Source organism: Ruegeria sp. BC5, from assembly GCF_056539205.1.
Genome location: NZ_JBQFUN010000003.1, coordinates 1 through 55048, shown reverse-complemented (window position 1 = coordinate 55048; position 55048 = coordinate 1). Strand labels below are relative to the sequence as shown.

The window sequence follows — 55048 nt, the reverse complement described above, 5'->3', positions numbered from 1 at the left end:
TTCATAGCACGATCTTCCGATCACACCTGGCCGAGAATACCCTGCGGGAGTTCCACGACGCGGTTCATGTCGGGTGTCGCAACAGGCACAAGGATACCGCGCCGATACCAGGCTGGTCTGTGGCGATTGCTTTGAACGTTCCGGACGTGACTTAGATGAGCATCGCTATCATCGACCTGACCCAAAGCAATGTGGTCAAGAATAATCCGTTCCCACTTGTCCAGATTCTTCCACGAGCGCGGCGCGTTCTTCATCATGATTTTTCGATCACGATGGGCCTGATGCACGGCGTTCGAACACATCCGCATGTGCAGCAGATACAGCCCTTCAGGCATGTTTACAGTGTAGGAAGATGACCCTCGAGGGTTTATGTGAACCCCATGGTTTTCCAGCCGCATGCCATTTCGTACCGCAAACGCCTTGGAATACCTCGCAAGAACCAGACCATAGCGCCGCTGGGTGGTGATAGGGTCTGGCGCCAGTTCCTTTTCGCTTTCGTGTTGGAAAACCTCAAGGCCGAGGGCAAAGGCGAACGGAACCTCCTGACGCTGCAGGATCTCGGGCACGGTTCCATATGCCCTGTCCGCGACAATGAACTCATCCGAATCCGTGCGAATGACCCATTCATAGGAACTGGACAGGAATTGAACGAAGCGATGCAGCATTTCGAACCGCCACGTGTCGAAATTCGCAACGGGCTCCCTTGGGACAGTGATGCAGTTGCACCCTTGGGCAATCTCACGGTGCCGTGGGTCGGCACCATGAGAGACGATAAAAAGGTTTTCGCGGCCCAGCATGTCGCCGTAATAATCGCACCAGCGCGCCAGCATTTCATAGTCGCGGTACACCATCGTCAGCGCAGCTATTTTCATGCGATGCCCTCTGTCCGGCCCTGACTTTTTACAGCAAGCCTGCGGCGCGCAGCAGTTCCTGCATATTTGCTTCGGGCCTTGGGCCGATATGGCTGATCACTTCACGGGCGCAGACATTGCCGATGCGGGCGCAGGTCTCATAATCGCGACCGGTGGCCATGCCATACAGGAATCCGGCGGCAAACTGGTCGCCCGCGCCGGTCGCGTCCACCGGCACCACCTTTTCCACCGGAACATCGGTGCGTTGGCCGTCATACAGAACCGTTACCCCGTCACCCGACCGGGTACACACGACCAGAGGGCAGATCGCGGCGGTCTTTGCCAGCGCCTCTTCCAGATCGTCGGTTTCGAACAGCGACTTGATCTCGGCCTCGTTGCCGATGACGAAATCCAGCTCGTTCTCGATCAGCAGCAGGAAATCGACGCGGTGACGTTCCACGCAGAACGGGTCCGAAATAGCGATGCCCGCCATTCCGCCGCCTTTGTGACAGTTTCGCGCAGCCTCAAGAAACGCCGCCTTGCCCTTTTCCTTGTCGAACAGATACCCCTCAAGGAACATAAGCTGGCTGTTGCCTGCCACGTCAGCAGAGACGTCCGCCGAGGACAACTCGGACGAAATCCCCAAATAGGTGTTCATCGACCGTTCCCCATCGGGCGAGACAAAGATCATTGAGCGCGAGGTCGGCAGTTCGCCACCCGGCACCGGTGGGTTCACGAAATCTACGCCATCCTCGTTCATCGCATCTGCATAGAACCGGCCCAGCGCGTCATCATGCACCCGCCCGATAAACGCGGCATCCAGCCCCAGTGCGCCGGCCCCGGCGATGGTATTTGCCACAGACCCGCCCGGCGTCTGAACCCGACCTTCCATCGAGGCATACAGCACCTCGCCGCGTTCCTGTTCGATCAGCTGCATGATGCCTTTTTCGATGCCCATCAGTTCCAGGAAACTGTCATCGGCCTGGGAAATCACGTCCACAACGGCGTTTCCGATGCCAACAAGCTGGTAGGTTTTCATAGGTTCTTGTCCTCAAATTCGCAGAGATCGCGGATGATACAGGTGCCGCACATGGGTTTGCGCGCCTTACAGTGATAGCGGCCATGCAGGATCAGCCAGTGATGTGCATGCAGCTGGAAATCGGTTGGAATGTTGTCTTCGATGGCACGCTCGACCGCGTCCACGTTTTTGCCCGGGCAGATGCCGCTGCGATTGCCGACACGAAAGATATGGGTGTCCACCGCCTGCGCCGGATAGCGCCACCACATGTTCAAAACCACATTCGCCGTCTTGCGCCCCACCCCCGGCAGTGATTGCAAGGCCGCACGGGAATTGGGAACCTCGCCGCCATAGTCTTCAACCAGAATACGGCTGAGCTTGATGACGTTCTTGGCCTTTTGCCGGAACAGGCCGATGGTCTTGATATGTTCGATCAGGCCGTCTTCGCCCAGATCCAGCATCTTTTGCGGGGTGTCGGCAACCTTGAACAACGCGCGCGTGGCTTTGTTGACGCCCGCGTCCGTCGCCTGCGCAGACAGCGCTACGGCCACGACCAAGGTGTAGACGTTCACATGCTCCAGCTCGCCCTTGGGTTCGGGGTCGGCGTCATGGAAACGCGTAAAGATCTCGCGGATCGTGTGATAGTCGAGTTGTTTTGCCATCCGGGCCTTAATGCCGCCCGCTGGCCCGTGACACAAGCCCAAAGCCAATGCGCAAGTTCCGGGTCGCTTGGACGTGGCCTGCGCGCTATGGTTTATCCCAGATAATGAGGTGAAAGACATGAACGTCCAGACTCCTGAAAGCGGCTATCACTACAACGTCATGCGACGCGCGATCGAGCTGATTGATCAGGGCGGAGAGCCCCTCAGCCTGGATGAGCTGGCCCGCCAGATGGACATGAGCCCGGCGCATTTCCAGCGCCTGTTCTCGCGCTGGACCGGCGTGTCACCGAAACGGTACCAGCAATACCTGACTTTGGGTCACGCTAAGGCGCTGTTGCGCGAACGGTTCACGACGCTGGAGACCGCCCACAATGTGGGTCTGTCCGGCTCTGGCCGCCTGCACGATTTGTTCCTGAAATGGGAATCCATGAGCCCCGGCGAATACGCCCGCAAAGGGTCAGGGCTGACGATCTATTGGGGTTGGTTCGAAAGCCCCTTTGGCCCCGCGCTGGTGATGGGTACCGACAAAGGCATTTGCGGCATGGCCTTCGGCGCCGAGACCGGTGAAGAAGACGCGATGGAGGATATGCTGTCGCGCTGGCCACAGGCGGACTTTGTCGAGGACCCGATGTGCCTGCGCCCGTGGGTGCTGAGCGCGTTTGGATCGGTCAGCGACCGCTTGGAGCCTACGCCCCTATACCTGATCGGCTCACCTCTGCAGATCAAGGTGTGGGAGGCGCTGATGCATATCCCTTCGGGCCAGGTCACCACCTATTCCGAGATCGCGCAGCGGGTAGGGTCCCCGCAAGCGGTGCGTGCGGTTGGCACGGCTGTAGGGCGCAACCCGGTCAGCTGGCTGATCCCCTGCCACCGGGCGCTGCGGAAATCTGGTGGGTTGGGGGGGTACCATTGGGGTCTGCCGGTCAAACGCGCCATGCTGGCCTATGAGGCTGCACAGGCGGAAGCCTGAAAACAGAGCGAGGCACCGTAAGGTGCCTCACAATTGGATTAATCAAACTTGATTACTCTGAGGCCCAGCCACCGACGGATTTGACTTCCAAAAAGTCCTCCAAGCCCCAAACGCCGCCTTCGCGTCCGTTGCCGGATTGCTTCATCCCACCAAACGGTGATCCGGCACTGCGTGACTGGCCATTCATTTCAACCATGCCCGACCGCAGCACCCGCGCCATACGATTGGCGCGCGCGGGGTCTTGTGTCTGGACATAGTTGGTCAGACCATAAGGCGTGTCATTGGCGATCTCGACGGCATCTTCTTCGGTGTCGAAGGGCATCATGGTCAGGACCGGGCCAAAGATTTCTTCACGCGCGATAGTCATCTGATTATTGGCGTCGGCAAAGACGGTGGGGCGGACGTAGTAGCCCTTGTTCAAACCCTCGGGCCGTCCGGTGCCGCCAGCAACCAGACGCGCGCCCTCATCAATGCCCTGTTGGATCAGGTCCTGAATCTTGGTCCATTGCACTTCGTTCACCACAGGGCCGATATGGCGACCTTCCTCAAGCGCGGGACCAACGGTGACTTTGTTGGCTACCTCTGCCGCAATCTCCACCGCCTGATCATAGATCGGGCGCTGGACCAGCATGCGGCTGGGCGCGTTGCAGCTTTGGCCGGTGTTGTTCATCATGTGCAGCACACCGCGTTTAACGGCCTTTTCATCGGCATCGGCAAAGATCACGTTCGCGCCTTTGCCGCCCAGTTCCAGATGCACTTTCTTCAGCGTTTCGGCCGCAGCCTTGGAAATCGCGGTTCCGGCACGGGTCGATCCGGTAAAGCTGACCATATCCACATCTGGGTGTGCCGAAAGTTGCGAGCCGACGCCCACCCCATCGCCGTTCACCAGATTGAACACGCCGGGCGGAAAGCCTGCGGCGTCCATCATCTCGGCAAAGATCATCGCGTTCAGCGGGCTTTGCTCGGACGGTTTCAGCACCATTGTGCAACCCGCAATTGCTGCCGCGCCGACCTTGAGCGTGATCTGGTTCATCGGCCAGTTCCACGGTGTGATCAGGGCCGCAACGCCGACTGCCTCGTGAATGATGCGGTCATTGGGGGCATGATCGCCCAGCGGGCGTTCGAATTGGAAATCCTTTGCAGCGCGGATGAAGTTCTTGAGGTGATAGATTCCCGCACCTGTCTGCGAACTGCGCGACATATCCAGTGGCGCGCCCATCTCAAGCGACATGGCCTGCGCCAGATCTTCCGAGCGGGTCTGGTAGACCTCAACGAGCTTCTCCATCAGTGCGATCCGTTCCGCAACAGGAGTGGCCATCCAGCTGGGCAGAGCCGCCTTGGCCGCAGCGACTGCGGCATCCGTATCGGCCTGCGCGCCCAACGAGATCACCGCGCAGGGTTCCTCGGACGAGGGGTTGATCACGTGAAAGTCATTGACCGCCGAGGGGGCGACCCACTGACCGTTGATATAGAAATCGCGTTTTTCGATCATGGCGCATCCTCCTGTGCCAACAGCCCGAAGCCGGGAATCGCGGCCACTCTGTCACCGGGGCAAGGGCACGGCAAGGAAAAATTTGATCAAATTATTTGACGCCCTTATGTGGTTTAACAATCGCGCAAAGTGTTTAGGTTTACGGCAACCGACTCGGGTTTTTCACAATAAAGGAGATTCGCCATGGGTTTGCGCATCAATGATACGGTTCCGAACTTCACTGCAGAGACGGATCAGGGCACCATTCAGTTCCATGATTGGATTGGTGACAGCTGGGCGATCCTGTTTTCGCACCCCAAAGATTTTACTCCTGTTTGCACCACTGAGTTTTCGGCTGTGGCGCAGCTGAATGACGAATGGGCGTCTCGCAATACCAAGGTTCTGGGCGTGTCGGTCGACGGGGTCGAGGATCACAAGAAGTGGAAAAAAGACATCGAGGCTTACGGCAACGCCAACCCCGGCTTTCCGATCATCGCCGATGACGGGCTGGCGGTGTCCAAGGCGTTCGACATGCTGCCAGCCGAGGCGTATCTGCCCGACGGTCGCACGCCTGCAGACAGCGCCACGGTGCGCTCGGTCTTTATAATCGGGCCGGACAAGCAGCTGAAACTTTCGATGACCTATCCGATGACCGTGGGCCGGAACTTTGCCGAGATTCTGCGCGCGCTGGACGGATTGCAGATGTCGGCCAAGGGCGTTGCGACGCCTGCCAACTGGGTGCCGGGTGAAGACGTGATCATCCCGCCTGCCGTGTCCAACGACGAAGCGAAAGAAAAGTTCGGCGAGTTCGAAACGATCTTTCCCTATCTGCGCAAGACCAAGGCACCGTCGTAAGGCGGCACCGGGTCCGGGGGGCTGTCTGCCCCCCTCGCGCCTAACGGCGTACTTCCCCCGAAGGTATCTTCAACCAGATGAAGTACGCGGGCGCTGCGGGTGCAGGTGCAGCTTTGCCCGATAAGCGGCGCGTTTGAATTCGCGGGTCAGTTTATCCGACAGTGGCGGTTTGGTTTGGATGGTCGACCCACCGATTTCGCGCGCCACCTCTTGATTGCCACTGCCCAGCAGGGCGTGGATGGGTTGGCCGGTCAGCCAGTGCATTTGCATGAAGGTATCTACCGGGCGGTCAATCTGTTCGGTGGCGGCAAGCAATCGTTTGGCCGCGTGTCGACCCACCATCTGACAGACGCATTGCAACCCGATCACCTTGGGCAGGATCAGCCGAAGCCCGTTCTGTTCGGCCAGAGTCTGAACCGGGACCTCGCGCTGCTTTACCGGAATGCGGATATAATGGTCGGGTGTGGCGATCGGGGCCAGAACCTTGAGCGTCTCGGCCATGCGGGCGGGGTCGATACGCAGGTCATCTTCGGTGATGATGGCCAGATCAATTTCTTCATCGACCAGCTTGCGCCAGATGCGGCGATGGCTTTCGAACACGCCGATTTCAGCCGGACGCAAAGCAAAGGGGTAATGCGGGCGGTGCAGATTGCCGGGATGAAGCTGAACACCGGCGATCTGGTCGGGATCACGGCCATTCACGGCCTCGAACAGTTCGGCATTTGGCAGATCGGCGCACAGCTTGTCGGCATTGGGTCGCCGGGTGGTGCTAGAGGACATATGGATGATAAAGGATCGCATGATCCCGTGCATAGAACACGGGACCATGCGGGGGAAGAGGAACCGGATAGAAACTCTGCCCCCGTGCGCACTCAGAACCCGTAGCGCAGGCCGACATTGACGCTGAACGTGTCGATATCGTCTTCGACAGAGCCGGTGGAGGCTCCGTTGGGTGCCACGCGGTTGGTTGAGACGTCGAAGGCGCGAGAATAGCGGGTATCGAGGGTTAATGCAGTGGTTTCGTTGACCTCATAAGCCACGCCGGCGATGACTTGGGCTGCAAAATTCGTCTCACTGTCGTCCAGCCGCACGCCCGGCCCGTAAGAGATGTCGATATCGGAATAGGTTACGCCAAGACCCAGACCCACATAGGGTGTGAAAGCGCTGTTTTGCTTGATGTCGAATAGCACATTGCCAAACAGCGAGGTCTGCGTGATATCGCCCGATGTATTCCCCTCATTTCCGGAGCCGTTGCCCGAGAAATTGACGCCGTCCACGTCGTTTTCGCGGTAGGACAATTCCAGTTCGACCCGGGTGCCGATGCGGTCATTAGACCATTGTGGAATTTCCTTGCCAACGGCGATACCCAGCCCATAGCCCGCGTCAAAATCGGTGTCCACGGATTGTGGCGATCCGTTGACCGTGCCGCCGAAGTCGCTGTCTTGCAATTGGCTGTAGCCTGCGAAGCCTTGAATATAAAGGCCATCAGTCAGGCTTTGGGCAGCCAGTGCCGACGCGCTGACCGTCAGGGCCGCCGAGGCGAGAATGAGACGAGAAACCATAACCATGTCCTTTGTTCCGAATTGGGTACAAGGCACATGTGGGCAATTGAGACGCGAAAAGAAGGCGCTGGAGCTTCACGTTGAGTCACAGGTTATTTGCACGGTGTGAGTGAATAAATCCGCCTTGAATTTCAGATTTGATCTTTTCTGGGCTTGGGCGCTTTGGCCTCGTTCATCAGGGGGGCGGTCAAAAGCTCTTCGACAAAGAAACTGAGCAGTTGAAGCCGTCCCGTGACATCTGCCTTACGATAAATCGCTGCGCTTTGTGCCTTGATCGTCCCTTCTTTGGTCTGCCTGAGTTCGGCGATTTCTGCGATGGACAGCCCTTTGATGGACAGCAGCGCGACATCACGTTCAGCGTCGCTGAGTTGCCATTCGCTGAACTGGTTGTCGATGATTTGGGCAAAGGCACCCTGCGCCACACCAAGCTGACGCTGCATTTCGCGCACGCGCCGATTTTGCGTGCGTATCAGGGTAATGGTTGCGGCCAGTCCCCCCATCAGCGCCAGCGACAGGACCAGTTCAAACCCGTGCAGATGGCGGAACCCGGCACTTTCGCCTCCGGTCCAATCCAGGACTGCGTCGGTCAAGAAAAAGGCGGCGCAGAGGGCCTGCACCACCAGAAGGAGCCAGAGTAAAGACGTCTGTGAGAGCTTCATGGCGCTCCTTTGATATCGCGCGGTCAGTCGTCGTCTTTTTCGATTTCGATGGCGGTCACCTCGCCATCCGTTTCGGTCAGGACCAGTTCAGTTTCCACGCCATCCTTGCTGAGTTCAACCTCGATCTCACCATCTTCGAATTCGATCTCTTCGATCTGGTACCCCTGCGCCTCTAGGGTCGACCGGATTTCGGCCTCGCTGGTTCCCAGTTTGTCGCCAAGCCCTACGTTGGCCAGAGCCAGGGCCGGGGCAGTTACGATCAGGCCGGTCAGTGTCAGCATCTTGAAGGTTTCCATATCGCATCTCCTTTTGTGCATTGCGTCGATGCGATCGAACTGGGGATGGCCCCCGGCTGCTGCGATTGGATTTTGGTTGAAACTGGCGGGTTTAAACCAAGGTTTACGCCGCAATTTCAACGAAACAGGGGCATTTAGGCCTTACGGTTCTGAACGCAACCAATTTGTGGTAGGGTGTTGTCGGGGGAATAATCTACAGGCATGCGACCAACGACGTCGGGATTTTCAGACTGTGTATAACAGGAGAAGACGATGGGTTTTACTGATTGGTACATTGAAGGCGATGCTTTTGGGAACTGCAACTGCGGGTATGCATGCCCTTGCCAGTTCGAAGAATTGCCAACCCATGGCCATTGCCGCGGGTTTGAAGTGTTGGAAGTTTCAAAGGGGCATTTTGGCGACACGGATCTAAGTGGTACGAAGGCTGCTCTTATCTATGCCTGGCCGGGTCCCATTTTCGAGGGCGGCGGTGAGATGCAGGTGATCATCGATCCAAGTGCCTCGGACGCCCAACGCGCCGCATTGGAAAAGGTCTTTCACGGCGAAGAGACCGAGGAAATGGCGACCCACTGGCATGTTTTCCGTACGATGTGCGACAACGTTCATGAGACTCTGTATGTGCCGATTGATTTTGAGATGGACATGGACGGGCGTACGGCCCAGGTCACCATCGGGGATGTGCTGAAATCTACCGGCGAACCGATTCAGGCACCGCATGGCGGTGGCCCGCATCGCGTACGGATCGATATCCCCGGCGGTATCGAATTCACCCTGGCCGAGATCGGCAGCGCGTCGACCAAGGCAGACGCGGCGATCAAACTGGACCTGAACGACAGCTACGGCCAATGGCATATCATGAAGCACGGGCCGTCAGGGGTGGCGCACTGATTGTTGAGCAGCGCCGCATTTGTCCAAAACCCGAATTGCGGCGCAGTTCCCACTACATATCGAGTGTTCGAGCGCCTTTGAATGTCTCGAACCCGTTGGTTGTCTCGGTCAGTTCTGCCTCGTAATGGGCAATCATTGACATTGCGATGGGCTCGATCTGCTCGTGCCAGACTGGCCCTTCGTAGAAGTCATTCTTTAACCGCTCTCTTGCTTCCAAAGAGGGGAAAGCGCGCATCCAGTGTACTTTGTTGGCATCCTCCAGATCGCGGAGTGGCCCAAAAACAAGCATGCCTGCATCGCGCAGAGCAGAGCGGTTATGCTTTTCAAAAAAAGCAATAAATTCCTCCCGGAGGCCGGGTTTCAGCGTGTAATGACGAATTTCCAGGATCATTGCATTGCCTCACAGAAGAACTCTTTAACTGTCGCCATGGTTCGAGGACGTTTCAAGGGCAGCCCAAACAAAAAAAGACCCCGGCTGAAACCGGGGTCTTTCCTGTTCGAAATAGAAAGGCAGATTACTCTGCGCTTTCCTCTTTCTTTTCTTTCTTCTCGGGAACGATCTCTTCACCGGTTTCCTGATCGACCACTTTCATCGACAGGCGCACCTTGCCGCGATCGTCAAAGCCCAGCAGCTTGACTTTCACTTCCTGACCTTCCTTCAGAACATCTGACGGATGGTTCAGGCGGCGGTTTTCGATTTGGGACACGTGGACCAGACCGTCGCGCTTGCCAAAGAAATTCACAAAGGCACCGAAGTCGACGATCTTGACCACTTTACCGGTATAGATCTGGCCCTCTTCGGGTTCTGCGACGATCGAGTGGATCATCTCATAGGCCTTCTTGATCGATTCACCGTCGGGCGAGGCGATCTTGATCACGCCGTCGTCGTTGATGTCGACCTTAGCACCCGACACTTCGACGATTTCGCGGATGACCTTACCGCCCGAGCCGATCACTTCACGGATCTTGTCGGTCGGGATGTTCATGGTCTCGATGCGCGGTGCGTGGACCGAGAATTCGTTGGTTTCGGACAGGGCTTTGCCCATCTCGCCCAGGATGTGCATCCGGCCGTCCTTGGCTTGCGCCAGGGCTTTTTCCATGATCTCGGGTGTGATGCCCGCAACCTTGATGTCCATCTGCAGCGAGGTGATGCCGTTTTCGGTACCCGCCACTTTGAAGTCCATGTCGCCCAGGTGGTCTTCGTCACCCAGAATGTCCGACAGGATGGCATAGTTGCCGTCATCTTCCAGGATCAGACCCATGGCCACACCGGCAACCGGTGCTTTCAGCGGAACGCCCGCATCCATCATCGACAGCGAGCCGCCGCAGACCGACGCCATCGAGCTGGAGCCGTTGGATTCGGTGATCTCCGACACGATGCGGATCGTGTAGGGGAAGTCGGTCGCCGCAGGCAGAACCGCCTGCAAAGCGCGCCATGCCAGCTTGCCGTGGCCAATCTCACGACGGCCGGGGCCACCAACGCGGCCAACTTCACCTACCGAATACGGAGGAAAGTTGTAGTGCAGCAGGAAGTTCGATTTGAAGTTGCCGTGCAGCGCGTCGATGAACTGTTCGTCGTCGCCGGTGCCCAGTGTGGTCACGGCCAGCGCCTGTGTTTCACCACGGGTGAACAGCGCGGAACCGTGCGTACGCGGCAGCATCGAGGTTTCTGCAACGATCGAGCGGATATCGGTGGTCGAGCGACCATCGATCCGCTTGCCGCCTTTGACGACGTCGCCGCGCAGAATACCTGCTTCCAGCTTTTTCATTGCCGAACCGAGGTTGCCGTCTTCCAACTGCTCTTCGGTCAACGCTTCCTTGATCGCTTCACGGGCAGCGGCAACAGCGGCGGTGCGCTCCTGCTTGTCGGTGATTGCGAAGGCGGCGCGCATCTGCTCTTCACCGGCGGCCTTAACGGCAGCTGACAGTTCGGAGTAATCCGGCGCCTGGAAATCGAACGGCTCTTTCGCGGCTTCTTCGGCCAGCGAGATGATCAGGTCGATGACCGGCTGAATCTGCTCATGCGCAAAGTTGACCGCGCCCAGCATTTCCGCCTCGGACAGCTCGTAGGCTTCCGATTCCACCATCATCACGGCGTCTTTGGTGCCAGCAACAACCAGATCCAGACGCTGTTCGGGGTTCAGGCGCAGGTCCTGCATATCGTCGACGGTCGGGTTCAGGACGTATTCGCCATCCTCAAACCCAACACGGGCACCGGCGATCGGGCCACGGAACGGCGCACCGGAAATGGTCAACGCAGCCGACGCAGCGATCATCGCGACGATGTCGGGGTCGTTGACGAGATCGTGGCTGAGGACGGTACACATCACCAGAACTTCGTTCTTGAAGCCGTCAACGAACAGCGGGCGGATCGGACGGTCGATCAGACGCGCGGTCAGCGTCTCTTTCTCGGTCGGGCGCGCCTCGCGCTTGAAGAAGCCACCCGGAACCTTACCGGCGGCATAGTATTTTTCCTGATAATGCACGGTCAGCGGGAAAAAGTCCTGACCGGGTTTTTGTGCCCGCGCAAAGGTCACGTTTGCCATGACGCTGGTTTCGCCCAGCGTGGCAATCACGCTGCCGTCCGCCTGACGGGCAACTTTGCCGGTTTCCAGTGTCAGCGTCTCTTCGCCCCACTGCATAGATTTCTTTGTTACATCAAACATATGCGTATCCTAGATGGGAGCGCTCCCGGCCCTCCGGGTCTCCCGTTTGCATGGCGGCCCCATTGCCGCCGACCCCATTTTAACTTTCGTCTGAGTGCCAGGGTCAGGGCACAACGTCTCAGATATCGCGCGCATACATGAGATTGCGCCCAAAGGAAAGCGAAACCGAACCGGGTTGGCGGTCTGCCGCCCTGCTGAATTCGTGATGATGCCGGCATGGACCTGGGGTGGTACAGGCCGCTAAGGTACGGGGGCATTTCGGGTTTCGGGCGGAGAATGCAGATGACGGCCTGGCTAAGGATTATACCGCTGGCATTGCTGGGTTTCATCGGCCCGGTTTCGGCCGCGCCAGGTGCTGCGTTAGATTGGGCCGCGCTGCCGGACCCGTCGGTCCAGACCTATGACGACCCTTTTCGCGCGCTTACCCCCGAGCAATTTGATGATCTGTTATTCGCGGTCCGCCTGCGCAGCAGATTGCAGCAAGACGTCGGCAGCGCGGAAGACCGCCAGAAATGGCAATCACTTCTGATGGAAACCGAAGATGCCCTTGCCGCCGACCAGATTGACGTCGACTGGCTGCTGTCCCAGCGCGAATACGTGTCCGAGCGCCGAAACAGGGCCAACACAAGCGGCAATCCCGGTCTTGACGGTCAGACGGTGACCCTGATGGGTTATGCCATTCCTGCGCCATCGGATGAAGATGGCCAATCGGTGGCTTATCTGGTGCCTATGCCCGGCATGTGCAGTCACCTGCCACCACCCGCGCCGAACCAGATGATCCGGTTGAAATTGCGCAACGGCTGGACACCGGCCTATACGCATGAGCCGGTGCGCCTGACTGGGCAACTGTTAATCGATCCTTCGGACCATGAGATGAACGTCGTTGACGGGCTAATGCCGATGCGTGCCACATTCCGAATGGATGTCGACCTTGTCGAGACGCTGGAAAATCAAGAGGGTCAATCCACCTGGACGCCATCCCTAAGGGACCGGTTGCGCGCGGCGGGCAGTCGTAAAACCCGTGGGGCGCCGTTACAGGATTAATTACCCGTTTTTCCGTTTTTGGCAGTAAAACCCCGAAAATTGCGCGGATTTTGCGAAATTTTGATGATCGTGTAAGCTCTTACCAGAAGACTCGCGGTCGACATGACGGGAAACGCGCCAAGGGAAAACCAGAAAACTTGCCGTCCACCGACCGAAGACCTTGGCGTTTGCACGCAGCAAACTGAGGGAAAGTCGAATGGCACAAACCAAGAAAATGCTGGATCCAGATCCACGGATCTATGATTTTGAGACCGAATATGAGCTGGGCCAGGATAATGTCAGGCCTTTCGGGCTGGATATCCACAACCCGGTCTTTCTGATCTCTAGTATCCTGATCTTTGCCTTTGTTCTGATCGCCTTAGCCAACCAAGAGGCCGCAGCGACGTTCTTTGGCTGGCTCCGGCCCTGGCTGACAAGCACGTTTGATTGGTTCCTGGTCCTGTCCGTGGATGCGATCACGCTGTTCTGCCTGGTGCTGATCATCCTGCCCGTGGGCAAGGTTCGGATTGGCGGCAAAGACGCCAAGCCCGATTATTCCTATGCAGGCTGGATCGCGATGATGTTCGCCGCCGGCATCGGCATCGGTCTGCTGTTCTTTGGAGTGATGGAGCCGGTCTATTACAACTTTGCCGAGGACGGTAATGCCGTGCCACTAGGCATTGATATCGCAGTGCCGGGCAACGAATATGCCGGTATCGTCGGCACCATCCACCACTGGGGCCTTGAAGGTTGGGCGGTGTACGCCGCGGTTGGCCTTAGCCTTGCAATCTTCAGTTACAATTTGGGCCTACCGTTGACCCTTCGGTCTGCGTTCTACCCGATCCTGGGTGAGCGAGTCTGGGGCTGGTGGGGCCATTTCATCGATACGTTGGCCGTCTTTGCCACCCTTTTCGGCCTGACCACATCATTGGGTCTGGGCGCGCAGCAGGTTGCGGCGGGGCTGTACGAAGTGTTCGGCATCGAATCCAGCCCGACCGTCGTTGTCCTGCTTATTATTGGCATCACCATGATTGCACTGGGCTCAGTCCTGATGGGTATGGATGCAGGCGTCAAACGGCTGAGTGAGATCAACATGATCATGGCCGTAGGGCTGTTCATTTTCGTCATTGTTGTCACCGGAATTGGCACAGCCATCTCACGGTATTTCAACGTGATGACGGATTATGTGCTGCACCTGCCAGCGCTGTCCAACCCATTCGGACGTGAGGATACCAGCTACTTCCATGGCTGGACCACCTTCTACTGGGCGTGGTGGATCGCATGGTCACCGTTTGTGGGCATGTTTATTGCCCGTATCTCGAAGGGCCGCACGGTACGTGAATTCGTCATCTGCGCCCTGCTTGCGCCGACAGCGGTTTGCGCCCTGTGGATGTCGACATTTGGCGGTGCAGCCATCGATATGCTGAATGCGGGCGGAGCGGAAGGTGTTCGCGCCACGGTGATCGACAGTTATGCCCCCGAAGGCGCGCTGTTCGGCTTCCTGAAAGAGCTGCCGCTGTATAGCATCGTGGCCCCAATTGCGCTGGTCCTGATCGTGGTGTTCTTTGTGACCTCGTCGGACTCGGGTTCGCTGGTGATCGACACGATCACGGCGGGCGGCAAGATGGACGCCCCCGTCATCCAGCGCGTGTTCTGGTGTACGCTCGAAGGTCTGGTCGCCATCGCATTGCTGCTGGGCGGTGGCCTTGCCGCCTTGCAAGGCGCAGCGGTGTCGACAGGTATCCCCTTCACGCTGGTGGTTCTGATCATGTGCTATTGCCTATGGCTGGCACTGAAATCAGAGAAGGCGAAGATGTGAGGTAATCCCTGACACAACGGAAGCGCTCGCCATCAGGCGGGCGTTTTTTTGTTGCGCCTTAGGTCGGTTCTCGGCCTAAAATCTGAAAGCTTTGTTTTGCTATCAAATAGAAGAATTCTAAGCGGGGAATTCGCCGAACAGAGGTTTTTGATTGCTCTGATGCCGCTGGACAAGCTTTCGCATTTGTTTGCCCTTTTGGGGAATATAGCGTGCCGACAGCGCCTGAACCTGCGGGTCGCCGCATCCGGGAAACAAATCCATTATCTCTTGCCGGGCCTCTTCCGAGACTGATTTTATGGCTTCTGGCCCTGTAAAAAGGCTTTCCGTTGGTGTGCCGTTGGACCAGATGATTTCATGCGTATCGAACAGAAGATGGAAATACACCACCCCGTCTGATGTGTTTTCCAGTGTCTCAACGCCGTCAAGCGGAAGAAGCTTGTTCGCCGGGATCAAGATATCCTTACAATCAAACATGCGCAGAGCGACCGTTGAGGAAACAAGAACACGATGCTGTGGTGAGACGACAAGATCCTGCTTGGGGTATCCTGCCCCCAAGGCACCGGCGCGGATCAGAATCGGTTTAAGTCTCGGCTGGGCCTCCAGTTCAGCGTTGCTGAGACAGCGTGACCCGATCCATCGGATAGGTTTATGGCCATGATCATAGGTCAGAACCTGATCTGACACTTGCAGGTCCTCGACCCGCCTTGGACCCTGAAGCGTTTCAATAAGGGTTCCGGACGCAAAGCATAGCACGTCCACAAACTCGCCGCTTGCGTTTGTTGGGCCCGTTTGTGACTGGTTGATGTCAATTTCGTTTTGCCCGCTATCATTCCAAGCCGCAGCAATTGCATCGGTGTTTACGGTCAATCCATTGAACAGCGCCAGCGGTTCCAGCGGCCCGTTGTTCACCTTCACACCAAACAGCGCGATGGTTCCGTCCGGATTTACCTCTAACCGGACGACGGGTTCCCCATTCGTGTTTCCCAGCTGCCAAACGGCAGGTGTGTCGATCTCATACCTGTCACCGTCAGCAAACTGAACCGTTTGGCCCGCGGTTCCAGGTATCTGAAATTGAAGCTCATTTGGGGCTCCGGCAGGCCCGCCGACAAACAGATCGACGTCATTGATCTGAAGACTGAAACTGTTGTCCAGACTATCGAAGTCAATAACGAATCCGCCACCAGGGGACGTATCTGTAAAGTCGGTGGAGCCACCACCACTGATGCTGAAGTCTGTCATTTAATTTCTTCGGTCCCAAATCTTACGCGGACACAAAATCCATGTGCGGGGGTTCAATCAAGGCCGCAATGAGGTCATTTCGCGGCATCGGGAAAGTGTGTTCCGACGCTAAAGTTGGCGAAGTGTAAAGAAAAACTGTATCCGTTTCAGCACGTTCGCGATTCATGCGCTTTACCATCACTGGCAAGAGTAAAACAAAAAAACGCCCGCCAAAAAGGCGGGCGTCTGAATTGTACCAGCTGTACAGTCCGATCTTAACGGCGGATGCCCAGCTTTTTGATCAGGTCCTGATAGCGTGCTTCTTCCTTGCCCTTCAGGTAGTCCAGCAGCTTACGGCGCTGGGCGACCATTTTCAGCAGACCGCGACGACCGTGGTTGTCTTTTTTGTGGGTCTTGAAGTGCTCGGTCAGGGTGGTGATGCGCGAGGTCAGGATAGCAACTTGGACTTCTGGCGAACCGGTGTCGCCGTCCTTGGTTGCGAATTCTTTCATAACGCGTGCTTTTTCAGCGGCAGTAATCGACATCGGGGTCTCCTTTAAAAGGTTAGAGTTGATGGCACAGGCCGGGATGTCGTCCAGCACAGGCCCATGGAGAAGACCGCACCGATTCCGATGCGGATGCGCGCGTATAAGCGTAATTTTGGCGAATGGCAAAAGGATTCTTCGGGCTCAGCCCAATGCGACCAGCTGTGCCAGATCGATCTCAGAGATCAGCTGAATGTCGTCGGCCGTCAACCCTTCGGCCCCCAGCAGCTGCGCCACATCCTGCCCGTCGATCAGCACATGTGTCAGATTCTCGTTTTCAGCGTCAGTTTCGATCTGAATGTCGGGGTCTTCCTGACCATCCCATGATACAAACAGCTTGTCTTGGCCGGGTTGGAAATCCATCACGGTCACCGCTTCATCCTCGGCTTCGGGGGTCAGGATAATCTCATCCGCACCGTCGCCGCCGGTGACGATGTCGCCGCTATCGGCCAGAATCGTATCCTCGCCATCGCCGCCGTTCAGGAAATCGACAGCGTCTACTTCTTCTTCGCCGTTCAATATGTCGTCGCCGTCGCCGCCAAAAAGAACATCCTCACCCGTGCCGCCGTCCAGTATGTCGTCGCCGTACCCGCCGTGCAGCGCGTCATCGCCATCACCACCGTCCAACGTGTCATCGTCCTGCCCGCCATAGAGCGTATCTTCACCCTCGCCCCCCTCCAGCTGATCTGCGCCGGAATGACCATAAAGCATGTCATCGTCATCACCCCCGGTCAGCAGGTCATCCCCATCCTCGCCATGCAGAATATCGTCGCCCGCGCCACCTGATACGAAATCCGCCCCTTCACCGGCGAACAGCACGTCATTGCCTGCACCGCCGTCGATGGTGTCATCCCCACTATATCCATTGACTTGGTCGTCCCCGTCCTGGCCGGTCAGCACATCCGCCTCTTCGGTTCCGGCAATGACCAGATCGCCTTCGAATTCGGACAGGATGGTTCCGGTCGATGGTTCCTGTTCTTCCGCGGTGTCTTGGGACGTGGTCGGGTCTTCGTCGGTTTCGTCGATCTCAAGGTACTTGCCGTCAGAGACCTCGTCAGGCTGATCGTCAATGCTGTCTTCATCTTCGGGCGTGTCTTCGGGGACAAACGCGTCGCTCATGGCAAAGGCTGCGCCACCGACAGCGGCCAGACTTAGGAATCCGATCAGAAACATGGGAACCCTCCGTGAACGTACTGCCCCGAGGGTAAATGTCTCATGCGGTCAAGCACTTGGTCAAAGCCAAGCTGATCTCGTGGTTAACCTTTTGTCACCACGGTTCGGGTTGTTGAGTATAGGCGATATAGAGCGGGTGTTTCGGGTGTCCGCCCTTGGTCAGCCCCAGGTGAAACAGTGGTTGGCCGGTGCCGCGCAGCAAGGTTTCCACCGCCGGGCCGCGATCCAGATGCGCACCATGGGTGCCCCAGGCGGCAATGACCTGATCGGCCCATTCGACGCCGTCCAGAATCGCCGCGTTATTCGCAGGCCCCACTGGATCGGTGGCGGCGCGCATCTTGCGCGGATCTGTGTCGCGCCACGCAAAGATGTTGGTGACCTGAAACGCCCCGAACCCCAACGCCCGCGCCCGCCGTTCACAGCGTTCGACGGTGGGGTCGTTCTGCACCTCGGTCGCGGTTGAGGGGTTCAGCATCACGAACAGCGCCTTGCATCCCTCCGGGTCCCAGATGCGGGTCAGGCTATAGCGATACTTCTCGCAATCGGAATAAATGGCGGTCGAGGGCGCATCGCCCTTGGTATGCGTTCGGGTGATCATGCCATTCGCCTAACACGCCGTTTAATCGACGAACACCCGGTTGGGATGCAATTCGCCGGATTTGTAGATACCTACAGCAACGGCCTTGCCGTCCAGCGAGGCCCAGGCCTCGTCGCCGTATTCCACGTCCGAGGCCAGCACCATGCCCGGGTTGCCGTTGCGCAGGCGAGTGGCCCCTTCAGGGGTACATTTCAGTTCGGGCAGATCCGACAGACCGGTTTCCAGCGGATGCAGATACTCGTCCAACGCGGTTGTCTTGGCCATTTCGTCGATCTGTTCGATGCTCAAACCGTCCTCGGCCTCAAACGGGCCGGACCAGATGCGGCGGAGGACCTTGACGTGACCGTGGCATCCCAGTGCCGCCCCCAGATCGCGGGCGATCGAGCGGACATAACCGCCTTTGCCACAGGTCATTTCCAGTACGACGTGATCTTCATCGGGGCGGTCGACGAGGATCAGTTCCTCAACCCATAGGGGGCGAGCGGTCAGTTCCACGTCCTCGCCATCGCGGGCCAGCTTGTAAGCGCGCTGGCCGTCAATTTTCACCGCCGAGAACTTGGGCGGAACCTGCATGATCTCACCCAAAAAAGGGGCCAATGCCTGTTTGATATCCTCATCCGAGGGGCGCGCATCGCTTTGTGCAATCACTTCGCCCTCGGCATCGTCGGTATTGGTGGCCTGACCCAGACGCACGGTGAATGTGTAGGCTTTTAGCGCGTCGGTGATGTAGGGAACGGTCTTGGTCGCCTCCCCCAATGCCACGGCCAGAACACCGGTCGCTTCGGGGTCCAGCGTGCCTGCATGGCCCGCTTTTTTTGCGTCCATCGCCCAGCGTACCTTGTTGACCACCGCGGTCGAGGTCATGCCCGCGGGTTTGTCCACCACCAGCCAGCCGGAAATGTCTCGACCCTTGCGTTTACGTCCCATCTTGCACCTTGCCCTTTGCTGAGGCGCGCGACCTAACGGATCACCCGGGTCCTGTCAATTTCCCGGTGTGTCTTCGACCACACCCACGATTGGCCCCAGCGAAAAGCCAACATCCGAGCGGTTGCTGGCCCGGTCGTACATGCGTGAGATATTGCCATCGAAGAACAGCGCATTCGGCGTTTCCAGCACGTTGCGGAAAAGGCTGCCGAATTCATGAAAAGTGACGTAGTCATCCGAGATTGCGAACACCGCCCGCGTGCCATCGGCGCTGGTGCCCACCCCGTTGCGCACATAGAGCGAGGTCGAGTCAGGCAGAAAGCGCGGATGCAGCTCTCCGTCGATCACCAGCATCGGGCCGGATTGGGTGGCAAACCGGCAGTCGGGGGCCTGTTCGACGAAATCCAGCGTCTCGAACACATCGGCGCGACCGTCGCGGATGCAGAACACGCCGTTGGGCAGCAGGCCGAAATTGCCGGGGCCGGGATTCGGGATCACGCGCATGACCTCTTCGCCCTCTTCGACATAGTGGCCGACGGGCGAGCGGTCGTCGTGATACATACCGGCGTTCATCCCAAAGGCCAGACGCTTTCCACTGGGTTCAAGCGCCTCGTTCACCGATGAGAAATGCCCCAGCAGGTCGTCATTTTCGTCGTTCAGAAACAGGCGCAGGTCTTCATTGGCGGCGTCCACCTCGCAAACGGTGTACCGCTTATTCTCGTGGGTCAGCTTTTCGCAGGTGACCGCGCCGGCCTGCGCGGCCCAGAAAACCGCGCCCAACGTGACCAGTGTGCGGATCACTCGTCCAGATCGCGGCGCACCGCGTCCTGATTGAACATGCGGCGGGTGTCGTCCAGACGATCGAAAGTATCATCCAGACGGAACCGCAGATCGGGCGAAAACTTAAGGTTGAGCTTTTTGCCGATCACGCGCCGCAACTCGCCCTTGTTGCGAGCGAGCAGTTCGATCACATCTTCCTGCCCTTTGCCTCCAAGGGGCAGCACATAGGCGGTGGCGATCTTCAGATCGGGCGAGGTGCGCACCTCACCTACAGTGATCGACATGCGGTTCAGGTCGGGGTCGTGGACATCTCCGCGCGCCAGAACCTCGGACAGGGTGCGTCGGATCAGTTCGCCGACGCGCAGCTGTCGTTGGGAGGGGCCGGGGCCATCGTGGAATTTGTTCTTTGCCATATCCCCGATCTAAGCGCAAAGCTGGGCTTTGCCAAGCGGGCGCGAACCGGGTAGGAGGCTTTGAGCCGACTTTAGAAAGGACCAGCGCAATGACCCATATTCCGGGGATCGTAATCACAGGGGCTTCGGGCCGTATGGGGCAGATGCTGATCAAGACCGTCACCGACAGCGATCAGGCGCGTTTGGTCGGTGTGGTCGAGCGTACAGGCCATGATTGGATCGGTCAGGACGTGGGCACGGCCATGGGCGGTCAAGCGCTGGGCGTCACCGTGACCGATGACCCGCTTGAGGCATTTGCGCAGGCGCAGGCGGTGATCGATTTCACAGCACCCGAAGCGACGCTGGAATTTGCCGCGCTGGCCGCGCAGGCGCGCTGCGTGCACGTGATTGGCACCACCGGCATGTCGGATGAGCAGATCGCAGCGCTGGAGCCAGCTTCGCGCCATGCCGTTATCGTGCGGGCTGGGAACATGAGCCTTGGGGTCAATTTGCTGGTGCAACTGACCAAGAAAGTTGCCGCCGCGCTGGATGAGGATTTCGACATCGAAGTGATTGAAGGGCACCATCACCACAAGGTCGATGCGCCCTCGGGCACTGCGCTGATGCTGGGTGAGGCCGCCTCCGAAGGGCGCGGTGTCAATCTGGCCGACGTGTCCGACCGGGGCCGCGACGGGATCACTGGGGCCCGTAAACGCGGAGACATCGGATTCCACGCCATTCGCGGTGGCGACATCGTCGGCGAGCATGACGTGCTGTTCGCCGCCCCCGGAGAACGCATCGTTCTGCGCCATCTGGCCACCGACCGCGCCATCTTTGCTCGCGGTGCCCTAAAGGCAGCGCTATGGGGGCAGGGCAAGGCCCCCGGCCAGTATGACATGGTGGATGTGCTGGGGCTGTAACCCCGATTAGCGGAATGCGGCCAGACCGGGCGGTTCTGCACCATCCTGTTCTGCCGTTGCAAAGAGCAGCCCCAATCGTTGATCCCATGTCGGGTACTGGCCGGTCCGGGCATAGGTCAGGCGCTCGGCCCCGATGGAAATGCCAAGGGGCGCGGCCTCACCTCCGATCACGATCTCGCCGATCTCGGTCCAGTTGGCGGACGGAGGATAGGCCGTGGGGGCGAGTTCATCCGTATCACCGACGCGGTAATAGACGCCCATCGTCACGATATAGGCATCGCCAAACGGATCAGGAAAGAAAAAGCCCGAGGCATCGCGGGCGGCCAGGGCCTCAACCTCATCGCGCAGCAGCACTTTTTCGGTAAAGGGTAGGGCCATCTCGTCCAGCACCGTGCGCATATCCTCGGACTGCGGCACGCTGACAAAGGCAATGCGGGTGGGGTCAAGATCGAAGGCTTCGGTCAAAATGCGCATCATCAGACGCGTCGTGGCTTGACCGTCTGTGTCTGCGGGATGGCAGCCAACCTCATGAAATAGTGGCAACACGTCCGCACGAGATTTCTCACTGACATCGGCAACCCGAGCCAACGGTTGAATGACAAAAGCGTTCGAGGGCAGCGCGGATTGGTCAAAATCGTGCCGCAGCCCCTCGTTATAGTCATCGCGCCCGGAAGCAATGGACAGTGGTGCTGCTTCGTTGAACCCAAGCCCCGAGAATGTTTTTCTCAGATGATCGAGCGTCGTGCTGAATTCCTGTTCGAACGCCGCATTTTGGTCTTCCGCTGCTGTTGCCACGCGCGGCAAAAAGGTTCCGACCGTTGCTGCGGTTCCCAGCTGGACAACTTTGCGCCTGTTCCATCCCATCGGATACCTCCCGTGCCTGTTGGACGTGGCATCAGAGTATCACAGATGTTTCGGCTAAGGGTTAAGGGTTTCTGAAGACGGGCTTCCTGAGGTGCAATTACAGATCCTTCACCTTATCTTCACGCAGCGGGCAGGCCAGATAAACGCCGAATTCTTTGCCGATATCGGCGCTGACACGAGCGTGGACCCGGCCCTGGCGGTCGAGGAACCGTTGATTGTCTTCGACGGGGAAAATCCCCTCGTGCCAGATACCGGGGTGGATATAGAGGCCTCGCGAGCCGTCACACCAGAAAGCGACCACCTTTTCGGGGGTCAAATTGTCCCCGGGCAGCGCAGCGGGAACGATGAAGGGCTTGTTGTCCAACGGCCAGAACATCTGTCCGCCGTCTGGGTGATAGTTCATATGCCACAGCAGCACCTGATCACGCGGCGCGGTTTGCTGGTCGGTCTGTGCCTGTTGCGGGTCGGCGGACCAGCCCAGAACATAGTGGCCTTTAACCGCCTCGTTCTCACCATACAGCACGTCGCCCTGCCAGTCGCATTTGAACGTGCCCTCAACCCAGCCACCTTCATCGCCGGTGCCTTCGTCGATGGGGCGCCAGCCCTGTTGGGGCCAGCGAGAGATTTCGATCTCGAAGCCGTCCGGGTCATCGACCAGACAGCCATAGCCCTTGACCGACGCGTCTGTGGCCCGGATCAGGGGCACCTCATGCCAGGGCAGGGACGGCTTTGAACTGGCCTCAAAGATATATTCGGGGGCGTTCATGCCGCCCCCAGATGTTTGTCGACCATGCGTTGCACCATCGGCGCGAAATGGGTGAAATCCGGCGTCTTCATATCCGCACGCTTGCCTGCCTCGTCCAGATAGCGGACCTGAATGATTTCTTTCAGGTTCGGGTTGGCCTCGAATTCCGCGACTTCCTCGGCGCTCATCGGACCACCCTGCAGCTCCAAAGTGTGAACCGAAGCTGTGGATAGGCGGTTGAAATATTCAGGCTTGGTGGCACAGAGATACCGTTTGGCCGCCACATGATAGCGGCAGCAATCGGTGATGACTGACGGGAAGAACTGTTCCAGAACTTCGGCCCCCGCATCCTCGTGGTGGCGATCCTCGGTATCGTCGGGGTGATAGGTGCCGAACTCGGATGTGAAATGGCCGATATCGTGCAGCAGCGCGCCAACGATGATTTCCTCGGACTGGCCGTTCTGTTCGGCAATTGTGGCACCTTGCAGCATGTGTTCTGCCATCGTGACCGGTTCACCCAGATATTCCTCGCCACCACGACGGTCGAAGATATCCCCGATAAAGGCCACGATGTTGTCGCGGTTGAGGGTTGAGAAATCGGGTTTCATTCCGCTGCCTCCGGTTGCGCCATGTCCATCGCTGCGAGCGTCGACAGCAATCCATCCTTGTCGGCATAGCAGCCTTGTAGCCAACGCGATCCTGCGCCGGAATAGCCCAGCCGCGCGTGTAGGACGCGGGTGTTGTCGACGATGAAACTTTCACCCGGTTCCAGCTTGAACGACACGCCCATGGCCGGATCGTCGATGATCTCGCCAAGTTGGCGATAGGCAGCATAGTAGGCTTCCATCTGATCGAATGGCACGTCAACAAACGGGGCGGAAGACCGATTGTTGAAGCGGATGCCGACTAGCTCACCGTCCGGCGACAACTCGATCATTGGGCGGCGAGACCGCAGGCAGATGCCGTCCGAACCTTTGTATTCAAATCGCGCGGGATAGCCTGCCAGCAGGGCGAAGCCTTCGGGGTTCTGATCGCGCAGTTTTTCGGCGGCACGGAAACCATCGACTACAATGGAATCGCCACCTTCGGCGCTGTTTTCCAGACAATAGAGGATTTGCAGCGTCGGCACCGGGTCACGATAGGGGTTGTCGGTATGCGCCTGAAGACCAAGGCCAGTATAGGCTAGGTTGGTCGGGTTTACCTCGGTCCGAACCTCAAAATAGGGGCCATAGTTGGTTTCGCGGACGTAGCCGAAAAGATCGGCCACCTTCAGCAGTGATTCCGGCTCAGTCGGGCCGCCGGTCAGCTTGGCAAAACCGAACTTAGCCACTGCAGCCAGCCAGCCGCGCTTGGCGGCGGGATTGGCGTGGACTTCACCCCAATCAGCACTTGGCGCTTCGATGCCGCGTTCCCACGTGGTGATGCCATGTGCGACACGGCCTGTTTCTAAGGACCGGGCGCAATCATAGACGTGATCGGCCAGCCAATCGGCGGGGAAGGTCACGGTCTTGTCTTCGGGCTGGAAAGTGACCGTTAGATCGCCATTGCTGATCTCGGCGGAGCTGACTGAAATATCGACGGGAATGTCGCTGATGGTGATCAGACGCTGACCGTTTCCGGGCGCGCGTGTCTCCGGATCCAGCGCATTATCGCGCAGCCAGATCGCATGGAAACGGGCCTGAGTTCCGGTGTCAAATTCAACAGTCACAACCGAAGTATCGTGATTGGCAGTGCGCAGCATGGGGGTCTCCTGTTCAGCGCGGGCTTTGATTGAGCAGATACGCCTCTTGTGGCATTAACACAATTAATCCTTCTTTCGGCTGAGGCTTGGAAAATCTTATGGCAAAGAAAAAAATCGGATTGCCGCCGCTGGATTGGCTGCGCGTGTTCGAGGCCGCCGGTCGGTTGGGTGGTTTTTCCACCGCCGCCCGAGAGTTTGGGCTGACACAGGCAGCCGTCAGTCAGCGGATCGGTAACCTGGAGGCTTGGCTGGGCCGGTCCCTGTTCGTGCGCGAGGCACGAGGCGTGTCACTGACGGTTGAAGGCGAAAGCTATCTGCCGCTGGTGCAAGAGAGTTTGCAGGCGTTGGAGCGCAACACCGAAGATTTGTTCGGCAAATCCCCGCAAGAGCTGCGCGTCGCGGGCCTGTCTTCGAACATCCACGCTCTGGTTCTGCCTGGGCTTGCTCGGTTTCAGGAAACGCGACCCAATGTGCGGGTGATGACCGACTCGGTGGCGCGCCGGTCGTCCTTGGATGAGGAGCGGACCTGGTTGCAAATCCGCTATGGGCGTGGGGCCTGGCCCGGTCGGGATGCGGCCCTGATCGCCCGCGAGGTTCTGGTGCCGATGGCCGCGCCCGGTGTAAAATGGGGGGTGCCGCTGATTGAGCTGCGTGGCGAGCGCCCGGCGTGGCGGGACTGGGCGCGTAAGACGGGGCATGGCGAGATGCCGCCGTCACAGATCAGTTTCGATTCGATGGAACATGCCATTTCGGCGGCCCGGCAGGGGATTGGGGTGGTGCTGGGCTCGGTGCCTCTGGCCAGCGCGGATTTGCAGGCCGGTCGGCTGTGTCGGCTGGATCTGCCCGATTTGCAGACCAAAGACGGCTATTGGCTGACTTGGCCCGAAGAGCGGGTCAAATCGAAAAAGCAGCGTGCCCTGATTGCCGATTTTCTGCAGGCACTTCAGGGCTGATCAATCAGAAATCGACGGCGATGCCCTTTTTTTCCCAATCGCCATAGCGGGCCGGATCAGGGCCGTCGCGCCCGCCCAGTTCCTTGGGCATCTCTTTTGCTTCTGCCTCGGCCTTGCTGCGGCGTTCTTCCGCCTCGGCCAGGGCGCGCTGGGCGGCTGGGGGCAGGTCTTTGTGGTCGTCATTCGTGGTGTCGGGCATGACATCGGGTTCCTTTCCGGGCACGGGCTTGATATACGCCCCCGTCCGCCTTTGGCAATGCGGACGAGAGTCACATCAAAGGCGGTTTCATGTCCGACAACGCAACAGCGGCGCGACGCAGCGCGATCTATCTGTTGGATCAGATATTGGGTGAGGGGCGGCTGTTGTCCGAATGCCTGGCCGCAGGCGCGTTGGATCGACTGGCCCCCGAGGATCGCGCGCGGGCGCAGCGTTTGACCTTGCAAACCCTGCGCGGTTTGGAACGAGCTGACCGTCTTCTGGACAATCACCTTAACAGGACGCCTGCTCTGACCGTCAATAACGCGCTGCGCCTGGGCGCGGTTGAGCTGTGCCAGGGTGAGGCCGCGCATGGTGTCGTGAACTCGATGGTCGAAATTGTGGGGCGGTCGCGCAAACATGGCCGGCTCAAGGGGTTGGTCAACGCTGTGCTGCGCAAGGTTGCCGCCGAAGGGCCGGAAGCCTGGCCCAAGATGCGGGTGCCGCGCCTGCCGGACTGGCTGCGCGAGCCGCTGATCATGGCCTGGGGCACTGATGCCGTTGCAGGCATGGAGCAGGCGCATTTCACTGGCGCACCGCTGGACCTCTCACTGAAACCGGGGGCCACGGGACCGGGTGAGGCACTACCGACCGGGTCGATGCGTATGCAGGATGCGGGGCAGGTCTCAAACCTGCCGGGGTTTGATCGGGGCGACTGGTGGGTGCAGGACGCGGCGGCGGCTTTGCCGGTGTGTGTATTGGCACCAAAGCCCGGGGAATCCGTGCTGGATCTGTGTGCTGCACCCGGCGGCAAGACGCTGCAAATGGCGGCAGCCGGGGCCAAGGTGACGGCTCTGGATATTTCGGAGCCCCGACTGGAGCGAGTACGCGAGAACCTCAAACGCACTGGCTTACAAGCGCAAGTCATCGCTGGTGACGCGTTGGAGCATCAGGGCCAGTATGACGCGATCCTGTTGGACGCACCCTGTTCGGCCACCGGAACCATTCGGCGCCACCCGGACCTGCCCTTTGCCAAGGACGGCTCGGACTTCGGCGGGTTGATTGAATTGCAGGCGCAGATGCTGGCCCATGCCTGGACCCTGCTGAAACCCGGCGGACGGTTGGTCTATTGCACCTGCTCCCTGTTGCCTGACGAAGGCGAGGTGCAGATCGAAGAGGCGCTGGAACAATATCCTGACATGAGCATCGACCGCACCGCGCTGGACGTGACCGGGGTGGATCAAAGCTGGATCACCGAAGAAGGTGGCCTGCGTCTGCGGCCCGATTATTGGGCGGATCGCGGTGGCATGGACGGGTTCTATATCGCCTGCCTGAACAAATCCGCCTGATGGCACGCTTTTCGATGACTTGACGATCACACCGGTCTATCGTTGGGTCTCAGGCGCCAGCAGAGCGTGAGAGGCAGAGTAACGAGCGTCATGTCAAACTCAGATACCATGACAAATCGGTGGACGCGGTTTCAGAACCGTCTGTATGCGCGGCTCAGTCAGCGGCGCAAGGCCGCTGCCGGCTTCGTCACCGAGCCTGAACCGCGCACCGTAGGTTCATTTGCCCGGGGGCGGCAGCTGGTCGCCGGAAATCTGCTGTTTGCCGGGTTTCTGGTCGAGGCACAGGATACCGGCTTGTGGGACGTGACCGCGCCCAGCACCGGCTTTGACAATGAGCGCCACGGTTTTGCCTGGCTGGATGATCTGGCCGCCGTCGGCGATATGCGGGCGCGGGAAAAGGCGCAGCGTTGGGTGTGGGGTTGGATCGACGCGCATGGCCGCGGGCAAGGGCCGGGTTGGGCACCCGAACTGACCGGGCGGCGGGTGATGCGCTGGATCAACCACGCCGTCTTCCTTCTGCGCGGAATGGATGACAAGCAGAGCGCTGTGTTCTTTCGCGCGCTGGCGCAGCAAACCTGGTTCCTGTCCAAACGCTGGAAAGCGGCCACGCCAGGCCTGCCCCGGTTCGAGGCTCTGGCCGGTCTGGTTCAGGCCGGACTGGCGCTGAAAGGGTTGGAGCAGATGGCTGACCCGGCCCTGCGCGCCCTGGCAAAGGAATGCGAACGGCAGATCGACGCGCAGGGCGGTATTTCCACCCGCAACCCTGAAGAGTTGCTTGAGGTGTTTACCCTGCTGTCCTGGACCTCGGCCGCGCTGAGCGATCAGGGGCGGGGCACCCCCGGCGCGCAGGCCGATGCGATCAAACGCATGGCGCCGACGCTGCGCAGCCTGCGCCATTCAGACGGCGCATTGGCCCGCTTTCATGGCGGCGGGCGCGGGATCGAAGGGCGGCTGGATCAGGCGTTGGCTCAAAGCGGGGTTCGCCCGCAACACGCAACTGGGTTGGCGATGGGGTTTGCACGGCTTTACGCGGCCCGGACCAGCGTGATCGTCGATGCTAACGTGCCGCCCAAGGGGGCTGCATCTTATAATGCCCATGCCTCGACACTGGCGTTTGAGCTAACTTCGGGGCGGCGGCCACTGATTGTGAACTGCGGATCAGGCGAAAGTTTCGGAACGGAATGGCGGCGAGCCGGGCGCGCAACACCTTCGCATTCGACCCTGTGCCTGGATGGCTATTCTAGCGCGCGTTTGGCACCAGCGGGGAATGGAGGTGAACGAGAGGCTTTGGTCGATGCACCGCAAGACGTGCCGATTGATTTCGAAGAGGCATTCGAAGGCACCCGCTTTATGGTCGGGCATGACGGCTATACCAAAGTGTTCGGTCTGACCCATGCGCGTACGTTCGAGCTGCGATTTGATGGGCGAGAACTGACGGGCGAGGATATTCTGCTGACAGCTACCGACAAGGCCAAGCGGCAGTTTGACCGGGCGCTGGACGCTTCGGGCCTGAACGGGATCGGGTTTGATATCCGGTTTCACCTGCATCCAGACGTGGATGCGGCCATTGATTTGGGCGGCGCGGCGGTGTCGATGGCGCTCAAAAGTGGCGAAATTTGGATTTTCCGCCATGATGGCGTGGGAAAATTATCCGTTGAACCAAGCGTTTACCTTGAAAAAGGCCGTTTAAAGCCACGCGCGACAAAACAGATCGTTCTATCCGGGCGCGCAATGGAGTATGCGACCCGCACCCGGTGGACGCTGAGCAAGGCACAGGATACAGCCTATGCCGTGCGCGATCTGCACCGGGACGAGCCCGAGTTTGACTGACGCCAAAAGGACCTTTGGACCCATGACCGATCTTCACCCCGTGCGCCGCGCGTTGCTTTCCGTTTCCGACAAGACCGGGCTGATCGAGCTGGGTAAGGCGCTGGCCGAGCGCGGGGTCGAGCTCCTGTCGACCGGCGGTACAGCCAAGGCGCTGCGTGATGCAGGGCTTGAGGTGAAGGATGTCAGCGAGATCACCGGTTTCCCCGAAATGATGGATGGTCGGGTCAAGACTCTGCACCCGATGGTGCATGGCGGCCTGCTGGCGCTGCGCGACAACGACGGCCACGTGGCTGCGATGAATGAACATGGTATTGGCGCGATCGACTTGCTGGTTGTGAACCTCTATCCGTTCGAGGCGACGGTGGCCAAAGGCGCAGGTTATGACGAGTGCATCGAGAACATCGATATTGGCGGCCCTGCGATGATCCGTGCGGCCTCCAAGAACCATGCCTTTGTGAACGTAGTTGTGGATGTCGAGGATTACTCTTCGCTCCTGGATCAGTTGGAAGAGAATTACGGCAAGACATCCTACGGTTTCCGCCAGTGGCTGGCGCAAAAGGCTTACGCCCGGACCGCAGCGTACGACACCGCGGTTTCGAATTGGATGGCCGACGCACTGCAGCTTGATGCGCCCAAGCGCCGCGCCTTTGCCGGTGAACTGAAACAGACCCTGCGCTATGGTGAGAACAGTCATCAACAGGCGGCTTTCTACACTGATGGAACCAACCGTCCGGGTGTGGCGACCGCCGTTCAGCACCAGGGCAAGGAGCTGAGCTATAACAACATCAACGACACCGACGCAGCGTTTGAACTGGTGGCTGAGTTCGATCCTACAAAAGGTGCGGCATGTGCGATCATCAAACACGCCAACCCTTGCGGTGTTGCCACAGGCGCGACCTTGCTGGACGCGTATAAGTCGGCGTTCGATTGCGATCGTACTTCGGCCTTTGGTGGGATCGTGGCACTGAACCAACCGCTCGACGCGGAAACCGCACAGGAAATCACCGGGATTTTCACCGAAGTCGTGATTGCCCCCGGTGCATCGGATGAGGCCAAAGCAATCTTCGCGGCCAAGAAGAACCTGCGCCTTCTAACCACCGAAGCCCTGCCGGACGTGACCGCAGGCGGCAAGACCGTGCGTCAGGTAGCGGGTGGCCTGTTGGTGCAGGACAAGGACAATGGTTTTGTCGGCATGGACGATCTGAAGGTCGTCACCAAAAAGGCGCCGACCGAAGAGCAGATGCGCGACCTGCTGTTTGCCTGGAAAGTGGCGAAACACGTTAAATCCAACGCAATCGTTTACGTGAAGGACGGTGCGACTGTTGGCGTTGGTGCAGGCCAGATGAGCCGCTTGGACTCTGCCATGATTGCCGCCAAGAAGGCCGAACGCATGGCCGACGCGCTCGGCTTGCCGCAGCCGCTCACCATCGGCTCGGCCGTTGCGTCTGATGCATTCTTCCCCTTCCCTGACGGGCTGATGGAAGCCGCTGAGGCTGGTGCGACCTGTGTCATCCAGCCGGGCGGTTCAATGCGTGATGACGAGGTGATCGCGGCCGCGGATGAGGCCGGATTGGCCATGGTCTTCACCGGCATGCGCCACTTCCGCCACTGATGCGTTCTCGTATTCTGCTCTGGGCCGCGCTGGCCGCGTTTGCGATCGACCAGATCAGTAAGTATCTGGTCGTTCACGTGATGCGTGTGGCCGAGGGCAATATCGACGTGCTGCCGCCGCTCTTGGTGTTCAAATACGGTGAGAATCGGGGCATCAATTTCGGCCTGTTCCAAGGCGACAGCGACACCGCCCGTTGGGTGCTGATCGGCATCTCGCTGGCTGTTGCGATTGGCGTGCTGATCTGGCTGATGCGGACAACCCCGTCCAAGCTGATGTTGTTTTGCGGCGGGTTGCTGATTGGTGGCGCGCTTGGGAATGTGGTGGATCGGGTGCTGTACGGCTATGTTCTGGATTTCCTGAACATGTCCTGTTGCGGCCTCAACAATCCGTTTGTTTTCAATCTGGCCGATGTGTTCATCTTTGCGGGTGCTTTCGGACTTGTGTTGTTCGATGGCAAAAAGCCCTCGTGACGCGCCGGGTGATATGCGATAAAAGCGCCTGAAACTGTCTGGAGACTCTGATGCGGTTGCCGCGTTCCATTTTTGCTGTGACATTGGCCTTTGCGGTTGCCGGGTGCTCGGATATCGGTTTGCGCCATCTTGAGGCACCGGGGGACGGACCGGATGAGTTTTCGGTCATGCCGGTCAAACCGCTGACCCAGCCCAAGGACTATAAGTTCCTGCCTGCGCCCACACCGGGCGGTTCCAACCTGACCGACCCAAACCCCAAGGCGGATGCCGTGGTGGCGCTGGGCGGTAGCGAAGCGGCGTTGAACCCGAATGCAGCAATTCCTGCATCTGATGGCGCGCTGGTGACGGCCTCAAGCCGCTATGGCGTGCCATCCAACACGCGTCAGGTCGTCGACACCGAAGACGCCGAGTTTCGCAGAAAGCAGGGCCGCTTGACCCGTCTGCGCCTGTTCAAGATAGACCGCTATTCGCAGGTTTACAGTCGCGAAGCACTTGATGCCAATCGGCAGAACGAAGCAGCGCGTCAGGCCGGGATTGAGACGCCTTCGGCCCCACCGGCTGATGAATAAATCTTAACTTTCCGTCATCACCCTTGAACCTGCGCACCACAACCGTAGTTTGAACACCATCAAACGAAACGGAGGACGCCCCATGGTTCGGGCCCTGGCATTATCTGCCGCCCTGTTCGCCGCCACCCCTTTGCTTGCCAAGGAAGGGCACGAGGCGGTTACCACTTTCACGCTGGATAACGGCATGGATGTCGTTGTGATCGAAGATCACCGCGCCCCGGTCGTGCAGCACATGGTCTGGTATCGCGCCGGATCTGCGGATGAGCCTGTTGGTTCGTCCGGCGTGGCGCATTTCCTGGAGCATCTGCTGTTCAAGGGCACCGATACGCTGGCGCCGGGCGAGTTCTCCGCTACCGTCGCCGCCAATGGTGGCAATGACAATGCTTTCACCTCCTATGACTACACTGCCTATTTTCAGCGCGTAGCTGCCGACCGGTTGGAGTTGATGATGCGGATGGAAGCGGACCGAATGCGCAATATCCGCCTGAGCGAAGAGGATATCGCAACCGAGCGTGACGTGATCCTTGAAGAACGCAACCAGCGTACCGAAAACAGCCCGCGGGCGCTTTTTGGCGAGCAGATGAGCGCGTCTCAGTACCTTAACCATCGTTACGGCGTGCCGATCATCGGCTGGAAGCACGAGATGGAGACGCTGGACATGGAGGATGCGCTGTCCTTCTATCAGACCCATTACGCGCCCAATAACGCCATTCTGGTGGTGACCGGCGATGTGGAGCCGGATGAGGTCAAAACTCTGGCCGAACAGTATTATGGCGTTATCCCCGCCAACCCGGACTTGCCTGAACGCGTACGTTCGCAGGAACCGCCACAATCGGCCGAACGTCGCCTGACCTTCAAGGACGCGCGTGTTTCGCAGCCTTATGTCCAGCGCAGCTATCTCGCGCCCGAACGGGATGCCGGTGCGCAGGAAAAAGCCGCCGCGCTGTTCCTGCTGGCCGAACTGCTGGGGGGCAGCACCACGTCCTACCTGAACGAAAAACTGCAATTCGAACAGCAAAAGGTCGTTTATACGGGTGCCTTCTATCGCGGCGTCTCGCTGGACGACACGACCTTTGATCTGCTGGTCGTCCCGGCCCAGGGCGTGTCGCTGCAAGAAGCCGAAGAAGCCATGGATCAAGCCGTCGCCGACTTCATCGCTGAAGGTGTGAACGAAGAAGACCTTGACCGGATCAAGATGCAGTTGCGCGCCGCCCAGACTTATGCGCGCGATAATGTGGACGGGATCGGCAACCGCTATGGCCGCGCCCTGACCAGCGGCTTGACGGTCGAGGATGTACAGGCGTGGCCCGATATCCTGCAGGCCGTGACCGGGGAAGAAATCATCGCCGCCGCCCGTGAGGTTCTACAGCCCGAGGCGTCGGTCACCGGATGGCTGATGCGCGACGATGAGGTGACGCAATGAAACGGATTTTTGCAACCCTGATCGCCGTTGTCATCGCGCTGCCCGCATGGGCCGAGATCGAGATCGAAGAGGTCACCTCACCCGGCGGAATCACCGCATGGCTAGTCGAGGATCACTCGATCCCCTTCACCGCGCTGGAACTACGTTTTCGCGGTGGTACCTCGCTGGATGAGCCCGGCAAACGCGGCGCCATCTATCTGATGAGCGGTCTGATCGAGGAAGGCGCAGGTGACATGGACGCCCGCACCTATGCGCGCGAGTTGGAATCACTAGCGGCCTCGTTCCGGTACAATGCGTCGGATGATTCCGTTTCGATTTCGGCGCAATTTCTGACTGAGAACCGGGGCGAAGTCATCGACCTGTTACGCACCACGATCCACGAGCCTCGGTTCGATGAAGACGCGGTTGAGCGGGTGAAGGCGCAGATTCTGTCCGGGCTGCGCTCGGACCAGACTGACCCCAATGACATTGCCGGGCGCAATTTTGCACAGATGGCATATGGCGATCACCCCTATGGGTCCGAGGGCAAAGGCACGATCGAAAGCGTCAGCGCATTGAGCCGTGATGATGTGGTCACCGCCTATGACAATGTGTTCGCCAAGGACCGCCTCTATGTCGGTGCGGTGGGCGATATCACCCCCGATGAGCTGGGTGCGCTACTGGACACGTTGCTGGCCGACCTGCCTGAGGCCGGAAAACCCATTCCGGGCCGTGCTGACGTGGACATCCCCGGTGGCGTCAGCGTGGTCGAGTTCGATACGCCGCAATCCGTGGCCCTGTTTGGCCACGCGGGGATCGACCGGGACGACCCGGATTTCTTTGCCGCTTTTGTTCTGAACCACATTTTGGGTGGCGGTGGTTTTGAGAGCCGCCTGATGCAGGAAGTGCGCGAAAAGCGTGGCCTGACCTATGGCGTCGCGACCTATCTGGTACCCAAGGATCTGGCTTCGGTCTATCTGGGCTCGGTGTCCTCGGCCAATGACCGCATCGCCGAAGCGGTCGAGGTGATCCGCGACCAGTGGGCGCGTGCCGCGACCGAAGGTGTGACTCAAAAAGAGCTGGACGACGCCAAGACCTATTTGACCGGAGCCTATCCGTTACGGTTTGATGGCAATGGCCCGATCGCGGGGATCATGGTCGGTATGCAGATGGAAAACCTGCCCATCGACTATATCGCCACCCGCAACGACAAGGTGAACGCGGTGACGTTGGACGAGGTGAACCGCGTGGCCAGTGAATTGCTGGACCCCCAGGGGCTGCATTTCACTGTTGTCGGCAAACCCGAAGGTTTGGAAACCACAAACTGATCAAAGGGGGCTGAGCAACGCTCAGCCCTTTTTCCCCGCTGCGCTGCGCAGCATCTGCCCCATCATCTGCCCGAACTTGCCGGACCCGCGCTGATACAGCGCGCCATCAACGGACAGAACTGTGCCACTGATATAGCTGGCCATGTACGAGCTGAGGAACAGGCAGGCATTGGCTACGTCCTGTGTATTTCCCCAACGCCCCAGCGGCACATCGCGGCGCAGTTCCTCGTGGGCGTTTTCCGTTGGTGCCAGACGCCGTGCGCCTTCAGTTCCTTCAATAAATCCTGGCACTACCGAGTTCACGCGGATGCCTTCGACCCCCCATTCCATCGACAGGGTGCGAGTGATCTGATCGACCCCGGCTTTGGCCGCGCAAACATGGGCTTGCCCTTCGTAGGGCAGAAACGCCTGTGGGGCCGAGATATTGATTATGCTGGCGCCGGGGCGTTTGAGGTAAGGATAGGCCCCCTTCATCACATGAACGGTGCCCATCAGGTCGATATCCACCACGGTCTTGAACGCATTGACCGACATTTCGGAGGTCAGCGCCGGGAAATTCCCCGCCGCGCCAGAGACCAGAACGTCGAAATCACCCAAAGCGTCATGGAATTGTTTTAGCCCGTCCGCCACTGCCTGCGCATCGCGCACATCAAAGGCTGCGCCAACTACTTTGGCTGCGCCGGCCTCTTTTAGCGCGGCAAGCGTGTCATCGACCTTGTCCTGCGACCGGCTGGCAACGGCCAGTTTGGCCCCCGAGGCCGCAAACGCCTCGGCAATGCCGCGGTTGATGCCGCTGGTGCCGCCAATGACAATGACGGTCTGTCCTGAAAAATCCATGTAGGCCTCCCTAAAACGGGAGCCCTACTCGCCGTAGGGCACCCAGATGTTTTTCACTTCGGTTGCAGCCTGCAGGAAGCGGCGCGAATGGTCCACGCCCCAATCAAATGCCGTCGCGTTATTGACCCAGGTCCGTTTCAAATTTCCGGCCGAAACGACCTCGATCTCTTGTGAAAGATCAGTGGACGAGAACGACCAGACCGCATCGACGTTCAGGTGTGAGGCCAGCGGTTTCGCCAGTTCCACGTGGCTGCCGGTCAGGATGTTGACCACACCTGCGGGCACGTCGGACGTCTCAAGAATCTGGTAGAAGTCGGTTGCTGCCAGCGGATAGGGCTCGGACGCAACCAGAACTGTCCGGTTACCCATAGCGATCGCCGGGGCCATGGCCGAGACCAGACCCAGCAAAGGTGCCTCATCCGCGCACAGCGCGCCGATGACACCAACGGACTCTTTCATGGCAATGGCAACGCCCCGGATCGGAACGCCATGCACTTGACCGTCATATTTGTCCGCCCAGGCGGCAGCGGTGAACAGGCGCTGGATCGAGGCCTCGACCTCTTTCGCACCATCCTTCTTACCGGTCATGGCATCGAGACGAGCCGCGAATTCATCAGCACGGGCCGACAGGTTTTCACCAATATAATACAAGATCTGCGCCCGCAGATGGCCAGTGGTTTTAGACCAGCCCTTGGCGCCCGCCGCAGCTTCAACCGCGTTGCGGACGTCCTTGCGGTTGGCTAGGCCCACATGGCCCAAAAGGCCGGATTTACCCCAGACAGGTTTGGAATAGCCACTATCGGGTCTTGCCTGCTTGCCGCCGACATACATCTTGGCGGTGCGGTCGATGGGATCAACCGGAGCACCTTCGCCCAGGGTCGCCTCAACCTTGGCCAGCGGTTTGACCTTGCCCTTGGGCTTGGTATAGGCCGCCAGACCTTCCCAACCGCCTTCACGGCCAAAGCCGCTTTCGCGCACACCGCCGAATCCGGCGGCAGCATCGAACAGGTTGGTGGCATTGACCCAGACCACGCCCGCGACCAGTTTGGGCGCAATGTCCAGTGCAAGGTTCACATTCTCGGTCCAGACCGTCGCGGCCAGCCCGTAGCGGGTGTTGTTGGCCAGCTCGACCGCCTCTTCCGGAGTGCGGAAGGTGGACGATACCAGTACCGGGCCAAAGATTTCTTCCTGCATCAGCGGGTCCGAGGTTTCGAGCCCCGAGATCAGCGTCGGTGGGTAATAGCACCCATTGGCGGGCAGGTCGCAGGCCGCCTGATGAACGTGACCGGCGGTGTTGCTTTCGACCATGCTCTTGATGGTCTGCAACTGAACCGGGTCCACCACCGCGCCCACGTCGATACATTTGTCTAGCGGGTCGCCAATGCGCAGCTTGTCCATCCGCGCGCGCAGTTTCTCGTGGAAGCGGTCGGCGATGCCTTCCTGCACCAACAGGCGCGAGCCTGCGCAGCAGACTTGGCCTTGGTTGAACCAGATCGCGTCGACTAGACCTTCAATGGCTGAATCGATATCGGCGTCGTCAAAGACGACGTAAGCGGACTTGCCACCCAGCTCCAGAGTCAGTTCTTTGCCTGAGCCCGCAGTGGCTTCGCGGATGCGACGGCCCACAACGGTCGAGCCGGTAAAGGCGATCTTGTCCACGTCTGTGGAAACGATCATTTCGCCCACGGCACCGTCGCCGGTGACGATGTTGACCACGCCTTTCGGCAAACCGGCCTGGGAGCAGATATCAGCGAACAGCAGCGCGGTCAGCGAGGTGTATTCAGCCGGTTTCAGAACCACGGTGTTGCCCATCGCGATCGCAGGGGCGATTTTCCATGCCAACATCAGTAGCGGGAAGTTCCACGGAATGATCTGCCCGCACACACCCAACGCCTGCGCATCGGGCAGCTCGCTTTCCATCAGCTGCGCCATGCCCGCGTGGTAGTAGAAATGCCGCTGCGCCAACGGGATGTCGATGTCGCGCGATTCCCGGATCGGCTTGCCGTTGTCGAGGCTTTCCAGCACGGCAAACAGGCGCGCGTGTTTCTGCAACAGCCGCGCAATGGCATAGAGGTATCGCGCACGGCCCGCACCGCCCAGCTTTTCCCATTTCGGTTGCGCCTTACGGGCGGCGGCAACGGCTGCGTCCACATCGGCCTGTTTGGCTTGGGTCAGCTTGGCCAGCACCTCTCCGGTCGCGGGGTTGCGGCTTTCGAACCCTTTGCCGGGCTTGGTGAAGGCGCCGTCGATATAGTGACCGAACTTATCACCCTGATCGACCAGCCAGGCCAGTGCCTCGGCGGCGCTTTCGGGGGCAAGGCCGTAATCCATCGTCTCGAAAATCTCTTTGACTGTCATTGTTCTGTCCTCAGCCCATCGAGTGACGGTAACCGGCCGAATAGGCTCCGGTCACATAGTGTTCCAATTGCCGTTCGATATCGCCCAACAAGGACGACGCGCCAAAGCGGTACAGGTCCGGTTGCAACCAGCGGTCGCCCAGCTCATCCTTGATCAGCGACAGGTAAACCAGCGCGTCCTTTGCTTTCGAGATGCCACCCGCAGGCTTATAGCCAACGCGATACCCGGTGCGGTCATAATAGTCGCGGATCGCGCGGATCATCACCAGCGTCACGGGCAGGGTGGCGTTGACGCTTTCCTTGCCGGTCGAGGTCTTGATGAAGTCCGCCCCGGCCATCATGCAGACCAGCGAGGCGCGCGCGACGTTGCGCAGGCTGCCCAGCTCTCCGGTGGCAAGGATGGCCTTTACATGCGCATCACCGCAAGCCACGCGAAAGGCTTTCATCTCATCATACAGCGCCTGCCAATCTCCGGACAACACGTGGCGGCGCGAGATGACGATGTCGATCTCTTCGGCGCCAGCTTTTACGCTTTCTTCGATTTCGGCTACACGCAAGTGGAACGGCGAAAGGCCCGCCGGGAAACCGGTTGACACAGCCGCAACAGGAATGCCGGTGCCTTTCAGCGCCTCAACCGCCGTGCCGATCATGTCGTGGTAGACGCAGACAGCCCCGGTGGTGATCGGCGGCATGTCCAGCGCCTGCAATACCGAAGGTGCTACCGGTTGACGCGCCTTGGCGCACAGGCGCCGCACCCGGCCCACGGTGTCATCGCCGGACAAGGTGGTCAGGTCGATCATGGTGATCGCCTTCAACAGCCACGCGGCCTGATACTCTTTTTTAACCGAGCGGCGACCGGGCAGCGTCGCGGCCCGGCGTTCGATGGCCGAGGTATTGGCCTGCACGGCGCGTACCCAATCCAGATCAAGATCCATGCCGGGGTTTCTGGGTTCGGTCACTTGCGGCAGATGCGCGGTGCGCACGGGGCTTTCTGAGCTCTGCGTATCCATAGTCACGTCCTTTGGGAGGTTTGCGCCAAAATCGCACGAGCCGCACGTAAAGGGAAGGTGCAGCAAGGTTCGATCTGCAAATTTTTTGACCAAATGGACAAAAATAGGTATTTTTTTGCGAATAATTCGCAATAGCGTTGACTTAGTTGCGAATGGTTCGCATATTCATTCTCAACAGGACACCAAATCGGGATCTGACTATGATTCGTCGCAGCTTTCTTGCAGCGCTGGCATTTGCGGCTGCTTTGCCTCTGACGGCTTGGGCCGAGACACCACTGAAAGTGGTCGCAACCACCGGTATGATTGCTGACGCCGCGCGTCAGGTGGGCGGGGACCAGGTCGAGGTGAAGGGCCTGATGGGTCCAGGAGTCGATCCGCATGCCTATCGCCAGACCCGCAGCGATATCGTTGCGATGACCCGTGCGGACCTGATCCTGTGGCACGGTCTGTATCTGGAAGCGCAGATGGAAGATTTCTTCCATGACCTCGGCCGCAAACGCACTGTGGTGGCCGTGGCTGAAGGGATCGACAAGTCCAAACTGCGTGGGCATGACGATTATGCCGACAAATACGACCCGCATGTGTGGATGAGCCCGACCCTGTGGCGTGATGTGGTGATTGAGGTGCAAGAGGCCCTGACCGCAGCGCGCCCCGAAGCGGCGGATATTTTTGCCGCTAATGCGGAAGCGCATTTGGCCGAGCTTGATACGCTGACCACCTATGCCAATCAGGCGCTTGCAGCTGTTCCCGAAAACAACCGCGTGCTGGTCACCGCGCATGACGCCTTTGGCTATTTCGGCGCGGCTTACGGCTATGAGGTGATGGGCATTCAGGGCATCTCGACCCAATCTGAGGCCGGGCTGAACCGGATCGGAGAGCTGGTGGATACGTTGGTCGATCAGCAGCTGACAGCGGTGTTCGTTGAAAGCTCGGTCTCTGACCGGTCGATGCGGGCGCTGATCGAAGGAGCTGCTGCCAAAGGTCACGACGTGGGTGTGGGCGGCGAGCTGTATTCCGACGCCATGGGAGAGCCTGGCACGTATGAAGGCACTTATGTTGGCATGTTGGATCACAACATCACTGTCATCGCCGGGGCGCTGGGCGCGGATGTGCCTGATCGGGGTATGAACGGCAAACTATCGGCGGGGTTTTGAATGATGCTGGAACTGGCCGCTGATCAGGGTGTTTCAATTACCGGGCACAGTTTGGACGAGAGCCCTCTGGCCATTCGCGGATTGACCGTTTCCTATGGCCAGAAACCTGCGGTGTTCTCGGTGGATATGACCGTGCAGACCGGTGCGATGACGGCGATCATCGGACCTAATGGCGCGGGGAAATCGACCCTTCTCAAAGCCGCATTGGGGATCGTATCGCCGCTCTCCGGGCAGGTCACTGTCTTTGGCAAACCGCTGGAGCAGCAGCGTGCCCGCATCGCCTATGTCCCGCAGCGCGCCAGTGTGGACTGGGATTTCCCGACTCGCGTGATCGACGTGGTTCTGATGGGCCTGTCGCGGCAGTTGGGCCTGTTGGGCCGCATTCGAGCCCGACATATGTCGCAGGCCATGGATTGCCTGAACCGGGTTGGCATGCGCGACTTCGCGGATCGTCAGATTGGCCAGCTTTCCGGCGGTCAGCAGCAACGGGTTTTTCTAGCCCGCGCATTGGCGCAAGAGGCTGATCTTTACCTGTTGGACGAACCTTTTGCCGGGGTCGATGCGGCCACAGAAAAGGCCATCATCGCGGTTTTGAAATCGCTGAAAGAGGCGGGCAAGACCGTCGTTGTCGTGCATCACGATCTGGCCACCGTTACCGATTATTTCGACCACGTCTTCCTGATCAACACCCGTAAGGTGGCCGAGGGAACAGTGGCCGAGGCCTTTACCGCCGAAACCCTGCAATCGGCCTATGGGGGCCGTCTGGCCACCGCGCAGATCGACCAGATCTCACGCGCGCTGGGGTAAATCATGCTTTGGGATGCTCTGAGCCTGCAGCTTGGCTATAACGCCACGCTGGTTGCTATTGGTGCGACCTTGCTGGGCGTATCCGCCGGGGTGACCGGCACTTTCCTGTTTCTGCGCAAACGCGCGCTGGTCAGCGATGCGATCAGCCATGCGACCCTGCCCGGCGTGTGCCTGGCCTTCATGGTGCTGGTCGCTTTTGGCGGCGATGGACGCAATCTGATCGGTCTGCTTGCCGGATCGGCGATCTCGGCCTGGATTGGTCTGCTGTGTATGAATTGGCTGACCCGGGGCACGCGGCTGGCCGAAGATGCTGCCATCGGCGCGGTGCTGTCCGTTTTCTTCGGATTTGGCATCGTACTGCTGACCGTGATTCAAACCATGGGCGTTGGTCGTCAGGCGGGGCTCGAAGGGTTCTTGCTGGGCTCCACTGCCGGGATGTTGTGGGCGGATGCGCTGATCATTGCGATTGGCGGGGCCGCTACGCTTGTTCTGGTGATGATCATCCGCCGACCGATGACCATGGTGGCGTTTGACCCGGAATATGCCGCCGCACGGGGTCTGCCTGTGCATCGGATTGATCTGGCGATGATGGGATTGGTGATGGCCGTCACCGTTGTCGGGTTGAAGATCGTCGGGCTGATCCTGATTGTGGCATTGCTGATCATACCGCCCGTGACCGCGCGGTTCTGGACCGACCGCTCGGACCGAGTTGTTTTGCTCGCTGGTTTGGCGGGTGGGTTGGCCGGGTATCTGGGCGCGGCCCTGTCGGCCTCGGCGCCGAACCTGCCGACCGGTCCGATCATCGTGCTGGTCAGTTTTGGCTTTTTCGCGCTGTCCCTACTGTTTGCACCTGTTCGCGGTGTTCTGGCGGCGGTGTTGCAACATCTGAGATTCCAGCGTCGGGTGCATATCCGCCAAGGATTGCTGGCGCTGGCGCAAGGTCAGAAAATCTATGAACCGCTGACCCTGCGCCTGCTGAAACGCGCTGGCTTGGCCCGCGCCGATGGTGTTGCCACGGAGGCTGGCAAGGCCCGTGCCGCCAAGGCGCTGCGCGACGAAAAACGGTGGGAAATCGTACGCGCGGATCAGGCGCATGAGGCGACGGCGGCGCTTTATGACGGGCTGCGCGATATCGAAACGGTGCTGACCCGCGATCAGATCGCGGATATCGACCGCCTGATCGGTGGCCCGCAGGAGGTCCAGCCATGAGCGGTGAAGAATTTGTCCCCCTGTCCCTGACGCCTCTGTTGATCGGGATCTTCGCCGCCATCGCCTGCGCCCTGCCGGGGAATTTTCTTGTACTTCGCAAACAAGCCCTAATTGGGGACGCAATCAGCCACGTAGTGCTGCCCGGCATCGTTGTGGCCTTTCTGCTGACCGGAGCGATCTCGACCTGGCCCATGATGCTGGGCGCGGCGGGTGCAGCCATTGTTGCCGTTGTGATGATCGAGGCGATCCGGCGGCTGGGCCAGATTGAACCAGGTGCTGCGATGGGCGTGGTGTTCACCACCATGTTCGCAGGCGGTGTGCTGCTGCTGGAGCAGACCGATACCTCGACCGTGCATCTGGACGTGGAACATGCGCTATATGGCAATCTGGAAAGCCTGATCTGGCTGGATGCTGTGGGCTGGTCATCGCTGTTGGACCTGACGGCTTTGGCCGGGCTGCCGCCGGAGCTGCCGCGGATTGCGCTGACGCTGGTCGGGGTGGTCCTGTTCATCTGGCTGTTCTGGCGTCCGTTGAAAATTTCGACCTTCGACGAAGGCTTCGCACGCACCATCGGCATTCGCACCGGCGCGCTGGGTATGGCGTTGGTGATCGTGGCTGCAATATCGGCCGTGGCCGCGTTTGATGCAGTGGGGTCAATTATCGTGATCGCCATGTTCATTTGCCCCCCGGCGGCGGCGCGGATGATGACAAATCGGCTGGAAACCCAAATCGCCTGGAGCGTCATTTTCGCCAGCGTGTCGGCAATATCGGGCTATGTGCTGGCGGGCTACGGGCCGCTTTGGTTGGGCAGTACGGATGCGGTCAGCGCGGCAGGGATGATCGCAACCATGTCCGGCCTGATCCTGGCCTGCGCCGCATTGTGGGGCCCGTGCCGCTCCCGTGCCGGAGCGCCCCAAGCCACTTGACACGGCGCTTTCCCGCTGTTGGTCAATGCGAGGGGTCGGCTGAAATTCGCCCAGACGCCCAGCGAGGACAGAGTTAATGATTGTCGCGCCGCGTTTCGTGTTAGGCCCGCCGCAATAAATTTCTGAATGACCACCACTCACTTGGATCGTTCGGACAATCGTGGCAAGGTTTGCCGTCTGTTGACATCGGCACAGCGCGATTGTTCGAACGCCCCCTCCCTCCTAAAAATAGGACTGCCAAATCAGTGGCAGAATCGTGCGCGCATATGCTAGGTCTGGTGGTATGGTGCAGGCAAACCCCAATATCAGCGAAATCCGCCCCGTAATCCGTCAACTTGACGATGCCGCAATCAACCGCATCGCTGCGGGTGAGGTGGTGGAACGTCCCTCCTCGGCTGTCAAAGAACTGGTGGAAAACGCCATCGACGCCGGATCGACCCGGATCGCCATCGATATCGCTGATGGTGGCAAGACGTTGATTCGCGTCACGGATGATGGGTGCGGGATTTCGGCGGACGATCTGCCACTGGCCCTTTCGCGCCACGCGACATCCAAGATCGACGGGTCGGATCTGCTGAACATTCACACGTTCGGCTTCCGGGGCGAGGCGCTGCCGTCGCTGGGTGCGGTTGGGCGGCTGAACATAACCAGTCGGGTGCCGGGGTCAGATGCGGCCCAGATATCTGTATCTGGTGGCAAGATGGAGGCGGTGAAACCCGCCGCCTTGCGTGCAGGCACGGTGGTCGAGCTGAGGGATCTGTTCTTTGCCACGCCCGCTCGGCTAAAATTCATGCGCACCGACCGGGCCGAGGCGCAGGCGATCACTGATACGGTCAAACGTCTGGCCATGGCCGAGCCCGCCATCACTTTTACGCTGCGCGATGTCTCGGGCGGGGGCGAAGGTCGCGTGACCTTTCGCGCCGATCGCGAAAATGGCGATCTGTTCGATGCGTTGCACGCCCGTCTGGCCCGCGTGATCGGGCGCGAGTTTGCCGAGAACGCATTGCAGATCGATGCGACTCGTGAGGGTATTCGCTTGTATGGCTATGCTGCCTTGCCGACCTATTCGCGTGGCGCAGCGGTGGCGCAGTATCTCTTCGTCAACGGCCGTCCCGTGCGTGACAAGATGCTGACCGGTGCGCTGCGGGCGGCCTATTTCGATTTCCTCAGCCGTGACCGGCATCCGGCGGCCGCATTGTTTATCGACTGTGACCCGATGCTGGTGGATGTAAATGTTCACCCTGCGAAGTCCGAGGTTCGGTTCCGCGATCCCGGCGTGGCGCGGGGGCTAATCGTCTCGGCCTTGCGGCATGCGTTGGCCGAGGCGGGGCACCGAGCGTCCTCGACCGTGGCAAATGCAACGCTGGGTGCGATGCGGCCCGAACCGGCACAGCCCACTCCCGCCCGGGTGTATCAGATGTATCGTCCTTCGCCCGCAGCCCGGCAGGCCGCGTTTCACGCGCAGGCGCCGGGTTTTGCCGAACTGTCCCGCGATTATAGCGGTAGCATCGTGGAGGCGGCTCCGCCAGTTTCGACCACGGCAGAAGAGCCCCCGATGCAGGACCTGCCCTTGGGTGCGGCGCGCGGGCAAGTACATGAGAACTACATCATTGCCCAGACCGCTGATGGTATGGTGATCGTCGATCAGCACGCCGCGCATGAACGACTGGTTTATGAAAAGCTAAAAACCCAGATGACCGAAAACGGCGTCGCCGCGCAGGCATTGCTAATCCCGGAAATCGTCGAGCTGTCCGAAGGCGACTGCGCGCGTCTGATGGCGGTTGCGGATGACCTGTCGCGCCTTGGGCTGACGTTGGAACCCTTTGGCGGCGGCGCCATCGCCGTGCGTGAAACACCTGCCATTCTGGGCGAAGTGGATGCCCGTGCAATGATCCTGGATATTCTGGATGAACTGGCCGATCAGGGCGAAAGCCAAACGGTGCAGGCGCGGATCGAAGCAATCCTTAGCCGGGTGGCCTGTCATGGTTCGGTCCGGTCTGGCCGCCGGATGCGGGCCGAAGAAATGAATGCCCTGCTGCGCGAGATGGAGGCGACTCCCCATTCCGGCCAGTGCAATCACGGGCGACCCACTTATGTGGAACTGAAGCTGAGCGACATCGAACGCCTGTTCGGGCGCAGTTGATCCCGGCGCTTCGCCGGGCTATGAAGAATAAAACAAGAACATCCGAGGCGACATGATCGAGATTGCTGGCACAGAAATGGCTTTGAACGACCCTGTGGTGCTGATCGCGGGTGGAGTGGTGGCATTGATTCTGCTGCTGCTATTCCTGTCCTTGCGGGCAGCCAACCGTTCCGCCCGAATGGCAGAACCGCTGGCGCGGCAGATGGCGCACTTGGGTCAACACGTGCAGCAACTGGGGCAGGGCCAGGAACAGCTGCGCGGAGGGTTGCAGCATGTCTCGGACACGCAAGCCAATGCGCAGGTTCAGGTGATACAGACAGTTGAATCCCGCCTGTCCTCGGTACAGCAGCAAATGAATGACCGGTTGGCAGACAATGCGATGAAATCCGCTCGGGCTTTGGCCGAGATGCAGGAGCGAATGAAGGAATCGCTGCATGGCTCGTCCAAACAGACCGCGACGTCTCTGACACAATTGCAGGAACGTCTGGCCGCCATCGACAAAGCGCAGGACAATATCACCAAGCTGTCGGGCGATGTGCTGTCGTTGCAGGATATCTTGTCGAACAAGCAGACACGCGGCGCGTTTGGGGAAATTCAGCTGAACGATATCGTCTCGAAGGCATTGCCGTCGGACAGCTTCCAATTGCAGGCGACTTTGTCGAACGGGCGCCGAGCGGACTGCCTGATCCACCTGCCAAACCCTCCCGGACCGATTGTGATCGACAGCAAATTCCCATTGGAGGCGTATGAGGCGTTGATCGCTTCGACCAATGATGCCGAGTTGAAAGCGGCGGTTCAGATGTTCCGCAGTACGGTGCGCAAACATATCAACGACATTGCCGAGAAGTACATTCTGGACGGCGAAACCGCCGACGGCGCGCTTATGTTTCTACCGTCCGAGGCGGTATATGCCGAGTTGCACGCCAAATTCCCGGAACTGGTGCAGGAGAGTTTCAGCAAGCGAGTCTGGATCGTTTCTCCCACCACCTGCATGGCGACGCTGAACACGATGCGGGCGATCTTGAAAGACGCGCGTATGCGAGAACAGGCGGGGGCAATCCGCAAGGAGCTGGGCCTATTGCACAAGGATGTGGAGCGTTTGGGGGATCGGGTTTCGAACCTCGACCGCCATTTCGGTCAGGCAGCCAAGGATATCTCGGAAATCAAGATCAGTGCCGAAAAAGCCGGGCGTCGGGCACAGCGGTTGGACAACTTCGATTTCGAAGAGCTTGCCCCGGACGACCACAATAATGTGGTACCGCTGGGCAAATCCGAAGGCTAGGCTTTACTGGATCGACAGATCCAGATTGTAGCCGACTGTCTTATCAGTATCCCGATCATTGCCCATCAGATAGACGCGGATCGTATAATCTCCGTCTTCGGGCAGGTCGATGCGGGCGGTGTTGCCATCGATAGAGCCGTTGTAGATCGCAACGCCGTCACTGCCGGGTGGCAGGATGTTGAAGTAAATCACGCCATTGCCATTGGTGTCGCTGACCTTGAGATCGGCGAACATTTCCTGACCAGCCTGCGCGCCCAACATGTAATCGAAATACTCGTTGCCGGTAATTGCCCCATTCACCATCGTGCCGAAATTGCCGGGCTCGAATTTTACTTCTGCTGCACGCTGCGCCCAGGCCGTGCTGGTAAGGCTTGCGATCAATGCAGTCAGTATCAGATGATGTCTCATGAAACGTCTCCCGAACCTATTGATGAGTCAGTGTAGCACGAGCCGCATCAACGCTTCAGATTCGTAGGAATGGCTGGAACAGGCGCGGCATCAACTTGGTAAATTTCAAGGGCGCGTCAGTCACGGCCAGACAGATGCAATCCTCTGAGATATCGGCCGTCGGCGTGTGGTGCAGGCTTTCATCCGCAATCTCAACATCTCCACGACCGAAATGGTCGACCTCGTCCGAAAACGCGCCTTGCAGAACCATCGTCAGTTCCATGCCGTTGTGGCTGTGATCGGGCACGGCTGCACCGGCCGGAATGAATAGCAGGCGGGCGGTGGCCTCGTTCGTGGTGGGTAGGATCGCCTGTTTCACGCCCATACCGATGGAGCGCCATTTGATGTCGTTCACATCGCCGCCCACGTAATCCTGCAAAGGTGCGGGCAGCACCGCGCATCCCGGACGTGCGGGTTTTGCAATCGGGGCTCCCTGAGCGATCAGCGCCATGGTTGCGGCTAGAGACCCATCGCTCATGCTGGTAGGGCTGTCCTGCTCTTGCAGAACACATCCGCCCACAGCGTCAAAGCTTTCGGCCCGGGCGCGGCAGTGGTCACACAGGGACAGGTGTGTTGCCACCATCAGGTCGAACGCTTCGGGCAGGTTGCCCGCGGCGTAGGCCATCAACAGATCGTCTGTCAGGTGATGTTTGATATCGTTGCTCATCTTCGTCATCTCAATTCATCGCATGGCGCAAGCGGTCCAGCGCCAGCCGTATCCGTGATTTGATCGTACCCAAGGGCAACCCGGTCTGAGATGCGATTTCTCGATGGCTCAGATCACCAAAATAGGCCTGTTCGATCAGTTGTCTTTGCGCCTCGGGCAACGCCGCCATGGCGTCGCGCAGCTGCGCGGTTTCCTGTTGCAGCGCGACCACGTCGTCCTGATCTGGTTCCGCCTCAGGCCCCCACCACAGATCCTCGGGTTCGGGTCGGCGTTGTTTGCGCAGAACGTCGATGCGCTTGTTTCTTGCAATCGTGAACACCCAAGTGGCCACGGTCGCACGAGTGGGATCGAACAGATGCGCCTTGTGCCACAAGGTCGCCATCACCTCTTGCGCGCATTCCTCGGCCAGCGCGGCGTCGGACCCTGACTTAATCAGGAACGCCTTGATGCGTGGCGCGAAGTGTTGGAACAGTTCGGCAAAGGCCGCCTGATCCTGCGCGTCCCGAATGCGCCTGACGTGGCTCACCCACTCAGTTCTGGTGTCGCAACTGCCATCCGCTTTGTTCACCGGCTTGCCCCTGATGCGTTTGCTTGCGCGCCGAGGTTTCAGTGCTGGCCTTTCGGCCGCCGGTTCATCCAAGGTCACGGTATCGATCTCGGTAAACATAACCACATTACGCGGCCCAGCCCAAGACGGATCACTTTATTTGCTGTTTTTGATCCGGGCCGCGTCAAATATCGTACTATCTGATAGAAACACATGAGGAAAAGAATGCCGCCGGAACGGTTTACACGAAGATCGGAGAAAACTGCGTGAACACGGTCGACCATGTTGCAGGCCATACCTTTCACGGGCGCAAGGGCGCGATCCAGAACGCCTTTCGTTATTCCGTCGACTACATCTTGTTGGACCCGGAAAGCCATCCGGCCACTCCGGCGCTGTTTTCCCTGAACCGGACTAATGTCACCAACTGGCGGGAACTCGACCATGGGGGTGAGCCAGGGCAGGGGCGCGGTGCGGCCTGGCTGCGGGAGCAGTTTGACCAGATGGGCGTGACCCAACCGGATCACGTGACATTGCTGACCCAGCCGCGAGTGTTCGGCCATGTGTTCAATCCGGTCAGCTTCTGGTTTTGCTTTGATGTTGACGGCCAGCTTTACGCCGTGGTGGCCGAGGTCACAAACACCTATGGCACGCGCCACAGCTATCTGTGCCACACCCCCAACTTTGCGCCGATCCGACCCTCGGACCGGATCGTGGCGGACAAGCTGATGCATGTCTCGCCGTTTCAAAAGGTCGAAGGGTCTTATACCTTCCGGTTTGACTATCGCCCGGACCGGGTGGGTGTCTGGATCGATTACGTGCGCGACGATGGTGGGCTGATTGCAACCCTGACCGGACGGCGGGCTCCGCTGACCAATCGTACGATCCTAAGGTCTTTGCTGCGCCGACCTTTTGGTGCGCGCCGCGCGTTTTTCCTGATCCTGTGGCAGGCGGTGAAGTTGAAGGCGAAAAAGGCCCGGTTCCGCCCGTTTCGTACAGCCCCCATTCCCGACCACCCGGTTTCCCGCATTCGCGAGCCTTAAGCTGGCATAGTTTGCGTAAGATCAAAGACTCAGGCGCCGTGAGGTGGTTGTGCTAGGATGAAACCGCGAACACGAGGAGTTGGGTCATGTTGGAAATCTCGGCAAGAAAAATCGCTCAGGTCGCCATGATGGGGCGCGAACTGAACCGCGCCGAGGGCGAACTGCGCGCCTTTATCGACCGTATGGGTGAGGACGAGCAGGCCGAGCTGGTTGCTGTCATGTGGATCGGACGCGAAAGCTTTTTCGCCGAGGATCTGGCCGAAGCCATCGCAACCGCAAAATCCGAGGCCTCGACCCCCTGCGCCGATTATCTGATCGGCACTCCACACCTGTCGGATCACCTAGAAAACGGTCTGGATGCGCTGGGGATTTCAGCCGAGGACGTGGAAAACGATCTGATGTAGGCCGGTTTGAACGAAGCGCCTTTTCCCCATGCCTGGTGGTCATCAAATCCGACCGCCAATTCGGCGGCGCAAAGAATAGTTGCAGCAGGGCCGTAAACCGGTGGATGCTCGAACCATGCGACTCGATTGGCGTATTCTAGTGGGACTTGTGTTTGCCGTGGCCAGCATGGCCGCTCCGCGCGTTTCGAACGCCTGTTCGGTTTGTACAACATTGCCGGAATACTCTCTTGCAGACCGTATTCTGTCTGCGCGTGTGATTGTTCTGGCTGCGCCGTCGCCGACCAATCCCTTTAAGTACGCCTCGGTTTCCGTGCTGAAAGGCGCGCCCGCGCAGCTAGAGACCCTACCGGATATCCCATTCCTGGTTGACAGCGTGACGCGATCAGCCTTCCGCGTCGACCCTGAAAGAGTTGTTTTGATGATCTACGGCAGCGGATCTGTGGACAAGTCAGGCCGCAGCTTCGCAAGCGCCTGGTCAAAAGGTTTTCTGATGACGCAAGAGCGGGCAGCTTTTCTGGAAGCGGTGCGTTTTCAGGGTAAACACTGGATCGTCGGAAAAACGGCTAACCCTGCACGCGTCACTTTTTTTAGCCAATATCTGACGCATGAAGACAGGCTGTTGCGCAATGCCGCGCTTGCAGAGCTTCATCGCGCACCGTATCCGACTGCCCGACAGGTGCGGGACGTTGTGACAACCGCGTCTTTGTTGCAGGAGTTGCGCGATGTAAATCGCCTTGCTTATGCGCCGGCTGTCATTCGATTGTTGGGTATGCAATCCGATCCTGCCGCGCAGGCATTCGTTCGACAGCGGTATCAGCCCGCGTTGCGTGCCGGTGACCGAAACATAGCGGATTGGGCGCTGGCCGGGATCGAGGTGGACGGCGCAGACGCAGTAGAAGCGATTGGGCAGGCGTTAGCGCAGGCGAACTCGTCGCCAGAAGATAAGCAGAAGCTAATTCAGGTTCTTGCCGTTGGCGGTTCCACATGGCCGGAATTGCAAGAACAAATACTGGAGATTTACAAGCTTGAGCTTGAACGCAGCGCGGAACTGGCAGGCTGGATCGCCTTGTCTGTACGGACATGGGAAACGGATGCATTGACGGCGTCGTTCAAACAAGTTTTGGCGCGTGAAGACCTTGATGCCGCGGTTTTGTTTCTGGTTAAAAACGCGCTGGATATTAGTGATTTTGATTAAATTATTTTATTTCAGCTGATTACACCTGACCGTGCCATGTTGTCGGCGTCTGGTCCTGCGAAGATTAAGCGGATTTAATCCAACCCTCCGACGCTTTTAACCCCGAACCCTTTTCTCTGTTTCAACGACAAACGCAATTCAGAGTTAAAGGAGAAAGTCATGGGATACGCACAAACAGTTACTCCGCAAAAGGGGCTCTTCTTCGGTCTGTTCTCGAATTACGCCGAAGCACGGGTCGAACATTTTCGCCGCGATATCTTTGCCAAATCCGTTCGGGCACTGGAAAACCTCAGTGATCGTCAATTGGCAGACATCGGCATCCCACGCAGTGAGATCAAGCAACGCGCCTATGAGAGCGTTTATCACAAGAAGCCTTACTCGGGCACCGCACACTGATCCACGGGCCGCGCCGAATATCGTAAATTACTTGGAGGAGAAAATGTTTGATTTTAACCCAAATCGCGACCAGTCGATAAATGCCAGTTCCGTGTTGTTGTTCGACCGGGCGATGCGGTTGCAGGCGATCAGTTCCAGCATCGTACGCGCCGCACAAGATCTGAACCGCTTGAACGATTCCGAACTCGCCGAACTGGGCATCAACCGCAGCGATATCGACACCGTGATCGAGCGCTACATCTGACCGATCGCGATGCAAGACAAACCAAAAGCCATTCCGATATTTCGGGATGGCTTTTTTAACCTTTAAGCGGCCCATTCTCGAACGGGCGGTGTCAGCCGTTCATTTCAACTGGTCTACGATCTGAAGATGCTGAGTCAGCGTGTCGATTTCGGCCATCCAGTCCTGTACCAGTTTCGGGTCACTGGGGGCGGCGTGGACGCCGGCTGGGATGGAGCGGTTCAGGACCGCCTCGACCGCAAGCGACACCGGGATCGACACCAGTCGCGCCATGGCGGTGCCACGCGCGTCACCCCAGGCGTCCATCACATAGGTCTTGTGCCAGACCGGGATGCCGTCTTTTTCCGCCTTCAGCCCGACGCACAGGACCACGCGGTCGGGTTCGCCCTTGTCATAGGCGTTTTCTTCCCAGAACTGGTCTGACATCTCTTTCAAGCGCGCGTCACCTTCGGGGCCGGACAGGGTTTCGATTTCGTGGAATACATCAGACCACGCATCGGCCCAGCCGTTCAGGCGCAGGGTGCCGCGGACAAATTCCTTGACCGGCCAGTGCTTTTCAAAGTGGTACTGCTGCATGAACGGGATCGAGTCGCGATTGGGGTAGACCTCAAAGCTTTCGGGCGTCGGCAGCGGCGCGATATAGCTGGTGATTGCGTCCCAGGGGCGGGCCACGTCCAGCGGAACATAGTCGCGGATCGACTTGGACGGCGAACGCAGCGCCTTGAGTACCCCCAGCGGCGACCAGCTGAATTTATAACGGAACGGGTTGGGATTCTTCGGAATGCCACCGCAATACGAAATGAAGCTCAGGTGGTTCTGGGCATCGAACGCATCCGAGGCGCGGTAGTCATCGACCAGTGCATGCGCCATCAGGTGGTCTATGCCTGGGTCCAGCCCGACCTCGTTCACCAGTGCCACACCGGCTTCGCGGGCCTTGTCGTCCAGCGCACGCATCTCGGGCGCGATATAAGAGGACGAGACGAAATTGGCCTGTTTCGCGATGGCCAGTTCGGCCAGCGGCACGTGCCAGTCACCCGGCAGCATCGAGACGATCACGTCGCCTTTTTTCAGCACCGCACCCAGCGCATCGATGTCAAAGGCGTGGATGTCGTCGGTCAGGTCACCGACCTCGGCATTGGCTTTTTCGATGGTCCGGTTCCAGACGGTGACCTTGTGCCCGCCTTCAATAAGGCGGCGCAGGCCGGGGATGGCCGACAGGCCGGTGCCACACCAATGAATCGTCATCGCTCAGAATCCTTCGATATGAGTGTTATAGGTCGCCGCCGCCCGGCCCCAGACACCGGCGTTCAGATTGGTCAGGGTCAGCAACGAAGGCAGCAATTGCGTGGCATAATCTTGCGAGCTTTCGACCGGCAGCATTGACGGAAGGTTGTCGATGGCCATCACGTCCATCACCGGATCAGTCGCCACACGCAGGGCAGGGGCGTCCCAGGAGGTTGCACGGTCATAAACGGGCACCGGATTGTAATCGCTATCGGGGTCGCAGGCCACATCGCCAATAGCGGTCAGCTTGCGCGGCGCGGTCAAAGCCTCACGCGGTACAAAGACCGGGGTGCCGGGGCGCGCAAAGATGCAGTTCAGGAACAGATTGTGGTCAAGGATTTCCGGGAACGGTCCGCCGCTAGACGTTTCGGCCATGTCCCATTTGGTAACGCTGACCCCCATGGCCTCGCATAAGTCTGCAGCCCCGGTGCCCACTCGGCCCAGAGCGCCAATGACAATGGCGCGGGGGCGAGTTGCGCCCGTTGCATCCAATTCAGTCAGCAACTCCGCGTTCAGCGCGTCTTTGCTGGCATACACACCGACCGGCGGGCATTGCTGACCTCGTTGCTGCGCTGCCCAGGTCTTAAGCGTCACAGCAGCGCCCGCATATCCAGCCCAATAGCCGAAGGCGGCGACGCGGCGGCCGGCTTCGTCCACCAGATATTCCAGATCATAGAGCGTTCCGCCGCCGGCCTTGAACCGCGCAAGCAGCGCACGACCTGAATGCTGGCCTTTGTAGGCGTGGCCGAACATGATGTGGCGGTGGGGCAGGGGCGTACCGTCTTCGGGCAGTTCCTTGAGGCCAAAGATGATCGCATCCAGTGGTGCCCGGGGCCAGGAGTTTTCGGGCGCGATCTCGCATCCGACCTCTCTGTAGCCATCAATCGGGATTGCGCGCACGGAACTTTCCTCAACCGTCACGCGGATGCCGGCTGCGATCAGATCAGCAGCGCCTTCGGAGGTCAGCCCGACCCGTTCTTCATTCGGGCGTTGTTCTGCCCGGACCCAAAGATGTGTCATGCGTTATCCTTTTGTCAGAGCATTCCGGCGGCGCGCACCGCCTGAACCGAAGAACGTGCCTCCATCGCCGCGCGGAAGGTCAGAATTTTGGGAAAGGCCGAGACGTCGACGCCGTCGACTTCCAGCCAACTGCAAACCACATAGAGATAAGCATCTGCCAGCGAGACGGCCTCGCCCAATACAAACGGCCCTCGCAACCCGTTGGAAGAGATATAGTCGCAGGACGCGGTCATGTTCTGTGGAACCTTGTCCGTCATGTCTTTCCAGCTGGATTTCTTGTCGGCCCAGCGGGCGCCGCGCAATTTGTGCGCGTGGTTCACATGCATGGTCGAGGCCAGGTAATACATCACCTCGCGCATCCGGGCGGCCATGACCGGATCGGTGGGCACCAATTCGGCTTCGGGCGCCTTGGCCGCGACATATTCCAGCAGAGCGCCGGTTTCGGTCAGGATACCGCCATCAACCACCAGTGCCGGAACCCGGCCCTTGGGGTTGATTTGTTTATAAGCTGGTTTCGTTTGTTCTCCCCCAGCGAAATCCAGTTGGATCGCTTCATACTCCAGCCCGGCCTCTTCCAACGCAATGGCAACAGCGACCGAGATTGTGCGGGGAGCATAGTATAGCTGCATCATAAAGGCCTCCGAGGTCAAAGGTGGGTTTGCGCGAATTGCCTGTCGGGCGAGTCCAGGTGCGGCACCGCATTGAACAGAACCGGGCTCAGCTGCGCGCCGATCGGGTGCAGGCGATGCAGCGACGTGTTCATGATGGCCAGCGCCACCCGTGCCATCGCCGGGATATCCAGACCCATCGCTTGCCGTACCACCATTGAAATCAACCCGCCCGAGGTCACAACGATGGCCGGCCCGCCCTCGGTTCCAATCTCGCGCAAAGCGTCCGAGACACGGGTTTCGAACTCGGCAAAGGTTTCGGGCGTATCCGTGATCTCACCCCGGGCCCAGGCGGCAAAGGTGCGGGGCAGATGTTCGACAAAGCCCTCTCGGTCGGTGGGGATCGCCACGCCGTGCTGCTGTTCATATAGCTGCGCGATGGTGAAATACTCGATCTCATTCAGGCGTGCGTCCCGGATTGGGTCAGGCAAGCCCATGCTGGCCGCAGTTTCCACATGTCGCTGCAACGTGCCGCAATAGACCCGCGGGTAATGGGCGCGCGTATCCTGCAGGTGCGCCCCCAGCCAGCGGGCCTGCTGATGGCCCAGATCGCTGAGCCTGTCATAGCTTTCTTCATCCCGTGCGGTGGTGTTGGCCTGTCCGTGACGCACCAGTGTAATATGTGACATTGCAATTCCTCTTGGGCGAAGTCTTAGGGCAGGATTTGGATAGGGGCCAGAGGCGTTTGTCAGGGGGCGGGCAAAAACCGACCCTCGTCAAAGGTTTTGCGTGTTCGTTTTCAGACCCGCGATTTCGCGATGTGATCGTTGCCCAACGGAAAATAGTTTCCTATACGATACAAGGCCGCTGCATGCGGCTGTATACGCTTTGTATCGGCTATCATGGCAAATCCTGTTGACTCGCAATAGCGTCCCGGGAACCTTGGTGTTGATTGTAAAAGGGTTGCCATTGCAGACCGCACGGTGATCTTTCAAAACGGCATTCGAAAGGCCCGGATTATGAGCACCGAACCGAAACGCACTCCTCTCTACGATCTCCATGTTGAGTTGGGAGGCAAGCTGGTTGATTTTGCGGGTTGGGAGATGCCTGTTCAGTATCCGCTGG

General features: G+C 59.2%; 58 protein-coding genes (1 of these 58 cut by a window edge). 26 read left to right on the top strand and 32 right to left on the bottom strand.

Going from position 1 to position 55048, the window contains the following annotated elements:
- Window positions 1-7, top strand: partial view of a DUF547 domain-containing protein gene (locus ACR0LY_RS09930; RefSeq protein WP_170349784.1) — the 3' end only. It extends 827 nt beyond the left edge of the window; only the last 7 of its 834 coding nucleotides appear in the window; its start codon lies off the left edge, out of view; it ends in the stop codon at window positions 5-7.
- 13 nt (window positions 8-20) lie between these two features.
- Here ACR0LY_RS09930 and ACR0LY_RS09925 read toward each other — a convergent pair whose 3' ends face one another.
- Genes ACR0LY_RS09925 through nth form a run of 3 tightly spaced genes read right to left on the bottom strand, consistent with a single transcriptional unit; the run spans window position 21 to window position 2531 of the window.
- Window positions 21-872 (bottom strand): glycosyltransferase family 2 protein, encoded by an 852-nt coding sequence (locus ACR0LY_RS09925; RefSeq protein ID WP_170349785.1) that lies wholly within the window; start codon window positions 870-872, stop codon window positions 21-23.
- A gap of 28 nt (window positions 873-900) precedes the next feature.
- Window positions 901-1890: an adenosine kinase gene (locus tag ACR0LY_RS09920; RefSeq protein ID WP_170349786.1), complete on the bottom strand. Its 990-nt coding sequence runs from the start codon at window positions 1888-1890 to the stop codon at window positions 901-903.
- Window positions 1887-2531, bottom strand: a complete 645-nt coding sequence (gene nth, locus ACR0LY_RS09915) for an endonuclease III (RefSeq protein ID WP_170349787.1) — start codon at window positions 2529-2531, stop codon at window positions 1887-1889. The genes ACR0LY_RS09920 and nth overlap by 4 nt, the downstream gene beginning before the upstream one ends.
- Window positions 2532-2649: 118 nt before the next feature.
- On the opposite strand from nth, the gene ACR0LY_RS09910 reads away from it, so the two are divergent.
- Window positions 2650-3501 (top strand): methylated-DNA--[protein]-cysteine S-methyltransferase, encoded by an 852-nt coding sequence (locus ACR0LY_RS09910; RefSeq protein ID WP_170349788.1) that lies wholly within the window; start codon window positions 2650-2652, stop codon window positions 3499-3501.
- A 52-nt stretch (window positions 3502-3553) separates the two neighbouring features.
- Here ACR0LY_RS09910 and ACR0LY_RS09905 read toward each other — a convergent pair whose 3' ends face one another.
- Window positions 3554-4993 carry an aldehyde dehydrogenase family protein gene (locus ACR0LY_RS09905; protein ID WP_170349789.1) on the bottom strand — a complete coding sequence of 480 codons (1440 nt, stop codon included), beginning with the start codon at window positions 4991-4993 and terminating at the stop codon, window positions 3554-3556.
- A 183-nt stretch (window positions 4994-5176) separates the two neighbouring features.
- Here ACR0LY_RS09905 and ACR0LY_RS09900 point away from each other — a divergent pair, with 183 nt between their 5' ends.
- Entirely contained in the window at window positions 5177-5827 is a 651-nt protein-coding gene (locus ACR0LY_RS09900; RefSeq protein ID WP_170349790.1) for a peroxiredoxin, read from the top strand.
- Window positions 5828-5896: 69 nt separating this feature from the next.
- Here ACR0LY_RS09900 and ACR0LY_RS09895 read toward each other — a convergent pair whose 3' ends face one another.
- From ACR0LY_RS09895 to ACR0LY_RS09880, 4 genes are all read right to left on the bottom strand, one after another.
- The gene (locus tag ACR0LY_RS09895; protein WP_170349791.1) at window positions 5897-6628 is read right to left on the bottom strand and encodes a glycosyltransferase family 25 protein; all 732 of its coding nucleotides are present in this window, start codon (window positions 6626-6628) and stop codon (window positions 5897-5899) included.
- Between the two features lie 71 nt (window positions 6629-6699).
- Window positions 6700-7395 (bottom strand): outer membrane protein, encoded by a 696-nt coding sequence (locus ACR0LY_RS09890; RefSeq protein WP_480640849.1) that lies wholly within the window; start codon window positions 7393-7395, stop codon window positions 6700-6702.
- A gap of 125 nt (window positions 7396-7520) precedes the next feature.
- Window positions 7521-8048: a helix-turn-helix transcriptional regulator gene (locus tag ACR0LY_RS09885; protein WP_170349793.1), complete on the bottom strand. Its 528-nt coding sequence runs from the start codon at window positions 8046-8048 to the stop codon at window positions 7521-7523.
- Window positions 8049-8071: 23 nt separating this feature from the next.
- On the bottom strand, window positions 8072-8344 hold the full coding sequence (locus ACR0LY_RS09880) for a PepSY domain-containing protein (RefSeq protein WP_170349794.1): 273 nt from the start codon (window positions 8342-8344) through the stop codon (window positions 8072-8074).
- Window positions 8345-8596: 252 nt separating this feature from the next.
- Here ACR0LY_RS09880 and ACR0LY_RS09875 point away from each other — a divergent pair, with 252 nt between their 5' ends.
- Entirely contained in the window at window positions 8597-9232 is a 636-nt protein-coding gene (locus tag ACR0LY_RS09875) for a DUF1326 domain-containing protein (protein WP_170349795.1), read from the top strand.
- Window positions 9233-9284: 52 nt separating this feature from the next.
- Here ACR0LY_RS09875 and ACR0LY_RS09870 read toward each other — a convergent pair whose 3' ends face one another.
- Complete coding sequence (locus tag ACR0LY_RS09870) at window positions 9285-9623, bottom strand: NIPSNAP family protein (RefSeq protein WP_170349796.1); 339 nt, start codon at window positions 9621-9623, stop codon at window positions 9285-9287.
- 124 nt (window positions 9624-9747) lie between these two features.
- On the bottom strand, window positions 9748-11898 hold the full coding sequence (pnp, locus tag ACR0LY_RS09865; RefSeq protein WP_170349797.1) for a polyribonucleotide nucleotidyltransferase: 2151 nt from the start codon (window positions 11896-11898) through the stop codon (window positions 9748-9750).
- A gap of 282 nt (window positions 11899-12180) precedes the next feature.
- On the opposite strand from pnp, the gene ACR0LY_RS09860 reads away from it, so the two are divergent.
- Together ACR0LY_RS09860 and ACR0LY_RS09855 are read left to right on the top strand one after the other, a co-directional pair.
- Window positions 12181-12942: a DUF3299 domain-containing protein gene (locus ACR0LY_RS09860; protein WP_170349798.1), complete on the top strand. Its 762-nt coding sequence runs from the start codon at window positions 12181-12183 to the stop codon at window positions 12940-12942.
- 196 nt (window positions 12943-13138) lie between these two features.
- Complete coding sequence (locus ACR0LY_RS09855; protein WP_170349799.1) at window positions 13139-14740, top strand: BCCT family transporter; 1602 nt, start codon at window positions 13139-13141, stop codon at window positions 14738-14740.
- Between the two features lie 117 nt (window positions 14741-14857).
- Here ACR0LY_RS09855 and ACR0LY_RS09850 read toward each other — a convergent pair whose 3' ends face one another.
- From ACR0LY_RS09850 to rbfA, 7 genes are all read right to left on the bottom strand, one after another.
- A complete protein-coding gene (locus tag ACR0LY_RS09850) occupies window positions 14858-15979 on the bottom strand; it encodes a Hint domain-containing protein (RefSeq protein ID WP_170349800.1) in 1122 nt (373 codons plus the stop codon).
- Window positions 15980-16233: 254 nt separating this feature from the next.
- Entirely contained in the window at window positions 16234-16503 is a 270-nt protein-coding gene (gene rpsO / locus ACR0LY_RS09845; protein WP_008757925.1) for a 30S ribosomal protein S15, read from the bottom strand.
- Window positions 16504-16647: 144 nt separating this feature from the next.
- Window positions 16648-17676, bottom strand: a complete 1029-nt coding sequence (locus ACR0LY_RS09840; protein ID WP_170349801.1) for a calcium-binding protein — start codon at window positions 17674-17676, stop codon at window positions 16648-16650.
- A 94-nt stretch (window positions 17677-17770) separates the two neighbouring features.
- The gene (locus ACR0LY_RS09835; protein ID WP_170349802.1) at window positions 17771-18274 is read right to left on the bottom strand and encodes a DUF1643 domain-containing protein; all 504 of its coding nucleotides are present in this window, start codon (window positions 18272-18274) and stop codon (window positions 17771-17773) included.
- 21 nt (window positions 18275-18295) lie between these two features.
- On the bottom strand, window positions 18296-19201 hold the full coding sequence (gene truB, locus ACR0LY_RS09830; RefSeq protein WP_170349803.1) for a tRNA pseudouridine(55) synthase TruB: 906 nt from the start codon (window positions 19199-19201) through the stop codon (window positions 18296-18298).
- Window positions 19202-19255: 54 nt separating this feature from the next.
- Entirely contained in the window at window positions 19256-19999 is a 744-nt protein-coding gene (locus ACR0LY_RS09825; protein WP_170349804.1) for a phosphodiester glycosidase family protein, read from the bottom strand.
- The gene (gene rbfA, locus ACR0LY_RS09820; protein ID WP_170349805.1) at window positions 19996-20391 is read right to left on the bottom strand and encodes a 30S ribosome-binding factor RbfA; all 396 of its coding nucleotides are present in this window, start codon (window positions 20389-20391) and stop codon (window positions 19996-19998) included. The genes ACR0LY_RS09825 and rbfA overlap by 4 nt, the downstream gene beginning before the upstream one ends.
- 89 nt (window positions 20392-20480) lie before the next feature.
- On the opposite strand from rbfA, the gene dapB reads away from it, so the two are divergent.
- Window positions 20481-21290 (top strand): 4-hydroxy-tetrahydrodipicolinate reductase, encoded by an 810-nt coding sequence (gene dapB / locus ACR0LY_RS09815; protein ID WP_170349806.1) that lies wholly within the window; start codon window positions 20481-20483, stop codon window positions 21288-21290.
- Window positions 21291-21296: 6 nt separating this feature from the next.
- Here the strand turns inward: dapB and ACR0LY_RS09810 are convergent, their stop codons facing one another.
- From ACR0LY_RS09810 to tmpA, 4 genes are all read right to left on the bottom strand, one after another.
- On the bottom strand, window positions 21297-22154 hold the full coding sequence (locus tag ACR0LY_RS09810) for a hypothetical protein (protein ID WP_170349807.1): 858 nt from the start codon (window positions 22152-22154) through the stop codon (window positions 21297-21299).
- 97 nt (window positions 22155-22251) lie between these two features.
- A complete protein-coding gene (locus ACR0LY_RS09805) occupies window positions 22252-22920 on the bottom strand; it encodes an ureidoglycolate lyase (RefSeq protein ID WP_170349808.1) in 669 nt (222 codons plus the stop codon).
- Window positions 22917-23507, bottom strand: coding sequence for a (R)-1-hydroxy-2-trimethylaminoethylphosphonate oxygenase (tmpB, locus tag ACR0LY_RS09800; protein WP_170349809.1), 591 nt, complete (start codon window positions 23505-23507; stop codon window positions 22917-22919). The genes ACR0LY_RS09805 and tmpB overlap by 4 nt, the downstream gene beginning before the upstream one ends.
- Entirely contained in the window at window positions 23504-24640 is a 1137-nt protein-coding gene (gene tmpA / locus ACR0LY_RS09795) for a 2-trimethylaminoethylphosphonate dioxygenase (protein ID WP_170349810.1), read from the bottom strand. Before tmpA ends, tmpB begins: the two co-directional genes overlap by 4 nt.
- Window positions 24641-24738: 98 nt before the next feature.
- Here tmpA and ACR0LY_RS09790 point away from each other — a divergent pair, with 98 nt between their 5' ends.
- Window positions 24739-25593: a LysR family transcriptional regulator gene (locus ACR0LY_RS09790; protein ID WP_170349811.1), complete on the top strand. Its 855-nt coding sequence runs from the start codon at window positions 24739-24741 to the stop codon at window positions 25591-25593.
- Window positions 25594-25597: 4 nt separating this feature from the next.
- Here ACR0LY_RS09790 and ACR0LY_RS09785 read toward each other — a convergent pair whose 3' ends face one another.
- Window positions 25598-25792, bottom strand: coding sequence for a DUF1674 domain-containing protein (locus ACR0LY_RS09785; protein ID WP_170349812.1), 195 nt, complete (start codon window positions 25790-25792; stop codon window positions 25598-25600).
- Between the two features lie 89 nt (window positions 25793-25881).
- Here ACR0LY_RS09785 and ACR0LY_RS09780 point away from each other — a divergent pair, with 89 nt between their 5' ends.
- The 7 genes from ACR0LY_RS09780 to ACR0LY_RS09750 all read left to right on the top strand — a co-directional run bounded on the left by ACR0LY_RS09780 (window position 25882) and on the right by ACR0LY_RS09750 (window position 34349).
- On the top strand, window positions 25882-27138 hold the full coding sequence (locus ACR0LY_RS09780; protein ID WP_170349813.1) for an RsmB/NOP family class I SAM-dependent RNA methyltransferase: 1257 nt from the start codon (window positions 25882-25884) through the stop codon (window positions 27136-27138).
- 90 nt (window positions 27139-27228) lie between these two features.
- The gene (locus tag ACR0LY_RS09775) at window positions 27229-28968 is read left to right on the top strand and encodes a heparinase II/III family protein (RefSeq protein WP_170349814.1); all 1740 of its coding nucleotides are present in this window, start codon (window positions 27229-27231) and stop codon (window positions 28966-28968) included.
- 22 nt (window positions 28969-28990) lie between these two features.
- Window positions 28991-30580 (top strand): bifunctional phosphoribosylaminoimidazolecarboxamide formyltransferase/IMP cyclohydrolase, encoded by a 1590-nt coding sequence (purH, locus tag ACR0LY_RS09770; protein WP_170349815.1) that lies wholly within the window; start codon window positions 28991-28993, stop codon window positions 30578-30580.
- On the top strand, window positions 30580-31050 hold the full coding sequence (gene lspA, locus ACR0LY_RS09765; protein WP_170349816.1) for a signal peptidase II: 471 nt from the start codon (window positions 30580-30582) through the stop codon (window positions 31048-31050). The genes purH and lspA overlap by 1 nt, the downstream gene beginning before the upstream one ends.
- Before the next feature lie 50 nt (window positions 31051-31100).
- Window positions 31101-31619 (top strand): DUF3035 domain-containing protein, encoded by a 519-nt coding sequence (locus tag ACR0LY_RS09760; RefSeq protein WP_170349817.1) that lies wholly within the window; start codon window positions 31101-31103, stop codon window positions 31617-31619.
- An 82-nt stretch (window positions 31620-31701) separates the two neighbouring features.
- Window positions 31702-33042 (top strand): M16 family metallopeptidase, encoded by a 1341-nt coding sequence (locus ACR0LY_RS09755; protein WP_170349818.1) that lies wholly within the window; start codon window positions 31702-31704, stop codon window positions 33040-33042.
- Window positions 33039-34349 carry a M16 family metallopeptidase gene (locus ACR0LY_RS09750; protein WP_170349819.1) on the top strand — a complete coding sequence of 437 codons (1311 nt, stop codon included), beginning with the start codon at window positions 33039-33041 and terminating at the stop codon, window positions 34347-34349. Before ACR0LY_RS09755 ends, ACR0LY_RS09750 begins: the two co-directional genes overlap by 4 nt.
- Before the next feature lie 21 nt (window positions 34350-34370).
- On the opposite strand, the gene ACR0LY_RS09745 is transcribed toward ACR0LY_RS09750, so the two are convergent.
- From ACR0LY_RS09745 to deoC, 3 genes are read right to left on the bottom strand one after another with little or no spacing between them, the layout of a single operon-like run.
- Window positions 34371-35186: an SDR family oxidoreductase gene (locus ACR0LY_RS09745; protein WP_170349820.1), complete on the bottom strand. Its 816-nt coding sequence runs from the start codon at window positions 35184-35186 to the stop codon at window positions 34371-34373.
- A gap of 24 nt (window positions 35187-35210) precedes the next feature.
- Window positions 35211-37544 (bottom strand): aldehyde dehydrogenase family protein, encoded by a 2334-nt coding sequence (locus ACR0LY_RS09740; RefSeq protein WP_170349821.1) that lies wholly within the window; start codon window positions 37542-37544, stop codon window positions 35211-35213.
- Window positions 37545-37554: 10 nt separating this feature from the next.
- A complete protein-coding gene (gene deoC, locus ACR0LY_RS09735) occupies window positions 37555-38553 on the bottom strand; it encodes a deoxyribose-phosphate aldolase (protein ID WP_170349822.1) in 999 nt (332 codons plus the stop codon).
- Between the two features lie 200 nt (window positions 38554-38753).
- Here deoC and ACR0LY_RS09730 point away from each other — a divergent pair, with 200 nt between their 5' ends.
- The 6 genes from ACR0LY_RS09730 (at window position 38754) to ACR0LY_RS09705 (ending at window position 46074) form a co-directional block, all read left to right on the top strand.
- Window positions 38754-39707 (top strand): metal ABC transporter solute-binding protein, Zn/Mn family, encoded by a 954-nt coding sequence (locus ACR0LY_RS09730; RefSeq protein ID WP_170349823.1) that lies wholly within the window; start codon window positions 38754-38756, stop codon window positions 39705-39707.
- Between the two features lie 3 nt (window positions 39708-39710).
- Window positions 39711-40514 (top strand): metal ABC transporter ATP-binding protein, encoded by an 804-nt coding sequence (locus tag ACR0LY_RS09725; RefSeq protein ID WP_170349852.1) that lies wholly within the window; start codon window positions 39711-39713, stop codon window positions 40512-40514.
- Window positions 40515-40517: 3 nt separating this feature from the next.
- On the top strand, window positions 40518-41723 hold the full coding sequence (locus ACR0LY_RS09720; RefSeq protein WP_170349824.1) for a metal ABC transporter permease: 1206 nt from the start codon (window positions 40518-40520) through the stop codon (window positions 41721-41723).
- Entirely contained in the window at window positions 41720-42649 is a 930-nt protein-coding gene (locus tag ACR0LY_RS09715; protein WP_170349825.1) for a metal ABC transporter permease, read from the top strand. The genes ACR0LY_RS09720 and ACR0LY_RS09715 overlap by 4 nt, the downstream gene beginning before the upstream one ends.
- Before the next feature lie 283 nt (window positions 42650-42932).
- Window positions 42933-44792, top strand: a complete 1860-nt coding sequence (gene mutL, locus ACR0LY_RS09710; RefSeq protein ID WP_170349826.1) for a DNA mismatch repair endonuclease MutL — start codon at window positions 42933-42935, stop codon at window positions 44790-44792.
- Between the two features lie 52 nt (window positions 44793-44844).
- Window positions 44845-46074: a DNA recombination protein RmuC gene (locus ACR0LY_RS09705; protein ID WP_170349827.1), complete on the top strand. Its 1230-nt coding sequence runs from the start codon at window positions 44845-44847 to the stop codon at window positions 46072-46074.
- 3 nt (window positions 46075-46077) lie between these two features.
- Here the strand turns inward: ACR0LY_RS09705 and ACR0LY_RS09700 are convergent, their stop codons facing one another.
- From ACR0LY_RS09700 to ACR0LY_RS09690, 3 genes are read right to left on the bottom strand one after another with little or no spacing between them, the layout of a single operon-like run.
- Window positions 46078-46482 carry a hypothetical protein gene (locus ACR0LY_RS09700; protein WP_170349828.1) on the bottom strand — a complete coding sequence of 135 codons (405 nt, stop codon included), beginning with the start codon at window positions 46480-46482 and terminating at the stop codon, window positions 46078-46080.
- A gap of 55 nt (window positions 46483-46537) precedes the next feature.
- On the bottom strand, window positions 46538-47188 hold the full coding sequence (locus tag ACR0LY_RS09695; protein WP_170349829.1) for a ChrR family anti-sigma-E factor: 651 nt from the start codon (window positions 47186-47188) through the stop codon (window positions 46538-46540).
- Between the two features lie 10 nt (window positions 47189-47198).
- Window positions 47199-47855, bottom strand: coding sequence for a sigma-70 family RNA polymerase sigma factor (locus tag ACR0LY_RS09690; RefSeq protein ID WP_170349830.1), 657 nt, complete (start codon window positions 47853-47855; stop codon window positions 47199-47201).
- 146 nt (window positions 47856-48001) lie between these two features.
- On the opposite strand from ACR0LY_RS09690, the gene ACR0LY_RS09685 reads away from it, so the two are divergent.
- The 5 genes from ACR0LY_RS09685 (at window position 48002) to ACR0LY_RS09665 (ending at window position 51014) form a co-directional block, all read left to right on the top strand.
- Window positions 48002-48775, top strand: coding sequence for a DUF1365 domain-containing protein (locus ACR0LY_RS09685; protein WP_170349831.1), 774 nt, complete (start codon window positions 48002-48004; stop codon window positions 48773-48775).
- 86 nt (window positions 48776-48861) lie between these two features.
- Window positions 48862-49179 (top strand): DUF3775 domain-containing protein, encoded by a 318-nt coding sequence (locus ACR0LY_RS09680; RefSeq protein WP_170326413.1) that lies wholly within the window; start codon window positions 48862-48864, stop codon window positions 49177-49179.
- Between the two features lie 115 nt (window positions 49180-49294).
- Window positions 49295-50374 (top strand): hypothetical protein, encoded by a 1080-nt coding sequence (locus tag ACR0LY_RS09675; protein ID WP_170349832.1) that lies wholly within the window; start codon window positions 49295-49297, stop codon window positions 50372-50374.
- 159 nt (window positions 50375-50533) lie between these two features.
- Window positions 50534-50770 carry a DUF1127 domain-containing protein gene (locus tag ACR0LY_RS09670; protein ID WP_170349833.1) on the top strand — a complete coding sequence of 79 codons (237 nt, stop codon included), beginning with the start codon at window positions 50534-50536 and terminating at the stop codon, window positions 50768-50770.
- Between the two features lie 43 nt (window positions 50771-50813).
- Entirely contained in the window at window positions 50814-51014 is a 201-nt protein-coding gene (locus ACR0LY_RS09665) for a DUF1127 domain-containing protein (RefSeq protein ID WP_170349834.1), read from the top strand.
- A 99-nt stretch (window positions 51015-51113) separates the two neighbouring features.
- Here the strand turns inward: ACR0LY_RS09665 and ACR0LY_RS09660 are convergent, their stop codons facing one another.
- From ACR0LY_RS09660 to ACR0LY_RS09645, 4 genes are read right to left on the bottom strand one after another with little or no spacing between them, the layout of a single operon-like run.
- Complete coding sequence (locus tag ACR0LY_RS09660) at window positions 51114-52256, bottom strand: saccharopine dehydrogenase family protein (protein ID WP_170349835.1); 1143 nt, start codon at window positions 52254-52256, stop codon at window positions 51114-51116.
- A 3-nt stretch (window positions 52257-52259) separates the two neighbouring features.
- Window positions 52260-53315 (bottom strand): saccharopine dehydrogenase, encoded by a 1056-nt coding sequence (locus ACR0LY_RS09655; protein WP_170349836.1) that lies wholly within the window; start codon window positions 53313-53315, stop codon window positions 52260-52262.
- Between the two features lie 14 nt (window positions 53316-53329).
- Window positions 53330-53944, bottom strand: coding sequence for a glutathione S-transferase family protein (locus ACR0LY_RS09650; RefSeq protein WP_170349853.1), 615 nt, complete (start codon window positions 53942-53944; stop codon window positions 53330-53332).
- 17 nt (window positions 53945-53961) lie between these two features.
- Entirely contained in the window at window positions 53962-54612 is a 651-nt protein-coding gene (locus tag ACR0LY_RS09645; protein ID WP_170349837.1) for a histidine phosphatase family protein, read from the bottom strand.
- Window positions 54613-55048: the final 436 nt, after the last annotated feature.

Coding starts and splice junctions, on each gene's coding strand:
- ACR0LY_RS09925 (WP_170349785.1), bottom strand. CDS start 872: ATGAAAATAGCTGCGCTGACGATGGTGTACCGCGACTATGAAATGCTG.
- ACR0LY_RS09920 (WP_170349786.1), bottom strand. CDS start 1,890: ATGAAAACCTACCAGCTTGTTGGCATCGGAAACGCCGTTGTGGACGTG.
- nth (WP_170349787.1), bottom strand. CDS start 2,531: ATGGCAAAACAACTCGACTATCACACGATCCGCGAGATCTTTACGCGT.
- ACR0LY_RS09910 (WP_170349788.1), top strand. CDS start 2,650: ATGAACGTCCAGACTCCTGAAAGCGGCTATCACTACAACGTCATGCGA.
- ACR0LY_RS09905 (WP_170349789.1), bottom strand. CDS start 4,993: ATGATCGAAAAACGCGATTTCTATATCAACGGTCAGTGGGTCGCCCCC.
- ACR0LY_RS09900 (WP_170349790.1), top strand. CDS start 5,177: ATGGGTTTGCGCATCAATGATACGGTTCCGAACTTCACTGCAGAGACG.
- ACR0LY_RS09895 (WP_170349791.1), bottom strand. CDS start 6,628: ATGCGATCCTTTATCATCCATATGTCCTCTAGCACCACCCGGCGACCC.
- ACR0LY_RS09890 (WP_480640849.1), bottom strand. CDS start 7,395: ATGGTTATGGTTTCTCGTCTCATTCTCGCCTCGGCGGCCCTGACGGTC.
- ACR0LY_RS09885 (WP_170349793.1), bottom strand. CDS start 8,048: ATGAAGCTCTCACAGACGTCTTTACTCTGGCTCCTTCTGGTGGTGCAG.
- ACR0LY_RS09880 (WP_170349794.1), bottom strand. CDS start 8,344: ATGGAAACCTTCAAGATGCTGACACTGACCGGCCTGATCGTAACTGCC.
- ACR0LY_RS09875 (WP_170349795.1), top strand. CDS start 8,597: ATGGGTTTTACTGATTGGTACATTGAAGGCGATGCTTTTGGGAACTGC.
- ACR0LY_RS09870 (WP_170349796.1), bottom strand. CDS start 9,623: ATGATCCTGGAAATTCGTCATTACACGCTGAAACCCGGCCTCCGGGAG.
- pnp (WP_170349797.1), bottom strand. CDS start 11,898: ATGTTTGATGTAACAAAGAAATCTATGCAGTGGGGCGAAGAGACGCTG.
- ACR0LY_RS09860 (WP_170349798.1), top strand. CDS start 12,181: ATGACGGCCTGGCTAAGGATTATACCGCTGGCATTGCTGGGTTTCATC.
- ACR0LY_RS09855 (WP_170349799.1), top strand. CDS start 13,139: ATGGCACAAACCAAGAAAATGCTGGATCCAGATCCACGGATCTATGAT.
- ACR0LY_RS09850 (WP_170349800.1), bottom strand. CDS start 15,979: ATGACAGACTTCAGCATCAGTGGTGGTGGCTCCACCGACTTTACAGAT.
- rpsO (WP_008757925.1), bottom strand. CDS start 16,503: ATGTCGATTACTGCCGCTGAAAAAGCACGCGTTATGAAAGAATTCGCA.
- ACR0LY_RS09840 (WP_170349801.1), bottom strand. CDS start 17,676: ATGTTTCTGATCGGATTCCTAAGTCTGGCCGCTGTCGGTGGCGCAGCC.
- ACR0LY_RS09835 (WP_170349802.1), bottom strand. CDS start 18,274: ATGATCACCCGAACGCATACCAAGGGCGATGCGCCCTCGACCGCCATT.
- truB (WP_170349803.1), bottom strand. CDS start 19,201: ATGGGACGTAAACGCAAGGGTCGAGACATTTCCGGCTGGCTGGTGGTG.
- rbfA (WP_170349805.1), bottom strand. CDS start 20,391: ATGGCAAAGAACAAATTCCACGATGGCCCCGGCCCCTCCCAACGACAG.
- dapB (WP_170349806.1), top strand. CDS start 20,481: ATGACCCATATTCCGGGGATCGTAATCACAGGGGCTTCGGGCCGTATG.
- ACR0LY_RS09810 (WP_170349807.1), bottom strand. CDS start 22,154: ATGGGATGGAACAGGCGCAAAGTTGTCCAGCTGGGAACCGCAGCAACG.
- ACR0LY_RS09805 (WP_170349808.1), bottom strand. CDS start 22,920: ATGAACGCCCCCGAATATATCTTTGAGGCCAGTTCAAAGCCGTCCCTG.
- tmpB (WP_170349809.1), bottom strand. CDS start 23,507: ATGAAACCCGATTTCTCAACCCTCAACCGCGACAACATCGTGGCCTTT.
- tmpA (WP_170349810.1), bottom strand. CDS start 24,640: ATGCTGCGCACTGCCAATCACGATACTTCGGTTGTGACTGTTGAATTT.
- ACR0LY_RS09790 (WP_170349811.1), top strand. CDS start 24,739: ATGGCAAAGAAAAAAATCGGATTGCCGCCGCTGGATTGGCTGCGCGTG.
- ACR0LY_RS09785 (WP_170349812.1), bottom strand. CDS start 25,792: ATGCCCGACACCACGAATGACGACCACAAAGACCTGCCCCCAGCCGCC.
- ACR0LY_RS09780 (WP_170349813.1), top strand. CDS start 25,882: ATGTCCGACAACGCAACAGCGGCGCGACGCAGCGCGATCTATCTGTTG.
- ACR0LY_RS09775 (WP_170349814.1), top strand. CDS start 27,229: ATGTCAAACTCAGATACCATGACAAATCGGTGGACGCGGTTTCAGAAC.
- purH (WP_170349815.1), top strand. CDS start 28,991: ATGACCGATCTTCACCCCGTGCGCCGCGCGTTGCTTTCCGTTTCCGAC.
- lspA (WP_170349816.1), top strand. CDS start 30,580: ATGCGTTCTCGTATTCTGCTCTGGGCCGCGCTGGCCGCGTTTGCGATC.
- ACR0LY_RS09760 (WP_170349817.1), top strand. CDS start 31,101: ATGCGGTTGCCGCGTTCCATTTTTGCTGTGACATTGGCCTTTGCGGTT.
- ACR0LY_RS09755 (WP_170349818.1), top strand. CDS start 31,702: ATGGTTCGGGCCCTGGCATTATCTGCCGCCCTGTTCGCCGCCACCCCT.
- ACR0LY_RS09750 (WP_170349819.1), top strand. CDS start 33,039: ATGAAACGGATTTTTGCAACCCTGATCGCCGTTGTCATCGCGCTGCCC.
- ACR0LY_RS09745 (WP_170349820.1), bottom strand. CDS start 35,186: ATGGATTTTTCAGGACAGACCGTCATTGTCATTGGCGGCACCAGCGGC.
- ACR0LY_RS09740 (WP_170349821.1), bottom strand. CDS start 37,544: ATGACAGTCAAAGAGATTTTCGAGACGATGGATTACGGCCTTGCCCCC.
- deoC (WP_170349822.1), bottom strand. CDS start 38,553: ATGGATACGCAGAGCTCAGAAAGCCCCGTGCGCACCGCGCATCTGCCG.
- ACR0LY_RS09730 (WP_170349823.1), top strand. CDS start 38,754: ATGATTCGTCGCAGCTTTCTTGCAGCGCTGGCATTTGCGGCTGCTTTG.
- ACR0LY_RS09725 (WP_170349852.1), top strand. CDS start 39,711: ATGCTGGAACTGGCCGCTGATCAGGGTGTTTCAATTACCGGGCACAGT.
- ACR0LY_RS09720 (WP_170349824.1), top strand. CDS start 40,518: ATGCTTTGGGATGCTCTGAGCCTGCAGCTTGGCTATAACGCCACGCTG.
- ACR0LY_RS09715 (WP_170349825.1), top strand. CDS start 41,720: ATGAGCGGTGAAGAATTTGTCCCCCTGTCCCTGACGCCTCTGTTGATC.
- mutL (WP_170349826.1), top strand. CDS start 42,933: ATGGTGCAGGCAAACCCCAATATCAGCGAAATCCGCCCCGTAATCCGT.
- ACR0LY_RS09705 (WP_170349827.1), top strand. CDS start 44,845: ATGATCGAGATTGCTGGCACAGAAATGGCTTTGAACGACCCTGTGGTG.
- ACR0LY_RS09700 (WP_170349828.1), bottom strand. CDS start 46,482: ATGAGACATCATCTGATACTGACTGCATTGATCGCAAGCCTTACCAGC.
- ACR0LY_RS09695 (WP_170349829.1), bottom strand. CDS start 47,188: ATGAGCAACGATATCAAACATCACCTGACAGACGATCTGTTGATGGCC.
- ACR0LY_RS09690 (WP_170349830.1), bottom strand. CDS start 47,855: ATGTTTACCGAGATCGATACCGTGACCTTGGATGAACCGGCGGCCGAA.
- ACR0LY_RS09680 (WP_170326413.1), top strand. CDS start 48,862: ATGTTGGAAATCTCGGCAAGAAAAATCGCTCAGGTCGCCATGATGGGG.
- ACR0LY_RS09675 (WP_170349832.1), top strand. CDS start 49,295: ATGCGACTCGATTGGCGTATTCTAGTGGGACTTGTGTTTGCCGTGGCC.
- ACR0LY_RS09670 (WP_170349833.1), top strand. CDS start 50,534: ATGGGATACGCACAAACAGTTACTCCGCAAAAGGGGCTCTTCTTCGGT.
- ACR0LY_RS09665 (WP_170349834.1), top strand. CDS start 50,814: ATGTTTGATTTTAACCCAAATCGCGACCAGTCGATAAATGCCAGTTCC.
- ACR0LY_RS09660 (WP_170349835.1), bottom strand. CDS start 52,256: ATGACGATTCATTGGTGTGGCACCGGCCTGTCGGCCATCCCCGGCCTG.
- ACR0LY_RS09655 (WP_170349836.1), bottom strand. CDS start 53,315: ATGACACATCTTTGGGTCCGGGCAGAACAACGCCCGAATGAAGAACGG.
- ACR0LY_RS09650 (WP_170349853.1), bottom strand. CDS start 53,944: ATGCAGCTATACTATGCTCCCCGCACAATCTCGGTCGCTGTTGCCATT.
- ACR0LY_RS09645 (WP_170349837.1), bottom strand. CDS start 54,612: ATGTCACATATTACACTGGTGCGTCACGGACAGGCCAACACCACCGCA.